The organism is Halanaerobium kushneri (genome assembly GCF_900156285.1).
Classification (GTDB): domain Bacteria; phylum Bacillota; class Halanaerobiia; order Halanaerobiales; family Halanaerobiaceae; genus Halanaerobium; species Halanaerobium kushneri.
In genome coordinates, this window is record NZ_FTNC01000008.1 from 1 (window position 1) to 57671 (window position 57671).

General features: G+C 35.1%; 46 protein-coding genes and 1 pseudogene (1 of these 47 running past the window's edge). 40 read left to right on the forward strand and 7 right to left on the reverse strand.

What is annotated here, in order from left to right:
* Positions 1-232, reverse strand: a pseudogene (locus tag BW929_RS06800) (ISNCY family transposase); the annotation flags it as partial.
* Between the two features lie 169 nt (positions 233-401).
* Between BW929_RS06800 and BW929_RS06805 the strand changes: the two are divergent.
* A complete protein-coding gene (locus tag BW929_RS06805; protein ID WP_076544622.1) occupies positions 402-1718 on the forward strand; it encodes an NCS2 family permease in 1317 nt (438 codons plus the stop codon).
* Positions 1719-1859: 141 nt separating this feature from the next.
* Here the strand turns inward: BW929_RS06805 and BW929_RS06810 are convergent, their stop codons facing one another.
* The 5 genes from BW929_RS06810 to BW929_RS06830 all read right to left on the reverse strand — a co-directional run bounded on the left by BW929_RS06810 (position 1860) and on the right by BW929_RS06830 (position 5778).
* A complete protein-coding gene (locus tag BW929_RS06810) occupies positions 1860-3119 on the reverse strand; it encodes an APC family permease (RefSeq protein ID WP_076544623.1) in 1260 nt (419 codons plus the stop codon).
* 34 nt (positions 3120-3153) lie between these two features.
* Positions 3154-3675, reverse strand: coding sequence for a TlpA family protein disulfide reductase (locus BW929_RS06815; protein ID WP_076544624.1), 522 nt, complete (start codon positions 3673-3675; stop codon positions 3154-3156).
* A 160-nt stretch (positions 3676-3835) separates the two neighbouring features.
* A complete protein-coding gene (locus tag BW929_RS06820) occupies positions 3836-4786 on the reverse strand; it encodes an alpha/beta fold hydrolase (RefSeq protein ID WP_076544625.1) in 951 nt (316 codons plus the stop codon).
* 1 nt (position 4787) lies between these two features.
* Positions 4788-5210, reverse strand: coding sequence for a hypothetical protein (locus tag BW929_RS06825; RefSeq protein ID WP_076544626.1), 423 nt, complete (start codon positions 5208-5210; stop codon positions 4788-4790).
* A 10-nt stretch (positions 5211-5220) separates the two neighbouring features.
* A complete protein-coding gene (locus tag BW929_RS06830; RefSeq protein WP_076544627.1) occupies positions 5221-5778 on the reverse strand; it encodes a LytTR family DNA-binding domain-containing protein in 558 nt (185 codons plus the stop codon).
* A gap of 439 nt (positions 5779-6217) precedes the next feature.
* Here BW929_RS06830 and BW929_RS06835 point away from each other — a divergent pair, with 439 nt between their 5' ends.
* The 24 genes from BW929_RS06835 (at position 6218) to BW929_RS06950 (ending at position 39147) form a co-directional block, all read left to right on the forward strand.
* Positions 6218-6793: a DUF3267 domain-containing protein gene (locus tag BW929_RS06835; protein ID WP_076544628.1), complete on the forward strand. Its 576-nt coding sequence runs from the start codon at positions 6218-6220 to the stop codon at positions 6791-6793.
* Positions 6794-6968: 175 nt separating this feature from the next.
* Positions 6969-8219: an adenosylhomocysteinase gene (locus tag BW929_RS06840; RefSeq protein WP_076544629.1), complete on the forward strand. Its 1251-nt coding sequence runs from the start codon at positions 6969-6971 to the stop codon at positions 8217-8219.
* Positions 8220-8286: 67 nt separating this feature from the next.
* On the forward strand, positions 8287-9537 hold the full coding sequence (locus BW929_RS06845) for a nickel-dependent malate racemase, LarAH6 family (protein WP_076544630.1): 1251 nt from the start codon (positions 8287-8289) through the stop codon (positions 9535-9537).
* Between the two features lie 71 nt (positions 9538-9608).
* A complete protein-coding gene (locus tag BW929_RS06850) occupies positions 9609-10547 on the forward strand; it encodes an AAA family ATPase (protein WP_076544631.1) in 939 nt (312 codons plus the stop codon).
* The gene (locus tag BW929_RS06855) at positions 10540-11874 is read left to right on the forward strand and encodes a DUF58 domain-containing protein (protein WP_076544632.1); all 1335 of its coding nucleotides are present in this window, start codon (positions 10540-10542) and stop codon (positions 11872-11874) included. The genes BW929_RS06850 and BW929_RS06855 overlap by 8 nt, the downstream gene beginning before the upstream one ends.
* Positions 11864-13312: a DUF4129 domain-containing protein gene (locus tag BW929_RS06860; RefSeq protein WP_076544633.1), complete on the forward strand. Its 1449-nt coding sequence runs from the start codon at positions 11864-11866 to the stop codon at positions 13310-13312. Before BW929_RS06855 ends, BW929_RS06860 begins: the two co-directional genes overlap by 11 nt.
* Before the next feature lie 130 nt (positions 13313-13442).
* Positions 13443-14501, forward strand: a complete 1059-nt coding sequence (locus BW929_RS06865) for a Gfo/Idh/MocA family protein (protein WP_076544634.1) — start codon at positions 13443-13445, stop codon at positions 14499-14501.
* An 80-nt stretch (positions 14502-14581) separates the two neighbouring features.
* Entirely contained in the window at positions 14582-15514 is a 933-nt protein-coding gene (locus BW929_RS06870; protein ID WP_076544635.1) for an ArsR/SmtB family transcription factor, read from the forward strand.
* 239 nt (positions 15515-15753) lie between these two features.
* Entirely contained in the window at positions 15754-16995 is a 1242-nt protein-coding gene (locus BW929_RS06875) for an ABC transporter substrate-binding protein (RefSeq protein ID WP_076544636.1), read from the forward strand.
* Positions 16996-17067: 72 nt separating this feature from the next.
* Positions 17068-17958, forward strand: a complete 891-nt coding sequence (locus BW929_RS06880) for a carbohydrate ABC transporter permease (RefSeq protein WP_084566117.1) — start codon at positions 17068-17070, stop codon at positions 17956-17958.
* 2 nt (positions 17959-17960) lie between these two features.
* Positions 17961-18791, forward strand: a complete 831-nt coding sequence (locus BW929_RS06885; protein WP_076544637.1) for a carbohydrate ABC transporter permease — start codon at positions 17961-17963, stop codon at positions 18789-18791.
* 23 nt (positions 18792-18814) lie between these two features.
* Positions 18815-20596: a glycoside hydrolase family 2 protein gene (locus BW929_RS06890; RefSeq protein WP_076544638.1), complete on the forward strand. Its 1782-nt coding sequence runs from the start codon at positions 18815-18817 to the stop codon at positions 20594-20596.
* Positions 20597-20893: 297 nt separating this feature from the next.
* Complete coding sequence (locus BW929_RS06895) at positions 20894-22156, forward strand: ABC transporter substrate-binding protein (RefSeq protein WP_076544639.1); 1263 nt, start codon at positions 20894-20896, stop codon at positions 22154-22156.
* A gap of 67 nt (positions 22157-22223) precedes the next feature.
* Entirely contained in the window at positions 22224-23114 is an 891-nt protein-coding gene (locus BW929_RS06900) for a carbohydrate ABC transporter permease (protein WP_076544640.1), read from the forward strand.
* A gap of 3 nt (positions 23115-23117) precedes the next feature.
* A complete protein-coding gene (locus BW929_RS06905) occupies positions 23118-23951 on the forward strand; it encodes a carbohydrate ABC transporter permease (RefSeq protein WP_076544641.1) in 834 nt (277 codons plus the stop codon).
* Between the two features lie 150 nt (positions 23952-24101).
* Entirely contained in the window at positions 24102-27176 is a 3075-nt protein-coding gene (locus BW929_RS06910) for a glycoside hydrolase family 2 (RefSeq protein WP_076544642.1), read from the forward strand.
* A gap of 183 nt (positions 27177-27359) precedes the next feature.
* Complete coding sequence (locus BW929_RS06915) at positions 27360-28364, forward strand: LacI family DNA-binding transcriptional regulator (RefSeq protein WP_076544643.1); 1005 nt, start codon at positions 27360-27362, stop codon at positions 28362-28364.
* A gap of 143 nt (positions 28365-28507) precedes the next feature.
* Positions 28508-29755 (forward strand): ABC transporter substrate-binding protein, encoded by a 1248-nt coding sequence (locus BW929_RS06920; RefSeq protein ID WP_076544644.1) that lies wholly within the window; start codon positions 28508-28510, stop codon positions 29753-29755.
* Between the two features lie 86 nt (positions 29756-29841).
* On the forward strand, positions 29842-30708 hold the full coding sequence (locus BW929_RS06925; protein ID WP_076544645.1) for a carbohydrate ABC transporter permease: 867 nt from the start codon (positions 29842-29844) through the stop codon (positions 30706-30708).
* Entirely contained in the window at positions 30708-31550 is an 843-nt protein-coding gene (locus BW929_RS06930) for a carbohydrate ABC transporter permease (protein WP_076544646.1), read from the forward strand. The genes BW929_RS06925 and BW929_RS06930 overlap by 1 nt, the downstream gene beginning before the upstream one ends.
* A gap of 220 nt (positions 31551-31770) precedes the next feature.
* Positions 31771-32886, forward strand: coding sequence for an aminotransferase (locus BW929_RS06935; RefSeq protein ID WP_076544647.1), 1116 nt, complete (start codon positions 31771-31773; stop codon positions 32884-32886).
* Positions 32887-32969: 83 nt separating this feature from the next.
* Entirely contained in the window at positions 32970-34046 is a 1077-nt protein-coding gene (locus tag BW929_RS06940; protein WP_076544648.1) for a Gfo/Idh/MocA family protein, read from the forward strand.
* A gap of 178 nt (positions 34047-34224) precedes the next feature.
* The gene (locus BW929_RS06945) at positions 34225-37836 is read left to right on the forward strand and encodes a 5'-nucleotidase C-terminal domain-containing protein (protein WP_076544649.1); all 3612 of its coding nucleotides are present in this window, start codon (positions 34225-34227) and stop codon (positions 37834-37836) included.
* A gap of 210 nt (positions 37837-38046) precedes the next feature.
* Entirely contained in the window at positions 38047-39147 is a 1101-nt protein-coding gene (locus BW929_RS06950; protein ID WP_076544650.1) for a DUF362 domain-containing protein, read from the forward strand.
* A gap of 15 nt (positions 39148-39162) precedes the next feature.
* On the opposite strand, the gene BW929_RS06955 is transcribed toward BW929_RS06950, so the two are convergent.
* Positions 39163-40062 carry a prenyltransferase gene (locus BW929_RS06955; RefSeq protein ID WP_076544651.1) on the reverse strand — a complete coding sequence of 300 codons (900 nt, stop codon included), beginning with the start codon at positions 40060-40062 and terminating at the stop codon, positions 39163-39165.
* Positions 40063-40220: 158 nt separating this feature from the next.
* Here BW929_RS06955 and BW929_RS06960 point away from each other — a divergent pair, with 158 nt between their 5' ends.
* From BW929_RS06960 to BW929_RS07030, 15 genes are all read left to right on the forward strand, one after another.
* Positions 40221-41126 carry an ABC transporter substrate-binding protein gene (locus BW929_RS06960; protein ID WP_076544652.1) on the forward strand — a complete coding sequence of 302 codons (906 nt, stop codon included), beginning with the start codon at positions 40221-40223 and terminating at the stop codon, positions 41124-41126.
* Positions 41123-41884: an ABC transporter ATP-binding protein gene (locus BW929_RS06965; RefSeq protein ID WP_076544653.1), complete on the forward strand. Its 762-nt coding sequence runs from the start codon at positions 41123-41125 to the stop codon at positions 41882-41884. Before BW929_RS06960 ends, BW929_RS06965 begins: the two co-directional genes overlap by 4 nt.
* A complete protein-coding gene (locus BW929_RS06970; protein WP_076544654.1) occupies positions 41865-42617 on the forward strand; it encodes an ABC transporter permease in 753 nt (250 codons plus the stop codon). The genes BW929_RS06965 and BW929_RS06970 overlap by 20 nt, the downstream gene beginning before the upstream one ends.
* 158 nt (positions 42618-42775) lie before the next feature.
* Complete coding sequence (locus BW929_RS06975; RefSeq protein ID WP_076544655.1) at positions 42776-42967, forward strand: YgaP family membrane protein; 192 nt, start codon at positions 42776-42778, stop codon at positions 42965-42967.
* Positions 42968-43098: 131 nt separating this feature from the next.
* Complete coding sequence (gene wrbA / locus BW929_RS06980) at positions 43099-43725, forward strand: NAD(P)H:quinone oxidoreductase (protein ID WP_076544656.1); 627 nt, start codon at positions 43099-43101, stop codon at positions 43723-43725.
* Between the two features lie 143 nt (positions 43726-43868).
* Positions 43869-44468 (forward strand): nitroreductase family protein, encoded by a 600-nt coding sequence (locus BW929_RS06985; protein WP_076544657.1) that lies wholly within the window; start codon positions 43869-43871, stop codon positions 44466-44468.
* Between the two features lie 231 nt (positions 44469-44699).
* The gene (locus BW929_RS06990; RefSeq protein ID WP_076544658.1) at positions 44700-45719 is read left to right on the forward strand and encodes a LacI family DNA-binding transcriptional regulator; all 1020 of its coding nucleotides are present in this window, start codon (positions 44700-44702) and stop codon (positions 45717-45719) included.
* Positions 45720-45947: 228 nt separating this feature from the next.
* Positions 45948-46841, forward strand: coding sequence for a dihydrodipicolinate synthase family protein (locus BW929_RS06995; protein WP_076544659.1), 894 nt, complete (start codon positions 45948-45950; stop codon positions 46839-46841).
* 26 nt (positions 46842-46867) lie between these two features.
* Entirely contained in the window at positions 46868-47854 is a 987-nt protein-coding gene (yiaK, locus tag BW929_RS07000) for a 3-dehydro-L-gulonate 2-dehydrogenase (RefSeq protein WP_076544660.1), read from the forward strand.
* A 401-nt stretch (positions 47855-48255) separates the two neighbouring features.
* Positions 48256-49746 carry a hypothetical protein gene (locus BW929_RS07005; RefSeq protein WP_076544661.1) on the forward strand — a complete coding sequence of 497 codons (1491 nt, stop codon included), beginning with the start codon at positions 48256-48258 and terminating at the stop codon, positions 49744-49746.
* A 1-nt stretch (position 49747) separates the two neighbouring features.
* The gene (locus BW929_RS07010; protein ID WP_076544662.1) at positions 49748-50533 is read left to right on the forward strand and encodes a DUF6063 family protein; all 786 of its coding nucleotides are present in this window, start codon (positions 49748-49750) and stop codon (positions 50531-50533) included.
* On the forward strand, positions 50511-54995 hold the full coding sequence (locus BW929_RS07015; RefSeq protein WP_076544663.1) for a coiled-coil domain-containing protein: 4485 nt from the start codon (positions 50511-50513) through the stop codon (positions 54993-54995). The genes BW929_RS07010 and BW929_RS07015 overlap by 23 nt, the downstream gene beginning before the upstream one ends.
* Positions 54967-56112, forward strand: a complete 1146-nt coding sequence (locus tag BW929_RS07020; protein ID WP_076544664.1) for a Wadjet anti-phage system protein JetD domain-containing protein — start codon at positions 54967-54969, stop codon at positions 56110-56112. Before BW929_RS07015 ends, BW929_RS07020 begins: the two co-directional genes overlap by 29 nt.
* Before the next feature lie 225 nt (positions 56113-56337).
* Entirely contained in the window at positions 56338-57339 is a 1002-nt protein-coding gene (locus BW929_RS07025) for a LacI family DNA-binding transcriptional regulator (RefSeq protein WP_076544665.1), read from the forward strand.
* 205 nt (positions 57340-57544) lie between these two features.
* A protein-coding gene (locus tag BW929_RS07030) for an ABC transporter substrate-binding protein (RefSeq protein ID WP_084566120.1) crosses the window boundary here: on the forward strand, positions 57545-57671 show its start. It continues 1193 nt past the right edge of the window; 127 of the gene's 1320 nt are visible here — the first part of the coding sequence; the start codon lies at positions 57545-57547; its stop codon lies beyond the right edge, outside the window.

Consider the following 57671-nt stretch of genomic DNA (forward strand, 5'->3'; position numbering starts at 1 on the left):
TTCCCAGTATTTTTTGCAGAATAAATGCAGAAAGCATCGATTCTAGATCATATTCTCTTTTTCTACCAAAATATTTGTAGTAAGCAGTGTAGAAACTGAATGGAATAAATTCAGATAAATCAAGATATTGATCGAGCATTTCAAGGAATTGAGGTTTATCATTTTGAGCCCAATCTTTGGCCTGTTCATAAAGATCACCGAAAGACAATTGCTTTTTAGAATTAAAAGACATTATGATTTCCTCCTTTTGGCTTTGTGGTATTTTTAGTATCTCTAACTATATTATACCATATCTTAAGGAGGAAATCACCAAAAATTTATGTCATGAGCCCTGTCATTTAGGACCTTAGACATTATACAAACGACTAATATCTAGAAAAAAATAAGGAGGGTATTTATTAATGAGTAATAATAATGGAGTATTAGAAGAATTTTTTAGTTTAAAAGAAAATAACACTGATGTGAAGACTGAGGTTATTGCGGGAATTACAACTTTTATGACTATGGCGTATATTATTTTTGTTAATCCTGCGATATTAAGTGATGCAGGTATGCCTTTTAATGGTGTCTTTATTGCTACCATAATGGGAGCAATTCTGGGTACACTTTCGATGGCTCTTTTAACAAACTATCCCTTTGCCCTTGCTTCTGGAATGGGTTTAAATGCATTTTTTGCCTATTCAGTTGTTATTGGAATGGGTGTTACCTGGCAGGCTGCACTGGGAATTATACTACTGGAAGGTATTATCTTTATTATTTTGAGTGTTACTCCTGTTAGAGAAATGATAGTTAACAGTATTCCAATGGCTTTGAAGACAGGTATCAGTACAGGCATTGGTTTATTTATTGCTTTCATTGGTCTGCAGAATGCAGGTATAGTTGTAGCTGATCAGGCAACTCTAGTTGCAATGGGGAGTGTCTTAACTGGACCCGGACTTGTAGCTTTATTTGGTCTTTTAATTACAGGAATTTTACATGCCAAAGGAATCAAAGGAGCATTGCTCTGGGGGATCCTGGCTTCTACTGCTTTTGGCTGGATTAATGGTGTTACTCCTGCATTTAATGGAGTAGTTGCGATGCCACAGATGTCACACTGGTCTGAAGTGTTGTTACAATTAGATATTGGTTCAGCATTAAGTTTTAGTATGATGGGTGTTTTACTCTCATTTCTATTTGTGGATATGTTTGATACTGCTGGAACTTTAGTTGGGGTAAGTCAGCAGGCTGGATACTTAGATGAAAATGGCGATTTACCAAAAGCAAGTCGAGCTCTTTTAGCAGATGCAATAGGTACCACTGGTGGAGCTTTATTTGGAACAAGTACAGTAACAACATATGTAGAATCAGCTTCTGGTGTAGCTGAAGGTGGAAGAACAGGTTTAACTGGGGTAATTGTTTCCATACTATTCTTTTTATCTTTATTCTTTAAACCATTAATTGGAATAGTTCCTGCAGCAGCAACAGCGCCTGCTTTAATCATTGTTGGTACAATGATGATGACAAATATAACCAAGCTTGACTGGGATGATTTTACAGAAATTCTACCTGCTTTTGTGGCAATGATAGCTATGCCATTAACATATTCAATCTCCAATGGTATTGCACTTGGTTTTATAGTTTATCCAATAGTTAAGCTATTTACTGGTAAGGGTAAGGATGTACACTGGTTAGTATATGTACTGGGAGTAGTATTTGTATTCTACTTTGTAGTTCATTAAAAATATTTTTGGAAACTGAAAATCTATTAAATAAAGTAAAATAAGTTTTTAAAGCGGTGAAAGTTCATTTTAAAATGAATTTTCACCGCTTTTTGTGATAGAAATAAAATATTAAATTTTTAACTGAGTTTAGTCGTAGAGTTAGGAGTTAAAGGTGTAAATTAATTTTCTGCCTACAGTTGCCAGCAGCAATAAAATAGTAAGAGTTATAATAATTTTGATGTCTCTCTGAAAAAAACGAATAAATAATGAAATTGAAGCGATGGCTGCTCCTGCTCCTCCTAAGAAAGAAATTAATTTAGTTTTAGCAATCTCCTTGAAGGCAATAAAATTAACAGTAGAAAATGTAATCAGAAAAATAAAGCTTGCAGCTTCAACCAGAGAGGATAAATTACCAAAGGCAGCCAGTAGGGCTCCAACACCGCCTATTATATAAATTGATCTATCAGGAATACCGGCATTATTTTTATGGATCAAAAATGAAGGCAGTTCTCCATCATTGGCCACTTTAATTGCCAGACGTGCAGTTGCAAAAATAGTTGAATTTATAGCAGAACCTGTAGAAAATAAGGCAGCTATTGAAGCAATTATTAGACCAGCGGTACCTAAGATGTTCTGGCCTGCTATTGCAAGAACAACTTCTTTTTCTTCGATGATTGTCTGGTGGCTGACCAGATTTATAGTTCCCAGAGTAACTATAATATAAATAACAATTACAGAAACAATTGCCAGAATTTCTGCTCTGTGAATTGTTCTGTCAGCATCTTCAATTTCATTATAATCATACGTTATTAGCTGAAAACCTTCATAAGCCATAAAAATAGTTGAGGCTCCAATAATAGCATTGACAAAAGTACCCGCTGATCGCATGGGTTCACTATTAAACATATCTGGATTAAAATTTGATATTCCTACAGCAGCAATAGCCAGTAGAATAGCTAATTTTGCCCAAACTATAAATACCTCCAGATGTGAAGCTTCACTTACATCTCTAAGATTAAAGTACATAAAAATCAGAATTATAGATATGGAAACGAGCCGGGGAAACCAGGGCCCATAATTTAAGATTTGTTCTAAGTACTGCCCAAAAGTAAATGCATAAACTGAAAGAGTGAGAATATATCCTATCATTAATAGCCAGGAAAGGCCCCCTGCTAATCCCTGGTGATTAATATCTTTAATATAAGTAAAAGCGCCTCCACCCTCTTCAAACTTATTTGTTAGTTTAGAATAGCTAATTCCAGTGGCGAGAGCAATTAAGCCGGCAATTAAAAAACTCAACCAGGCCATGTTACCAGCAGTTGCAATTATTACTCCCAGAACAGAAAAAATACCGCCACCTATCATACCACCAACAGCCATGCTCCAAGTTTCGTTTAGACCCATCTTTTTTTTATCCATATTTTTACCTCCTGCTTAAACAAAATTATTTATTTTATTCTTTAATTCCAGATAGTTCAAGCATTTTCTCATAACTCACTGCACCAACAACCTTATTTTTAATGATTCCATCTTCATTTAAAAAGTAGCTTGTAGGGATTCCTCGGACCAGATAGTTCTGGGCTGTACTCTTATCAGTATCCAGGAGAACAGAAAATGAAAGACCATTTTTCATCATGAAATTAGCAGCTGTAGATTTATTTTCTCCAACATTTACTGCCAGTATGATTACTTCTTCTCCGTAGTTCTCGTGTAATTTTTGTATATCGGGCATTTCTTCTCTACAGGGGGGACACCAGCTGGCCCAAAAATTAAGAAAAACTTTTTGCCCGCGGAAATCACTTAAACTTACTTTTTTATCATTTATATTTTTTAATTCAAAATCTGGAGCCTGCATATCAATTTCAGTACCAACTTCAGCCTGAACTACTTCAGACTTAGGACTCTGCAGATAAAAGAAAGATAAACCACCAATTATCAGAGCTACAATTAAAAATATTGCTATTTTTTTATTCATTAATGATCCCTCCATTTGGATTCAATTGATCTTAATTATAATTATACAAGTAAAATACACAGATTTCCAGTTTATTGAATACAAATATCGCGAAAAAAGGTTATTAATTTAAAATAGAATGCAGCTGGTTTATTAAAAAAGCAGGGTTTGAGTTTGTATTCTATAAATTTTTTTCAATGATTTCTTTACTTTTTTCTGCAATAAACTCTGGCTGTTCAAGGTGAATGTAGTGGTCAGCATCTAAAATAAAAGCTTCACCATCAGCTTCTTTTGTATAAGAAACTATACTGTCCTGCCAGCTCTTTTCTTCATTTCTACTGGAGATAAAAGCATAAAAAGGGACTTTATATTTATTCTCTTTCTTAGCTAATTTAGAGTTACTTTCGACCATATCAACTTCTTCCCACATGTTTTTGGTCTGGACCCGTCGGTAAAATATTGTTCTGGCAATTTTGGCTTCTTTTTCTGTTAAAAGACCTTTTTTAGCAGCATGAAAATTATTAGAAAAAACTTCAGGCTGATTTCGGACTAGCCCGGTTCGAGTCAGGATTGATATAAGTGGAGATAAAACAGGTCCTTCTTCAGATTCTTCAATAAAGCCGGGCATAAGTGGATCCAGACCGATAACTGCCTTAACTTCTTCTGGATAAAGATTGGACCAATAGACAGCTTCAAGTCCAGCTAGAGAGTGTGGAAATAAAACATAAGGTGCTTTTCCCCCTGCCAGTTTTAAAGCGGTCCGAGTTTCGTTAAGAACAGTTTTTAAATCTCTAGCTTCAGAACTAATTTCACTCCAGCCATACCCGGCCCTTTCGACAACTGCAATACGGTAATCATCTGATAACTTTTCAAAAAGGACTTTAAAATCATAGTAGGGTGAAACTGTTCCCAGTCCGGACATAAAGACCAGAGTCTGCTTTCCCTGCCCTTCAGCATAAACATGAATATTTGTTTCATCAACACTGACTAATTTACCAGGAGCAGGATATTTTGCCTTTTCTTCAGCGATTAATTCCCGGTGTTCCAAATAACTGCTTAAAACTATAAATGAGACTAAAGCGATTAAAATTATAGGCACAATAATTATAATTTTTTTTAAAATATTTTTCAATTTACTCTCTTCCTTTTAAGTTATCTTTTATTGACTCTAAACTCTGATTAAAATTTTGATATTCTTGATTGCTAAAATAGGCAATAACAAAGGCCAGTATCTCAGTGATTAAAATAATATTTAAAACTGCCTGCCAGCCGTAAGCCTGATGAGTTCCCAAAAGCATTAATAGTAAAAAGACAGATAGGCCATCAGCAAGCAATACAGCTAGATATGATAATAGTTTAGAAGAGGTCTTATAAATTGTCCATGATACAGCAAGCTCGCTTACGGTTCCAATTAAAGCTCCAAAGATAAAATAAATTAAAATTGATTCAGAGAGATCGCTGTTTGGATTTAAGAATAGATTTTCAAAAATTGCGATCACAACTCCAACCATTCCTGAAGGCAGTAGATTAATTATATAGTCTTTAATTTTTTCCATTACTATCTCCTCACAATCCTAAATATTTTTTGAAGTCACCAGCATAACTGCGTGAAACCTCAATTTCTTTTTTTATATCCAGTTTTAAAAGTAGTCTTCCATTAAACCAGGGAACAATCTCTTTGATATGTATTATGTTAACTATCTCTGACTTATTAATTCTGATAAAGCCTTCCGCTGCCAGTTCATCTTCGAGCTGATATAATTTTTCTTTAAGGCGATATTTTTTAGCTTTTGTTCTGGCATAAATTATGCTGTTCTGGGCTTCAAAAAGTATAATATCCTGATAATTAATAATTTCATAGTTTTCATCCAGCTGCCCTATCAGGTGATCCTGCAGATTTTTTTCTTTCTGCTCAGCCCCATTTCCGAGCTGATTTTCTAAAAAAGAAATCAATTGATCAATTTGCTGGGGGTTGAATACAAGGCTGATTACGTCTTCTGGAATTTTTTGGCCGTTTTCAACCAGTGCCAGTTCTGCCTGTTCAGAAATTTGAAAATTTCTGGCTTCCAAAAACTCCTTTAATAAAAGCTGATAGGAATTAGAACAGATTAATTTTAGCTTCATATTAGTTTGCCTCCAGATTTTCTGTTTACTTTAGAATTATTTTCAAAAAATTACACATTATCTTAATTATATTAATAAAGCTTATCTAAAGTAAAGCGATTGACTAAATTAATTTTTGGCCGGACTGGAAGTTGCATAAACCTGTTGCAATTGGTTGTTTTATCATTCATTCTCCCTCCTTTTCCGCTGTTAAAAATAGAATAGCATACTTTGTGATTTCAGAGAGTAGATTTTAGCTAAGCCGCAGTTCTGACAGTTTAAGTCGTATCTTTTGAGTGGCAAAATGAATTAAGACAACTTATTCTACTCTAAGTGCAAGTTGGTCTTTGATATCAACCTTTTAGCTAAAAACTTTATACATTCATTTAAGATCTTATATAATAAAAGAAGAATTGACTTAACATATTTAACTTAATTTAAATAAAGGGGAGAGATTTGAATGAAATTTAAGCTGGGTTCACCAACAGATTTAGAAAAATTATCTCAGAATAAAGACTGGAAGGAACTAAAAAACATCTCGAGTTTTTTTATTTTTAAATTACTAATATTAGTTTTTGGAATTTTAATTAGTACATTTTTCTATCAATTTATTAAAGAGATTATATCAATTAGGGAAATTTACAGTACATATATGGAAAACTGGTATTTAGTCTTTTTATTAATTCCCTTACATGAAGCTTCCCATGCGATCATGTATCCCAATTTTGGCTTTTCTGATAAAATCATTTTTGGTTTCTGGCCGAAAAAATTTGTGTTCTACTCTTATTATGATTTACCTCTAAAAAAAAATAGACTTATAATTGCTATGCTGGCCCCTCTGTTCATACTAACTGTATTTCCAGTTTTATTAATTTCTATTTTAGAATTAAATTATATATATTTAGCTATTATTGCAATTTTAAATTCCATTGGAGGAGCAGGAGATATATTTTACTCTATTTTAGTGATCAGTCAGGTTCCAAAAAACTCAGTTGTTAAAACTGATACTGCCAGAGTATTCTGGAAGGAAGTATAAAAAATATATAGTTTTAACTGATTTTTCTTTTCATTACAATAATCTATGATAAAATATAAATAAGAGGAAAATTCGGATAATTTATTAGAATAGAATTTAACATTTAAATTATCCGTTATTAATTTATAAAAAGAAACAAAGATAATTACAATAAAATTTACTGAGGAGGAAAATTATGATTACTAAATCAACACTTAGAAATCCTGAATTAGCTGAAGAGGGCTGGCGCAAAATTCAGTGGGTGGCAGACAAGATGGATATTTTAAATGAAATTTTAAAAGATCATAAAGAAGCACAGCCGCTGACAGGGAAAAAAGTGGCGATCTGCCTGCATTTAGAGGCGAAGACAGCCTATATGGCTTATGTGATTAGTCAGTTAGGAGCAGAGGTAGCTATTGCGGGCAGTAATCCACTTTCCACCCAGGATGATGTAGCAGCAGGTCTGGCTGCTCATGGAGTAATGGTCCACAGCTGGTATGGCTCAACTCCAGAGGAGTATAAGGAGCATTTAAATAAGGTTTTAAATATTGAACCTGATTTAATTATTGATGATGGTGGGGATATGGTTGAGACTCTACATAAAGATAGAAGAGAGCTGCTGGAAAACATTATCGGTGGAGCAGAGGAAACCACTACTGGAATTCACCGCCTGGAAGCGATGGAAGGAGACGGAACCCTGGCTTTTCCAATGATGGCAGTTAATGATGCTAAATGTAAATCTCTTTTTGATAACCGTTATGGAACCGGCCAATCTGTCTGGGATGGAATTATGAGGACAACTAACCTGGTTGTTGCAGGTAAAACTGCTGTAGTAGCAGGTTATGGCTGGTGTGGAAAAGGTGTGGCAATGAGGGCTAAGGGTCTTGGTGCCAGAGTAATTGTTACAGAAATTGATCCGATTAAGGCCAGTGAAGCCTGGATGGATGGGTTTGAGGTTATGCCGATGCAGGAAGCAGCCAAAAAAGGAGATTTCTTTATTACCGTAACCGGATGTAAAAATGTAATTGATAAAGAAGATTTAAAGGTAATGAAAGATGGAGCTATTTTATCAAATGCGGGACATTTTGATGTTGAAGTTTCCAAACCGGCACTTAATGATCTGGCTATAGAAGTTAGTGAAGCTCGAGAAAATATCAGGAAGTTTGAACTTATGGATGGTCGTAAACTCTATCTTTTGGCAGATGGTAGACTGGTTAATCTAGCAGCAGGAGATGGACATCCAGCCGAAATTATGGATATGACATTTGCCCTACAGCTTTTATCTTTATTACATTTAAATCATAATCAAAATTTGGATGCCCAAGTTTATAATATACCTGATGATATTGACAATATGGTAGCAGAATATAAATTGAAGTCATTAGGAATCGAGATTGATCAGTTGACAGAGGAACAGGAGGATTATATTAACAGCTGGGAAAATTAATGACATCAGGCATCTGAAAATAAACCCGGCTACCGGTCATCAAATAAGAAGGAGTAGTATAGTAGAAATGAAATTAAAATATGGAAGAAAAAAATTAGAATTTAAAATTGAGAGTAGTAAAGTATTAGATATCCTAAAAGCAAAAGAAAAAGAGGGGCTGGCTGCTCCCCAGGCAGCAGTAGAGAGGGCACTTGCAGATCCTACGGGCAGCGCACCACTGGCAGAACTTCTAACAGCTAAAAAAATAGATGATCTGGTAATTATAGTTAATGATGTAACCCGCTATACACCATATCACCACATGCTGCCACCACTGTTGAGTATTATTTCGGAAGCGGGGATTAAAAAAGAACAGGTAACCTTTATTGTAGCCACCGGTGTTCACAGTCCTCATTCGCCAGAGCAAAATAAAGAAATTTTTGGTAAAAAAATTGACGGCAATTATAATTTTATTTATCACAACTGTGATCATAACTTAGCAGATCTAGGCAAGCTTAGCACTGGTAATAGGCTAAAAATTAATAAAAAGGTGGCTGAAGCTGATTTTGTAATCACCACTGGGGTGATTTTACCTCATTATATGGCAGGTTTTTCTGGTGGAAGAAAATCAATTTTGCCAGGAGTAGCCGGTAGGGAAAGCATCGAAAATAATCATGCTCTAATGATAGATGTTATAGCAGATCCGCCTGAAATAAGTGAAAACCCAATCAGCCAGGAAATGTTTGAAGCAGCAGCAAAGGTTGGGGTGGATTTTATTCTGAATGTTGTTACCAACAGCAGTCGTGAGATTGTTCAGGTTACTGCTGGAAATTATCGTCAGGCCTGGGAAGATGGGATTAATACTTCAGCTGAGATGTATCATCTTCATTTAGCAAAAAAAGCAGATGCAGCTATTGTAAGTTCGGGCGGTTTTCCAAGAGATATTAATATTTATCAGGCCCAGAAAGCTCTGGATCATGCAGAGCATGCTGTCAAAAAGGGAGGAACAATAATCTGGGTGGCTGAGTGTTCAGAAGGTTATGGGGAAGAGCGTTTTGAAAAATGGATGAATGAGGCTCAAAAACCTGAAGATAATGTTAAACGGATAAAAGAAAAATTCTTACTTGGAGGTCACAAAGCCTTTGCGATCTCTAAGGTGGCAGTTGAAAAAGAAATAATTCTGATTTCCGATTTAACTGTAGAACAAACTGATAATATTTTTGCTAAAAAGATGACATCTATTCAGCAGGCAGTTGATTATCTGGAAGAAAAATATAAGGGAGATTATTCTGTTTATATTCTCCCCCAGGGAAGTTTGACTGTGCCAGTGGTTAAATAATAGAGAAAATTTTTATCCAGCTACAAAATCTAAAGCTTGTATCTGGTCCCCAATAATAAGAGGTGGAATAATTGCAGAATATAGAAAAAGTACAGAAAATTATTGACAATGTGGAAGAAGTGATCCTGGGCAAGAATCGTGTAATAAAACTAGCTCTGGCAGCTATGATGGCTGAGGGACATATTTTATTTGAAGATGTACCTGGAGTCGGGAAAACTATCCTGGTTCGATCACTGGCCCGCTCTGTTGGCTGTTCATTTAAGCGAATTCAGTTTACCCCTGATCTTTTACCATCTGATATTACTGGTGTTTCTATCTACAATCAAAAAACAAATGAATTTGAATTTAGAGAAGGACCAATTCTCTCACAGGTAGTTTTAGCTGATGAGATAAACCGTGCAACTCCAAGGACTCAATCAGCACTTTTAGAAAGTATGGCTGAAAAACAAATCACTGTTGAAGGAATAAGCCGCAAATTATCGGATCCGTTTATCGTCATGGCAACTCAGAATCCAATTGAATATGACGGTACTTTTCCACTACCTGAAGCGCAGCTTGATAGATTTTTAATTAGACTGGAGATTGGTTATCCCGCTGAGAACGAAGAACAGATAATTTTAAAAAACCTGCAGCTGGAGCATCCGGTGGAAAAATTAGAGGCTGTAATGACTGATCAGCAGTTTATTGAATTACAGAACGAGGTAAAAAAAGTTCATGTTGATCAGAAACTGAGAAAATACATAGTAGAACTGGTAAATCAGAGCCGGAATCATAGTGATCTGGAGCTGGGAGCCAGTCCCCGGGGCAGTATTGCTTTAATGAAAATGGCTCAGGCATGGGCGGTAATTAAGGAAAGAGACTATATCATTCCGGATGATATAAAAGAAATTGCCTCTGCAGTTCTTGCTCATCGCTTAATTGTTAAATCAAAAAGCCGGCTCAGAGGTGCAGATAAGAAAAAGATTATAAAAGAGATTATTAGAAGAACCGAGGTGCCAGTAATTGATTAATTTCTTTGCTCTGGGTTTAGTAACCTATCTGGGAGGAGCGGTTATGCAGCGGACAATCTTATTTAAGCTTGCTTATTTTTTCCTCCTTTTTCATTTTATAATCAAATATTATCATTATAATATTGGCAAAAATTTAAAAATATCTCATTACTTAAAAAATGACCATTTATTTTATAATGAAAAGATTGAAGTAATAATCAAGATAGAAAATAATAGTTTTTTGCCAATTTTATGGCTGAAATTTAAAGAATTTTTACCCAATAAATTGACTATTTTGGAGGAGCAGCACTTAAGCTATTTTAAAGCCGGGGAGAAAAAGGAATGGCAATTCAATTTAAAGGCTAAAAAAAGAGGGTTTTATAAAATTGGACCTCTGAAATGGGAGATAGGAGATTTTTTAGGCTATGAGCTAACCAGAGGGGAACTCAAAGAGCTCGAAGTTTATATATATCCTAAAATTCTAAATTTAGAAGAGTTAGGACTGGCTTCCCGATTACCTTTTGGTAATTCTAAATGGCCTCAGCCTATTTATAAGGATCCCTATAAAACAGCAGGTATTAGAGAATATCAGCCTGCAGATAGATTAAACCAGATCCACTGGAAGGCATCTGCTAAAACTGGGGAATTAAAATCTCGCCAAAATGAATCTACAGTTTCGATTGATACAGCTCTGGTTTTAAATATGTCTCAGGAAGATTATGGGCTTAAATTTTTAGAAAGAAAAACAGAGCTTGCAGTAACAGCAGCAGCTTCAATGGCTTATTATTTAAATCGGGTTGGCCACAGCTTTAAATTTTTAAGTAATGCTGTTATTGAAGGTACAGACTGGGAGGAATTTAATGCCTATCAGCAAAAGATAAATACAAAAAATGAGTCGGGAGAGAGATCAGGTTTGGAAGTTGAAAAATCAGTTAATACTTTAGAAGCTGAAGCTGATAATGTTAATAAGTCGAATGAGATTGAATCTGATTCAGCGGCAGCTGCTAATTTCAATAGTTATTTAAAACTGCCCTCCGGTAGCGGAGATGCTCATCTACAGGAATTGTTGGAGTTACTGGCAAGAGTTGAAATATCAAAGGCTGATAACTTTCTTAATCTATTAACAGATGAGCTGGATCTAGCCTGGGGAGGAACTCTAATTATTTTTACCGATAAAGATGATAGCGAACTAATACAGGTGGTAGAAAACCTTTTGAGAAGAGGTTATAATATTAAAATTATGATTCTGGGGGATGAAGTTGTACATCGGGAATACAGCTATCTACCTTTTACAGCGCCCCTTTCAATTCATCATTTGCGGCGGGAGCGTGATTTACATGAAGGCTAAAGAATATAATTTTAAATATAGTTATCTTTATCCCTTTATGGGAGTTATGTTGTATTTTATCCTTGCCATTATGTTTTTTTATTTAATTGAAATTAATTCAAATTTTATGAACTTAAATAATTTTTCCTATTTAATCTTATTTTTATTTTTAGTAGAGGCAATCCTGCATTTTAATGCTTCTCTGGAAATAAAAATACCGATGCTGACTTTTGTTGTAGAATTTTTTGTCTATCTGCTGCTTTTAGTTGTTTTAAGTGGTCGTTATCAGAGTCTGGCTACAATATTTAGCCTTGACAAGCTGGACTTATTTATATTTTGGCTGGTCAGTATTTTTTTCTGGTATCAGGTTTATGAATTCTGCGGGATTTTTGAATATTTTCGTAAGGATTTTGATAAAATTTATGAAAGTAAGGGAGAGGACTGGAATTTAGATGAATTTAGGAGATTGCTTGATTATCCTCTGATCTGGCCCAGGATGACTCGAAAAGTAAGCTGGCTTAACCTGCCTTTGCTCATTCTCTGGGCGTTTATAGGTGAAGTCAATATGCTATTTTTGATTTTAACGATTATATTTTTAGTTACAGAGGTATTTCTACTGGCATTGACTTATCTTGACAAAAAAACAGTTGACTGGAATGTTAATCGAATAAAGGAAACTCAATCAATAAAAAAGGGCTGGCGAAAATTTCTATTAATTTTTATAATTTTAGCTCTGCTGCTTGCTTTCTTACTTCCTTCAAATTATCAACCGTTGCCAATGGATAGAATCAACAGCTGGATAGGACAACAGCTGGCTTTGTTGGGAGTAGTTGAGATGGAACAGCAGGATAATATAAGAGAGAGATTTGATGCTGGACAGCTGCCTGATGAGGCCGAGGAAGAAGAACCCAGATGGATTGAGATATTATTTGTTATTATCCAGATATTTTTGACTGTTATTTTTGCGCTTTTCTTTCTGGCTCTTGTAATCTTTTTTATAACCTCAGAGATAGGCAAGTTAAAAAACATGCCCCAGTTTTTTAAAGCTTTTTATCAATTTATTATTAAAGCGCTTAAAGATATTTTTACCGTCATTAAAGAAATTAATTTTACCTCCGGCTGGCGAAAAAGAAATGAGAGGCTAAAAAATAAGAAATCTGCTAAAGAAGAAGCAAAGAACATTAAAAATATTGAGCTGACAGGTCAATCTAATTCCATAATAATTAGAATTTATAACTCTCTGCTCAGACTTTTATCTTTAAAAGGGATGGGTAAAGATCCAGCTGCTACTCCATATGAATACCGGAGTTATTTAGTCGAAAAGTTTCAGGACTTAAAAGAAGAAATTAATAATTTAACGGAAATATTTGTAGAAACTGCCTATAGTGATCATCCATTAGGTGAAAATGCTGTTAAAACAGCCAGAACAATCTGGAAAATATTAAAAAAGAAAATTTAAATCAGTTTAAACCAGGCCAGAGGTAAAAGGTTATAAGATTAGGATTTTATCAAGTAGCTTAAGTGAAAAAAATCAAATTATAATAATAAATAGCAGTCTTTAATATTACTGATCTAAGGGGAGAAAATTAATGCGAAAAAAATTAAAAGCCGGAATAATTGGTTGTGGAGAAATAGCTTTCAGTAAACATATGCCAGGTCTGGCTAAATTGAGAGATGTAGAAATGACAGCTTTTTGTAATCGAAGTCTGGAAAAAGCAGAAAGAGCAGCAGCAGAATTTGGAGCTGAAGTTTCCAGAGTCTATACAGATTATAATAAACTTTTGCAGGATAATGAGCTTGATCTTGTCCATATCTGTACCCCGAATAATTCTCATGCAGAAATTTCAGTTGCTGCATTGAGGGCTGGCAAAGATGTGATGTGCGAAAAACCGATGGCTTTAAATGCTGAGCAGGCAGAAGCAATGTATAAGATGGCTCAAAAGACAGGTCAAAAATTATCAGTTAGTTACCAGAATCGTTTTAAAACAGAAAACATTTTATTTAAAGAGCTGGTCGATAGTGGCAGACTGGGAAAAATTTATTTTGCTCGTTCCCTGGCCTTAAGGAGGCGAGGTGTACCAACCTGGGGGTATTTTCTGGATAAAGAAATTCAGGGTGGTGGGCCTTTAATTGATATAGGAACTCACTCGCTGGATTTAACTCTCTGGTTGCTTGATAATTATCAGCCTAAAATTGTGCTGGCAAATGTTTTTAATGAGATGGCTGCAGAAAGCAGTAAGGCCAATTATTTTGGACCCTGGGAAAAAGAAAAATTTGAGGTTGAAGATGCAGCAGTTGCCCATATTATAATGGAAAATGGCTGTTCAATATTTTTAGAAAGCAGCTGGGCTTTAAATACTCCAGAAGAATATGATATTAAAAGTATTTTGAGTGGAACAAAGGCAGGAGCTGACAATATTAATGGTCTCCGAATCAATGGCGAAAAAGAGGGTCGGCTTTATAAAGAAGAAATTTCTACAGCCAGTTCAACAAACGAAGACCCTGGTGATCGAGAAATAAGGCTCTGGATTGAAGCTATAAAAGCTGATAAAGAGCCACCTGTAAAAGCCAAAGAGGCTCTGGTGATAGCTCAAATTCTGGATGCAATTTATCAATCAGCTGAAACTGGGGAAGCGGTTGAGTTCTAATAGGAATTTAATTTTTATAATTGCTTTTTAATTCAATAATTGTTAAAATAAAATTATAAAAAGTAATTGGAGTGATTAAAATGAAGGGTAATATAATGGAATTAAAGGATGAAGAACAGATTATAGAGGTTTTAAAAGCCCTTGGTTCTGAGTCCAGAATGAGAATATTAGAAGTCTTACAGAATGAAGATATGAACTTAAATCAAATTTCTGAATATATAGATATGCCTGCTTCGTCTGTGACAGTTAATATTAAAAAGCTGGAAGAAGCTGGTCTAATCGAAACTGAATATAAACCTGGTAATCACGGTTCTCAAAAAATATGTCGATTGAATTATGACAAAATTTTGGTTAATTTGCCAGGAAATAGAGAATTAAAGGATAAAAATTTAATTGAAACATCAATGCCGATTGGAAACTATAAAGATTTTGAAGTGAGTCCAACCTGTGGTCTGGCTTCAGAAAAGGCAGTAATTGGTGAACTTGATGATGTTAAATCATTTCTGCATCCTGAACATATTCATGCTCAGATTCTCTGGTTCGGCAAAGGGTATGTAAAATATGTTTTCCCCAATAATCTACCTAATAATTCTCAAGCTACAAAATTAGAGCTGAGTATGGAGATCTGCTCAGAAACTTCAGATTACAATGAAGACTGGCCCTCTGATATTTCAATCTGGATTAATGGAGTTGAAATTGGTGTCTGGACCTCCCCCGGTGATTTTGGTGAAAACAGAGGTATTTTGAACCCTGATTGGTGGTATTTTGATCAGACTCAGCACGGGCTTTTAAAAATCTGGAAGGTAACAGAAGATGGAACATATATTGACGGCAATAAAATTTCAAATATAACTTTATCTGATATTAAGATTGAGAATGAAGATTTTATTGATGTCAAAATTGGAGTTAAAGAAGATGCCCGTAATGTAGGTGGGGTTAATCTTTTTGGCAAAAAATTTGGTAATTACAGACAGGATATTATGCTCAGATATAGATATAAATTCAATGATTAATAAATTAAATTAAGAAAAATTAAAATAAAAGCAGGAATTTTTAACTTTGTCTTGAATAGTAATAATAGAGCTAAATACCAGTTCAAATTTTTTAGGCGCTTTAATTCAATAATTATTAAATTAAAGCAATAATACATAAAACAAAAGGAGGGGGATATTCCAAAAAAATATTCACAATATTATTAATTAAAGTAGCAATTGGGCAAATTCTAACAACAAATTCTTAAGGGGGATTTATAATGAAGAAAAGCTTATTCTTTTTAGTTTTAGTAACTTTATTGATCGGATTTACTACATCTGCATTTGCTGAGGCTGTGACTGTTGAATACTGGAATCTTTTTGGTGGTGGAGATGCTGAGTTTATGGATGCAATTGTAGAAGAATTTAATGCTACTCATGACGACATCAATGTAGATGTAACAAGATTAGAATGGGAGGAGTATTATACAAAGTTAAAAACAGCTACCGCCAGTGGTAATGGACCTGATATTGCAATCAGTCATGTTACCAGAGTAAAAGAACTGGCAGATGAGGGTTTAATTGTTCCTTTAGCTGAACTTGGAGAAAGTGTAGGAATTAAATGGTCTGAATATAATACAAATATTTTAAATGGAGCAGAAATAGACGGCGAAATTTATGCGGTTCCTTTAGATACTCATCCTCTTGTTTATTATTACAATAAAGATTTACTTTCTGAAGCAGGACTGCTTAACGAAGATGGTACTCCTAAGATAGAAGGATCATTTAAAGATTACTTAGCAAAATTAAAGGCTGACTCTTCTGCTAAATATCCGATGACTAACTGGACTAAATTAACTGCAGAAGGACATTACAGAGTCTGGTGGAGTCTTTATAATCAGCTTGATGGCTCACCAGTTATAACCGGGAAGGAAGTTACTTTAGATAAAGAAAAGGCAGTAGAAGCCATTGATTGGATGAAAGATCTATATGATAAAGAATATTCTCCTCTGCATTCAGAGTATATGGAAAATGTAAATTTATTTAGGAATGGTGAGGCGGCTTCCTTATTAACTGGTGTCTGGATTACTGGTACTTTAGAAGAAACTGAAGGCTTAAACTTTGGTGTAATTCCTATGCCAGAGATCTTTAATAATAGATCAGTCTGGGGAGATTCTCACACTCTTGTTATCCCTTATGCTAGAGATATCGATGAAGAAAAACAAAAAGCAGCTCTGACCTTTGCTAAGTGGGCTACAGATCACGGTGAGCTCTGGGCTAAAGCAGGACATATTCCAAGTAAAAATACTGTAATTGAAAAAGAAGCATTTAGAAATATGCCTTATAGATTAGATTATGTCAAGGCGGCAGATTATGTTAAATTTGATAGTGCTGGCGCTTATACCTGGGGAATCAGAACAGAAATTACTACAGCTTTAAGTAAGGTATGGAATGATCAGATTACTGCAGGTGAAGCGGTAGATGAGGCTGTAACAGCAATTGAAAGATTAATAAGCAGATAGAATAATTAAAATTCTACACAGGCACATTAAGCTGTGTCTGTGTAGAAATCAAATTTTTAAGGAGGTCTCAATTTGAATTTATATAACGAGCTGTCTAAAAAATATCCTTTCTTAAAGGCACTGCCGTTTCTTTTGCCTTTCGCTTTAGTTTATGTAATATTTTTAATTTTTCCGATTTTTAGAGGTTTTTGGATGAGTCTTCACCGCTGGACTATGATTCGCAATATGGGATTTGTTGGGCTGGATAATTACCTTTATATGATAAAAGATCCAGCTTTCTGGGAGTCCTTAGGTAATACACTAATGTTTGTAATTCTTTCCACTCCAACAATTGTTATTGGTGGTTTAGTTTTAGCGTTATTAGCAAATCAAAAAATTAAAGGGCAGTTATTTTTGAAAATAGCTTTTTTCTTACCCTATGTATTATCAGTCGCCGTTATTTCTTCAATTATGGTCTATTTTTTTCAACCACACAGTGGACTTTTAAATGGGATTTTACAGAGTTATTTTGGAGTAGAAGAAACAATATTTTGGTTAGGAGAAGCCAATCTTGCCTGGTTTGTAATTGTTTTTGCAACCCTATGGTGGACAGTCGGATTTAATATGGTTTTATATTTAGCAGCATTACAGGATATACCGGAATCTTTTTATGAAGCAGCAGAAGTAGATGGGGCAACTAAGCTGCAGCAGCTCTTATACATTACACTACCATCCTTAAAACCGATTACCTGGGTAATAACTTTACTGCAGATCATATTTTCATTTAAGATTTTCTCACAAGTCTGGTTAATCACCGGTGGTGGACCCGGAACAGAAACCCGGCCAATAGTACAGTATATTTACGAAACTAGTTTTAAACAAAACAGCATGGGATATGGTGCAGCAATGGCTTTTGCCTTTTTTATAATTCTGGTAATTGTCTCTATGGTTCAAATATATTTACGGAATAGAAAGGAAGTGTAATAATGGAGAATAAGACTTCACCAACTACAAAAGTGCTAAAGTATTCTTTTTCTTATCTGCTGGCAGTACTCTTTATTTTTCCAATTTTATGGATGCTTTTTGCTTCTCTTAAACCTTCAGGCTATCATGTTTCAAAAATTATAGAATGGTTTTTGCCTCCATATTCTTTTGTAAATTACTCTGATGTTATCGCCCAGGCACCTGTTCTAAAATGGATGCTAAACAGTTTGATAGTATCAGCAAGTGTTACTTTGATAGTTATTATCTTTGATTCACTGGCTGCTTTTGCCCTTTCGGTAATTGATTTTAAATATAAAAATTTGGTTTTTGTTCTATTTACAATTGGTTTAATGGTGCCAACTGAAGCAAATGTTGTAGCTTTATTTGATATTGTGCAAAAATTAGGTTTGATCAATACTTATCCTGGACTGATCTTACCCAGAATTGCAATTCCTTTAGGGATCATAATTTTAAAAGAATTTTTTGATGCCATTCCGAGAGATTTAATTGACAGTGCTCGCATTGACGGCTGCGGCTTATTTAGAATTTATTATTCAATATTTATGCCGCTTTCTAAGGCAGCTATAGCCTCAATTGGAATTTTTACCTTTATTCAGGCCTGGAACGCATTCCTCTGGCCGTTTATAGCAATTATGACTAAAGAAATGTTTACTTTACCAGTTGGAGTTCCAACATTTACTGATGCTTATACACCAGATTATTCAATACCGATGACTGTTAATATGATTGCTTCTCTACCTGCAATTGCAGCTTTCTTATTATTCCAGAAGCAGATTATTCAGGGTATCAAATTTACAGGTATTAAAGGTTAAATATATAAGACAGGAGGAAAAAGATGGAGTCAAAAATACCAAGACCAGAACATCCCCGACCACAGTTTAAAAGAGAAACCTGGCAAAATTTAAATGGAGAATGGAATTTTGCTTTTGATGGGCAAAATGAGGGTGAAAAAAATAGATGGTTTAAAGCTGAAGAATTCGAAACTAAAATAATGGTTCCCTTTACTTTTGAAACTAAAGCCAGTGGAATTGCTGATCGCAGTGAACATAATTATATCTGGTATCAGAGAAAATTTAGAGTTAATGTTGAGTCTAATAAAAATGTGATTTTAAATTTTGGTGCTGTAGATTATCTAACAAAAGTCTGGATTAATGGATATTTTGTTGGAAGTCATAGTGGTGGTTATGATTCATTTGCTTTTGATATCAGTAATTTTGTTGATTATCAGGCAGAAAATAATATTGTGATAAAGGTCGAAGATTCACGTTCGAAAACTCAACCGCGCGGTAAACAAACTTATAAAGAAGAAAATTTTCTCTGCTGGTATACCCGGACAACTGGGATCTGGCAGACTGTATGGTTAGAGTATGTTGAGCAGGATTTATATTTAGAAAATATTAAGATTACTCCTGATCTTGACCAGAGAGAAGTGGAATTAGAATATAATTTTAAGGCGAGTAATTTTGCTGGTGATTATGAATTGATAACAGAAATAAAATTTGAGGGGGAACTGATTCAAAAGTTAGCCTTTAATGTTGATAGAAGAGATTATAAGTTTAAAATTTCTTTAGATGATAAAAATTCGCAAATTAAACTCTGGTCACCATCCAGACCTGATTTATATGATCTTGAGATCAAGCTTCTAAAAGATGAAAAAATATTAGATCAAGTGAGTTCTTATTTTGGAATGAGAAAGATTTCTATTGAAGATGATAAAATCTTTTTAAATAATCAGCCTCTTTATCAGAAGTTAATTCTGGACCAGGGTTACTGGCCTGATACCTTATTAACTCCACCTTCTGATCAGGCTATTAAAAGAGATATTGAGTTAACAAAAAAGATGGGCTTTAATGGGGCCCGAAAACATCAAAAAATAGAAGACGATCGCTTTTATTACTGGGCAGATAAACTCGGCCTTTTAGTCTGGGCAGAAATTGGTTCAACCTATAAATATAATGATCAGGCAGTGGAAAATTTCAGCAGTCAGTGGCTGCGGGTAGTGAAGGAATTATATAATCACCCCTCTATTATAACCTGGGTTCCTTTTAATGAGTCCTGGGGAATTGAAGCTGTTAAAACCAGTCGGAAACAGCAGAGTTTTACTGAGAGTATTTACTATCTTACCAAAAGTATTGATAACCAGCGACCTGTAATTGCCAATGATGGTTGGGAACATACAGTTTCGGATATAATTACCTTCCATGATTATGTTGAGAGCAAAGATGAATTAAAGGAGACATATCTTAAAAACTGGGAGAAGCTGCTTCAAAATAAGGAGATTTTTAATGATCAGCTTTATATTGAAGGCGGAAAGTTCATTATGGCGGATAATTATCAATATCGAGGTCAGCCGTTAATTTTTAGTGAATTTGGTGGTATAGCTTTTCAGGACGAAGAAGGCTGGGGATATGGTGAACAGGTACAGAGTCAGAGTGAGTTGATTGAGAGAATGAAAAAAATCATGGAGATAATTAGAGCAGCTGACTATTTTGAAGGCTACTGTTATACACAGCTAACTGATGTGGAGCAGGAAAAAAACGGTCTTCTGGATGAAAATAGAGTTCCCAAAATACCAGTTGAAGAAATTGTTGAATTTAACCAAATGACTGTTGAATAAAAATTTTCTCCCTTAACCTCCTGAATAAGTCGGGATGATCCCCCACAATTTTCAGGAGGTTTTGAATTTATAAAACAAAATTTTGAGAATATTATTGAAAAGTCTAATAATATATGCTAAACTACAATTGAAGTTAAAATATTTTTTTAAACTTATTTAAAACCTTTTAAGAGGCTTTAAATAAGAAAAAGAAATAACTTTAAAACGTTTTAACGAAAAGCTTTTAGCGGGGAGGTGAACTTAAGCTCTACTGAATCTGTTTATTTAGAAAAATAAAAATATCAGGAGGGAATTATTTTGAAAAAAACATTAATTATTACTTTAACTTTGATTTTTGCTCTTTCATTAACTCTTTCTGCAGCTGCGGAAGAAATTACCGTCTGGGGCTGGGGAGTTTATCCTGACACTTTAGAAGTGCTGGCAGATCGTTATGAAGAAGATCATCCGGATGCTACAATTAATGTAGAATTAATTGGTTGGGGAGACATGGTTCCTAGATTGCAGGCTGCAATGTCAGCTGGTACAGGTGGACCTGATCTGGCAACAGTAAACTTGGGTACTCATATTGCCAGTTTTGCTGAACTAGGTGGTTTAACAGATCTATCCGAATATGTTGATCCAATTTCTGATCAGTTTACAGCAGCAGCTTATGCAGGTTCAAGATATAAAGATACAACATATGGTATTCCTGCAGATATTGGTCCTTACACAATGTTCTATCGTGCAGATATCTTTAAAGAAGCAGGAGTAGATCCTGAAAGTATTAAAACCTGGGATGATTATATTGAAGCTGGTAAAAAAATTGAAGCAGAAACAGGAAGTAAAATGTTACCCTGGCCTACAACTCACTATGAACTGGGTAACTGGAATTTCGAACCTGCTTTAAGAGCTGCAGGAGGAAATTTCTTTGACAAACAGGGTAATCCAATTGTAGATAAGCTTTCTATTAATTATAAAGTAATAGAAGTTATGCAGGAAATCACAGATTCTGGTATTGGTTTAGAAGCAATTCCCTGGTCAACTCCCTGGAATGCAGCAATCCAGAATGGTGAAGTAGCAACTATCTTAGCTGGTGGCTGGTTCATTGGTAATATTACGGAAATTGCACCTGAAACATCCGGTAAGTGGAGAGTTATGCAGGCACCTAACTTTACTTCCAAGGCAGCAGGTTCAATGGGTGGTACTGCAATGGTTGTTCCTTCAAATTCTGAAAACGTAGAGCTTGCAGTTAACTTTGCTAAGTATGTCCTGGCTTCAAAAGAAGGTACAGAATTCTTATTCCAGGATGCTGGAGTAATGCCTGCTTATAGACCAATATTTGAATCAGAAGCATTCAACAAGGAAATAGAATTCTTTGGTGGTCAGAAAGTATGGCAGAAACTTGCAGAAATAAGTGAAAAAGAATTAGCTACCTGGAATGCAACACCTTATTCTACTCAGGCTTTTGGTGCAGAAGGGGCTCCAGTTAACTTACAGCTTACTAGAATTTTAACTGACAGAGTTGATCTGGACAAAGGTTTAGAAGAAGCTCAAAAAGCAATTGAAGATTTTATGGAGTAAAATAAATTAATCATTATTAAGCAGGGTCAGAATGACCCTGCTTTCTTAAAAGGATGGTGAATAATCATTGGAAGATAAAACTACCCTGCAAAAAATTAAAGAAAACCGTCATTTTTATTATTTTTTAGTTCCTTTTTTATTGTTTTTTTCTGTATTTATGTTATTTCCAATTATTTTCTCTTTTTATATGAGTCTACATGACTGGGGAGGGCTTGGTCAGGCAACTTTTATCGGAATCAGAAACTATGCACGAATTTTTACTGATTCAACTTTTCATACAGCGTTATTCAATACAATATTTATGTGGCTGACAAGTACACCTCTAATCTTAGGTTTTGCTCTGATTCTGGCAGTTATGCTGAATAAAAAAGAAGTTAAATTTTTAAAATATTTTAGAGTTGGTTATTTTATGCCTTTTGTTACCTCAACAGTTGTTGTTGGAGTTATATTTACTATTTTATTAGATAGTTCTTTTGGTCTTGTTAATTTCTTTGTTGAAAGTATTGGTTTCCAAAAGATTCCCTTTTTAACAAGTACAGCCTGGTCTAAAATTTCAATTGTGATAGTTCTTACCTGGCGCTGGGTTGGTTATAATACTATTATTATGCTGGCAGGACTGCAGAATATCCCGGAAGATTTATACGAGGCAGCAGATATAGATGGAGGAACTACCTTTCAGAAATTTTTCTATATTACCGTTCCAATGATGCGGCCTATTATCTTATTTACTTTTATTCTTTCTACTATTGGATCTTTTCAAATTTTTACCGAGCCTTATATTATGACAGGTGGAGGACCAATGCAGTCTTCTTTATCTGTGGTTCAGTATTTATATAATTCTGGTTTCCAGCAGTTTAGAATGGGTTATGCATCAGCATTATCGTATGTGTTATTTGCTATTATTTTTGTAGCCTCTTATTTTCAGATTAAAATTGGTTCTGGCGAGGAGGGAATTTAAGCAATGTTTAAAAAAGAAAATATTACTACTTATGTGTTTTATATATTATTGATCACCGGAGTACTTATTTCTTTACTCCCATTTGTCTGGATGATCACATCATCCTTTAAGACACTGGCCGAAATTTCAGAATATCCTCCCAGTTTACTGCCAGATAAAATTATGTGGAATAATTATATTGATGTATTTGACACTGTTCCTTATGGTAGAAACTTATTTAATTCTTTCTTTGTTGCTATCATGTACACTTTTTTTGGTGTTTTTATTTCGGCAACTGGTGGATATGCGCTTTCCAAATATAGAGAAGCACCTGGTAGGAAATTATTTTTTGCTGTAATTTTATCAACCATGATGATTCCGATGCAGGTTCTGGCAATACCTCTCTATATTTTAATGGCTCAGGTTGGCTGGATTAACTCCTACCCGGCCCTTATTTTACCTTTTGCAGCACAGGGATTTGGACTTTTTATGCTCAAACAGTATATTGATGGAATTCCCGATGATTTAATCGAAGCAGCAAGGATTGACGGCTGTGGAGAGTTTAGGATTTTCTTTCAAATAATTTTACCGGTTATCAAACCGGCTGTAGCTGCTCTAGGAACAATCTATTTTATGAATAATTACAACTTGTTTTTCTGGCCGTTAATTGTAACCAATAAATCAATCATGTACACAGTTCCAGTAGCTATTGCACAGCTGCAGGGTCAGCAGTTTGGAATACCACTGCATCATATTATGGCAGCGGCAACAATGTCAACTGCACCTTTAATAATTATTTTCTTATATTTCCAGAAGTATATTATTTCGGGAATTACAATGGGAGCTTTAAAAGGGTAGCTTTAGTGTGGCTTCAGCTGAATATTTGGCTGAAGCTGTATCTTTATTAGCAAATTTAATAAAAAGTTTTTTTAAGGATGAAAAAAGTTCGTCGAGAATATTAATAACTTCTGGTCTTTATTCTTTAAAAATTTAAATGAGGTGAGTTAAATGAGAGAATGGGAAAACCCGGGTATTTATGCAGTTAATAAGCGTCTTCCCCATGCAAATCGTATTTTCTTTTTAGATCAAGAAACATTAACTGATTATAATTTTAAATCATTAAATGGTGAATGGGATTTTAAATATTTATCAGATCATAATACATATCAGCAGGAGTTTTATAAAAATGAGTTCTCTACTCTTGACTGGGATCAGATTACAGTTCCTTCTAACTGGCAGCTGGAAGGATATGATCGACCCCATTATACCAATGTTAATTATCCTTTTCCTGTAGAGCCACCAAAAGTACCATCTGAAAACCCTGCCGGACTTTACCGCAGAGAGTTTTATCTGAGCCCTGATCTTGAGGGAGAACAAAATTTAATTCGTTTTGAAGGGGTAGATTCCGCCTTCTATCTCTGGCTAAATGGAGAATATATTGGTTATAGCCAGGGAAGTAGGCTGGCTGCGGAGTTTGATTTAAGCGAATATTTAAATTATGGTGGAGAGAATACACTTGCTGTTAAAGTTATTAAGTGGTCAGACGGAAGTTATCTAGAAGATCAGGATATGTGGTGGTTGAGCGGAATTTTTCGTGACGTGTATCTTTACAGCCAGCCTTTTTTTCAAATTGAGGATTTTAAAATTGAAAGCGAGTTTAAACGCAATCTGGAATTAGGAATTTTAAAATGTGATTTTGAAGTACTTTCCTATCAGGAATATATTTCTGAAGGCTCTCAGATTAAGATTGATTTGTATGATCAGGGAGTTAAAATAGCCGAAAAAAGATTAGAGCTGTCTGAATTAAAAAAGACCAGACTTAATAAATTCAAAACTGAGCTGGAAGTTACAGAGCCAGTGCCCTGGTCAGCCGAAAATCCATATTTATATCAGCTTGAGATTAGATTGTTAAATCCAGCAGGAGAAAAAATTCAAACCGTCAGGCAGAAGGTGGCATTTAGAACAGTAGAAATTAAAAATGCTCAACTTTTAGTTAATGGTCAGGCAGTTATGATTAGAGGAGTTAATCGTCATGATTTTGATCCGGATCTTGGTAGAACTGTAAGCCGCGAAAAAATGGAAGAAGACATTTTATTAATGAAAAAACATAATATTAACGCGGTCAGAACAGCTCACTATCCAAATCATCCTTATTTTTACGAGCTTTGCGATAAATATGGACTTTATGTTCTAGCTGAAACAGATATAGAGTGTCATGGGATGGAACCTGTTGGACGCTGGGATGAACTGGCTGAATCTGAAGACTGGCGAGGAGCTTTTCTGGATCGTATGGAAAGAATGGTTGAACATTATAAAAATCATCCTTCAATAATTATCTGGTCTCTGGGTAATGAATCAGGATTTGGTGATAATCATCGTAAAATGGCAGAACTAACCCGTCGTCTTGATCCAACAAGGCCAATTCACTATGAGGGTGATCGCAAACAGGAAATTGCAGATATTATTGGCCCCATGTATCCTTCAATAGATCAAACTGCAGAACTTGCCCAAAAACAGGAGAAACCTGTAATTTTATGTGAATATGCTCATGCAATGGGTAATGGTCCTGGGGAATTAAAAGAATACTGGGATGTTTTTTATGAATATCCTTCTGCTCAGGGTGGATTTATCTGGGACTGGTTGGATCAGGGAATTGCTGTTGAAAATTCTGCTGGAGAGATTTGTTATACTTATGGTGGAGATTTTGGGGATCAGCCAAATGATAAGAATTTTAATATTAATGGTCTGGTCTTTCCCGATAGAACTCCTTCTCCCGGCTTAACTGAATATAAATATATAATGGCTCCCTTTAAAATTAAGGATTTTGATTTTAAAGCTGGCAAAGTTAAAATAGAAAATCAATTTAATTTTATTGATAGTTCAGATTACAGGCTGAATTGGGAGGTTAAAACAGCCGGACTGGTAATTGAAAGTGGAAGTCAGGATTTTACACTCCGGGCCGGAGATACTCAAGATTTTAAAGTTGAGGGACTGCGACTTAGTGATTTAGAACTAATTATTGAAGAAAAGGGAATTGAGATCGAATCTGCGCTTCCAGTAGATAGTTATCTAAACTTTTCTATAGTTTTAAAGAACAGTCAAAGCTGGGCTGCAGCCGGACATGAGATTACATTTAAACAATTTAAACTTCCCTATATTTTCGATAGTTTATATCATCCAGCTCAAAAGCATTTAAAAAATAAGAGCCTTAGTATAAACGAAAATGATCTATATTTAAAAGTTAAAGGAGACCAATTTAGTATTTTCTTTGATAAAGGCACCGGTAAACTTAGTGAGTATATCTATCGTGGTAAAAGTCTGATTGAAAAAGGACCTGAACTGAGTTTCTGGCGAGCTCCGATAGATAATGATAATACTGATATTACTTATAATTACACTGCTGAGTGGAAGAAACAGGGTATTGATAAATTAAGGCAGCGTCTGGATGAATTAAAAATTGTGGAAACTAAAGCTAATTATATAGTAATTAAAAGTCGGTTTACAATTGGACCTGCAGCAAAGGATTTACTTATCAAGGCAGAACTTAATTATAAGATCTATAATAATGGTGAGGTTGAGCTCGACACAGCAGGGGAATTTGCTGATCAAAAAGAATATTCTCTGCCCAGGATTGCTCTGGAACTTGAATTAAGTCAGGATTTAGAGACTGTAAGTTGGTTTGGTAGAGGACCGGGCGAATCTTATCCTGATAGCAAAAGAGCTGCTTATATCGATCTTTTTACTAAAAAAATTGGTGAGCTGCATACTCCCTATGTTTATCCTCAGGATAATGGTAATCGTTCTGAAAATAAATGGTTGCAGTTTAAAAATAGAGTTGGAGCAGGAATAAACTTTTATAACTCCAGAGAATTTGATTTTACTGCTCACTGTTACAGCAAAGGAGATCTTGAGCTAGCTCAACATGACTGTGAACTTCCATTTAGAGATGAAATCTATCTGGAGTTAATTCATAAAAATCGAGGTCTGGGTAGTACCTCCTGTGGCCCCAGATCCTTAAAAAAATACGAATTAAAAGTAAAAGAATTTGAATTCCAGATTAGGTTCAAAGGGCTTGATTATTAAAAATATATTTTTCTGTACCCGGTACAAATTGCAATTTGTACCGGGTTAAACATATAAATCACACAAATGACATTAGTAACAGATACTCAAATGATAAAATTTTGAATTTAATCTTGCAAATTGTATGAAAATTTGTTATTATGTAAATATGTTAATTTAAACGTTTTAAAAGAGGGAGATTATATGGCTGTAACTTTAAATGATATTGCTAGAAAAGCAGGTGTTTCGCTGGCAACTGTTTCACTTGCACTTAACGGCAGTGATAAGGTTAATAAAGATACTAAAATAAGGATCAAAGAAATAGCAGATCAACTTAATTACGTGCCCAATGCCAGAGCTCGAGCTCTGGTCAAGAAGTCAACTAAAACTATTGGACTGGTAATTCCCGAAGTTGTTAACCCGTTTTTTGCAGAACTGGCACAATCAATTAAAGATTATGTGCGCAGCCAGAATTTTAATGTAATCTTATGCAGTACTGATTATGAAAGTGAAGAAGAGCTGCGTTACATTAATATGTTTCGTTCTGGCCAGGTTGATGGAGCAATTTTTGCCTGTGTGGGTGATATGATGGCTCAGCACAATGATCTGATTATTAAACTGGTAGAAGAGAATATACCTGTTGTTTATGTAGATCGCGATGGTGTTGACCATGATTTAATTCCAGTTGTTAAAAGTGATGTTTATCATGCGGCTTATCAAGCTGCAGATTATTTAATTTCACTGGGGCATCAAGAGCTTGCTTTTGCCGGTCAGAGTGTAGAAAGATTAAATGGGTTTAAAAGTGCATTAATGAAACATGGTCTAAACTTAAAAGAAGAAAATATTTATTATGATTATTTGAAAATGGAAGGTGGCTATACTGTTGGTGAGAAAATAGCTGCTCGAGAAAATAAACCAGAAGCTGTGGTCTGTCTAAATGATGAGATGGCAATTGGTGTTATTCAGGCATTAATTGCTGAAAAAGTTAAAGTTCCGGCCGAGATATCGGTTATTGGGATTGATAATATTAAAATGGCTAATTTTTATAATCCTTCTCTAACTACAGTTAATATACCTGTTAGTCAGATGGGAGAAAAGGCAGCTGAAATTTTGTTAAAAAGAATTTCTGGTCAATCTTTAAGTCCCAGAGAAAAGTTTTTTATCTTTCCTACAGAATTAGTGATAAGAGATTCTAGTCGGAAAGCTTAAAATAAATCTAACTTTCGACAAAAAACTCAAAAAGGTGCAAGTACCTGGTACCTGTAGTTTTTTGTCGAAAAAAGGAGGGGATATTTAAATTTAATTTAAAACGTTTAAATTGGTTTTAAAAATCAAAAGGGGGTTATTTTTTAATGAATTTTAAGAATCTTTCACTTATTGTAATTACTCTGTTAATGGTTATGGTACTGTCTTTTTCTGCAGCAGCTCAGGACACTCTTGTAGTTAATACTTATACCAGTGATCCGGCACCGAGAAAAGCAATGAAAGAGCTCGTTGCTCAGTATGAAGAAATGAATCCTGATGTTGATGTAGAACTTAACATAACAGCTCACGAAGATTTTAAACAGGCAATTAGAGTCTGGTTAACTTCGGACAATCCACCTGATGTATTTAGCTGGTTTGCAGGTAATAGAGCCGGTTATTTTGTTGATAGAGGTCTGGTTATGGATATTACCGATGTCTGGGAAGAAGAAAACTTTTATGAGAAATTCCCAAAGGCATTTCAGAGTATCAGCGTTTATGATGGCAAAGCTTACTTTTTACCTCATAACTACTACTGGTGGTCTGTATTTTACAGAGAATCGATTTTTGAAGAGTATGGTTTAGAAGAGCCACAAACCTGGGATGAATTCCTGGAAGTTGGAGAAACATTAAAGGAAAATGGCATTACTCCATTTGCTATTGGAACTAAGTTTCGCTGGACTGCAGCCGCTTTTTTTGACTATTTTGATATGCGCATCAATGGTGCGAAATTCCATAAAGACTTAATGGCGGGAAAAATTCCATTTACTGATGATAGAGTTGCTGATGTTTTCGAAAAGTGGAAATATTTAATTGAAAATGACTATTTTATTGAAAATGCTGCTGCTTATTCCTGGCAGGAAGCTCTACAATTTCTAAATAGTGGTGATGCAGCAATGTATCTAATGGGACAGTTTATTTTAGATGCAACTTCTGAAGAAGTAAGTAAAGATCTTGATTTCTTCCGTTTTCCAATTATAGATAAAGAAGTCCCTGTTGCTGAAGATCTACCTACAGATGGTTTTATGATTCCTAAAAAAGCTCCTCATCCAGAACTGGCAAAAGACTTTATTGCCTTCCTGGGATCAGTAGAAGGGCAGCGTTTATTTGCTGAAGACTTAGGTAGACTGGTAACAAATAAAAATATGGATGCTGAGGTATATGATGGTTTAACTCTTAAGGGTAGAGAAATGATTGATAATACTGATGAACTAGCTCAGTTTTATGATCGTGATATGGATCCTGAATTAGCTGATAAGACAATGGATTCCTTAATGGCTTTCTGGTATGCACCTGAAAATTACAGAAATATTATGGAAGAAATGGAAGCACATCGTCAGAATTTTATTAATGACTAATTATCAGTAATTAAAGGATTTATTTATTGAGATCTCACCTGTGGGGTCATTAAACCTCACAGGTGATAATTTTTGGAGGTGTTAATTTGAAAAGAAAATATATACCCTGGGCTTTTTTATCTATACCTTTAACATTTTATTCTATCTGGGTTATTGGACCGACAATTTATACAATGTATTTGAGTTTAACTGAGTGGGATGGAATGACCGCTCCTGAGTTTCAGGGGATAGATAATTATCTTAAGTTATTCAATGATCCTATTTTTTATACTTCTTTAGTAAATAATATTAAATGGCTGGTCATATTTATGGCGATACCAGTTGTAGTAGGACTCTTTTTAGCAATTTTATTAAGCAAAGAAATTAAATGGGCAAGAGGGTATAAGGCAGCAATTTATTCGCCAATGATTTTGGCTCCGGTTGTTATCGGGTTAATCTGGTCCTGGATTTACCAACCTCAGGGTGGACTTTTAAATAATACTCTTACTTATATAGGACTGGAAGGATTAACCAGAGGCTGGCTGAGTAATCCCAATACTGCTCTATATGCAGTTATTGGAGCTGCAGTCTGGCGGCATACAGGTTATGTAATGCTGCTTTTTTTATCAGGGCTTACAGCTATTTCACCTACAGTTATTGAAGCATCAAGAATTGACGGAGCTTCAGCCTGGCAGAGATTTAGATATATAATTTTACCGCTTTTAAAACCGACAACGGTAATCGTAATTGTAATTACAATGATACAGTCACTGAGAGCTTTTGATTTTGTCAGCATGATGACTAGAGGTGGACCATTTAATTCCACTAATGTTTTGGCACATTATATGTACACTGAAGCCTTTAAAAATTATAATATGGGATATGGAGCTTCGATTGCAGTAGTATTATTTGCAATTATGTTTATTTTTATTGTTATGTATTTACGTCAGATTAGGAAGGGAGAGCTGGAATAATGGAATTAAGTTTACATCAGAAAAAAAGAATAAGGCAGGGAATAATCTTTATGGCGCTGCTAATTTTTACGATAGTCTGGCTCTTACCTGTATTTGGAGCAGTTTTAACTTCAATTAGAACAATGGATGATATAATGGACAATGGGTTCTGGAGTCTGCCGGAAGCGGTGACTTTTAAAAACTTTGCTACTGCCTGGTCAGAGGGCAATCTAAATACATACTTAAAAAACAGTTTCATTATTACTATTCCGTCTCTAATTGGTACTCTTGCTCTATCTTCTCTGGTTGGTTTTGCTCTGGCTAAATATAAATTTAAAGGTAATATGTTTATCTATTTGATGTTTGTTGCAGGAATGCTGATTCCTTTTCAGATACTTTTAATACCAGTTTTTAGACTAAGTAATTATCTTGGTATTTATAATAATTATTGGGGACTGATAATGATTCATACAGTTTTTCAAATGGGATTTTGTTCTTTCTTCTTGAGAAATTATATGATAACTATTCCGGAGGAATTATCTGAGGCAGCCAGAATAGATGGGGCTTCTGAGTTTAAAATATTTTATAAAATATATCTTCCCCTCTCTCTACCTGCTATAGCAGCTCTGGCAACTCTGGAGTTTACCTGGATTTTTAATGACTATATCTGGGCTCTAGTATTATTGAGAGATGACAGATTAAAACCTGTAACAGCTGGTCTGGCAACTCTTCAGGGTAATTTTATTACCTCCTGGAGTGTGTTAGTGGCAGGAGCAATTCTGGCAACTATTCCAACTGTGGTAGTTTTTGTTTTCCTACAGAAATACTTTATCCGTGGCCTGACAATGGGTTCTGGGAAGTAATTTCTGGTTACAGCTATCTGGAAGTAAAGTGAGTTTAACAAAATTAATATGGTAAATAATTTTTTTACCTCCCTTATAAGCGAAAAGCTCTACTGGATTTAATTCAGTGGAGTTTTTCTTTTTTATCTGTTAAAATAAATGTTATAGATTGGTATCAGGCAAAAGATGGCTGTTTTGCAGCAGAGATATAGAAAATAATTCATAAAACGGAGGGGAGAAAATGAAAATAGCGCCATTTAAAGTAGAAGAGTGGATGAACGAGTATGAGATGGATGCTAAATATAATATCGCAGAAACCTGTGTTGAATCAATGACAGTTGAGGAATTGCTTAGTTTTAGTGATAATCCTGAGGCAAAGCTTACCGAGATTAGAAAAATGCAGCTCACATATGGAGATATTAAGGGCTCAGAGGCTTTCAAAAAAGGCGTGAGTAGTCTTTATCAGAGTATTGAAGTAGAAAATATTTTACCTTCACATGGAGCCATTGGAGCCAATTTTTTATTATTATATTCTTTGGTTGAGGCTGGAGATGAGGTTGTTTCGGTATTTCCTACCTATCAGCAGCTTTATTCTATTCCAGAATCTTTTGGGGCAGAAGTAAAGAAATTAGAACTTAAATATGAGGCTGGTTTTTTACCTGACTTAGAAGAATTAGCATCAATGGTTAGTAAGAAAACTAAGCTGATTGCAATTAATAACCCCAATAATCCTTCGGGAGTGGCCATGGAAAAGGAAATCTTGAATAAAATTGTAGAGATTGCCCGTTCCGCTGATGCCTACATATTAGCAGATGAGGTTTATCGAGGCTTTGATCTGGGCGAGAAAATCCCATCAGTTGCTGATCTTTATGAAAAAGGAATCAGTGTTGGCAGTATGTCAAAAGTTTTTTCTCTAGCTGGATTAAGAATGGGATGGGTTGCTGGTCCTAAAGAAGTAGTTGAACTCTGCCAGCTGCACAGAGATTATACCACAATTTCGAATGGAATGATTGCTGATTATCTGTCTGTAATTGCTCTCGAAAATAAGAAGGAAATTTTACAGAGAAATCTCTTAAAGGTGAAAAAACAGCTGCAGATTCTGGATGACTGGGTGCACAAAGAAGAATTAATTGATTATATTAAACCAAATGGAGGAACCACAGCCTTTTTAAAGTTCAAGTTAGATATTGGATCTGAAGAATTGGCAAAAAGATTGTTTAAAGAAAAAGGAGTACTTGTTGTTCCAGGAACCGCCTTTGGTAGAGAAAATTTTTTGAGAATTGGTTTTGCGGGCAATGAACAGGAGCTAAAAGAAGGATTAGCTTTATTAAAAGATTTTCTTTCAGAAAATAGATAGTTTGAAATGATATTTCATTTACAAATTTCTTTTAAAAGCAGTACTTATAATTTTTAATTAAAACTTTAGAGAAGGTGAAAAATTTGAATTCAAAAATTAGCTTTGCAGTAATAGGAATTGGCTGGCGAGCAGAATTTTACTTAAGAATTGCTAGAGCATTACCAGATCAATTTGAGCTAGTTGGAGTAGTTAGCAGTAGAAGAAATAAAAGAAAAGAGATTGAAGATAAGTGGAATTTTAAGGCCTATTCCTCAATAGAAAATTTACTTGCTGCTGAAAGACCGGATTTTGTTGTGCTTTCGATCAGTAAAAACGCTGCAGCTGAGGTGATTTTAAAATTGTCAGATTATGAAATACCTATTTTAGCTGAAACTCCTCCTGCAGATAACCTAAAAGATTTAATTAAATTAAATAAAGTTTTAGCTTCTAATTATCCTATTCAGATTGCTGAACAATATCATCTCCAGCCACTTAACCAGGCGATTCTAAAACTTGTGGATTCTGGTAAACTGGGTAAAATTAATTATGCTAAAATTTCTATCAGCCACGGTTATCATGCAGTTAGTCTGATGAGAAAGGCTCTGGGGATTAAATTTGAAACCGCTGAAATTGAGGCCAGATTTTTTGAAAATCAAATTGTTAAAGGTCCGGGACGTTCAGGTTATCCGTCAAAAAAGGAAATTGTCAATAGACAGCATGAGTTTGCTTTTTTAAATTTTGGCGACAGGTTGGGAGTCTATGATTTTGAACGTAATCAGCATCGGTCCTGGATTAGATCAAATGAAATTTTGATTAGAGGAACTGAAGGTGAAATTAGGAATTCAACTTTAAGTTATTTAAAAGATTTTAAAACCCCTGTTGAGTTAGAATTAAAGCGGCAGGATGCCGGAATTAATCAAAATCTGGAAGGGTTTCATCTTAAAGGTATTACCTGTGGAGGTGAATGGCTTTATCAAAATCCTTTTCTTCCCGCTCGCTTTTCAGATGATGAGATAGCAGTTGCTACAACTTTGATCAGAATGAAAGATTATCTAGATAATGACAGGGAATTTTACTCTCTGGCAGAGGCATCTCAGGATCAATATCTTGCTTTGAAAATAATTGATTCTGCAGCAGAGGATAAGAAAATTTTTGCAGAAAGCCAGCCCTGGGCCAATTAAAATTAATTTTAATTAAATATTTTGCAAATAATTTAACTCCTGCTAAAATTTCAAGCAGGAGTTCTTTGTTTTGTGTAGAATATATTAAATAATAGAAGAAATAGCAAAATTTAACGCTTTAACTCACAAAAGTGAGAATATTGCTATTTTTAACAAAACTAAAGGGGAGGAATTTATATTGTTTATTAAGAAGAAAAAGTTAATGCTGACAGTAATTTTGGCTTTGAGTTTTGTTATGCTCATTGGAGGAATTATTTCGGCAAAAGAATTAACGGTTATTGCTACCAGTGATATTCATGGTGCGATTTATCCCTGGTCCTATAAAATTGGCGAACCTGATGATATAGGAATTGCCAAAGTTGCTTCGATGGTCAAAGAAGCAAAAGCTGAAAATCCCAATGTTATTTTATTGGATGCAGGGGATACTATTCAGGGTAATACTCTAACTTCACTTTTTAAAGATCGTAGAGATGTAGTTCATCCAATGATGAAAGTAATGAATCATATGGGTTACAGTGCTATGACTCTGGGTAATCATGAGTTTAACTTTGGACTCGAAACTCAGCAGGAAATTTTAGCTGATGCTGAATTCCCAATTTTATCTGCTAATACAATAGTTAAGGAAACCGGAGAGACTTTCGCAAAACCTTATACTATTAAAGAGATTGACGGGATAAAGGTAGGTATTCTGGGTTTAACTACCCCCAATATTCCTATTTGGGATGGTGACAAAGTAGAATCTTTAGAATTTAAAGATATGGATCAAGTTGCTGCAGAGTATATTCCAGAATTAGAAGAAAAAGCTGATGTAATTATTGCCTTAGTCCATGCTGGTCTGGAAGGACGCCATGATAAAAGCGGTGGCGACAAAGCCAGTAAAATTGCAGAAAACAATCCGGAAATTGATTTAATGATTACCGCTCATGACCATGAAACTGTTAATGAAGTTATAAATGGTGTTTTAGTAATGGCCTCATCCGATGCTGCTGAACAGGCTTCTAAAATTAAAATGACTCTATCCCAGCAGAACGGTAAATGGGTTGTTGACAGTAAGGAAGGTACTCACTTAGAGGCCGAAGATTATGAAGCTGATCCAGAAACTTTAGCAGTTGCTGAACCATACCATAATGAAGTTGTAGAATATGTAAATACACCTATTGGTTATGCAACTGGAGATTTTACTCCAGAAGATCCAGTAGAAGGTATTCCTGCAGCTCAGGTTCAGGATACTGCAGTTCTTGATTTAATTAACAGAGTTCAGCTAGAAAATACAGGTGCTGATATTTCTTCCGCAGCTTTATTTGTTGCTGATTCTACTATCGATCAGGGACCTGTTTCAATTAAAGATGCAGCCCGAATCTATAAATACAGCAATACTCTGTATGCTGTTGAAATTACAGGTGAAGAATTGAAAAACTATTTAGAGTCAACAGCTGCATATTATAATACCTATCAACCTGGAGATATAACAATTAGTTTTGATCCGGAAATTAGGGGCTACAGTTATGATATGTTCCAGGGAATTGACTACAAAATAGATATTTCTGAGCCGGTAGGAAATAGAATAAAAGATTTAATGTATCAAGGTGAGCCGGTAAGAGATGATCAGACCTTTAAACTGGCTTTAAATAATTATCGTTACAGTGGTTTAAGTTCTGATGGTATTATTTCTAATGACCCTTACTATAAATCAGAAGAGGGAATTAGAGAAATGATAATTGAATATATCGACCAAAAAGAAGAAATTAAGCCATTAGTTGATCATAACTGGGAGATCATTGGTGCTGATTTAGATCATCCAAATAAGGAAGAGGCTATTTCTTTAATTAATAATGATGTTTTAGAAATACCTTCTGTTAATCGTTCCTGGAATGCTAAAAGTATTAATTTAGAAGACAAACTGACCAAAATGGATTTAGCCAAAGCTTTAGTTCGAATGTTTAATTATGACATTCCAGCAAAAGTTGAAGAGCCAACCTTTAAAGGACTTGAAGGTGAGGATTTAGCTTATGCAGAAGCAGCCCTAATGGCAGGTTTTGTAGAAGAGAATAATGGTGATTTTGAGGCAGATAAAGTTCTGAGTCGTCAGGAAGCTGCAATTATGTTGATTGAAGCAATGAGAGTTGCAGATGAAGCTAACCCTGCTGTTTTAGATAAATTTACAGACAAAGCAAAATTAACTAGAAAACTTGGAGATAAAGATAAGGTTGCTTTAGCTGTTGAGATGGGCCTTTTAGTTGGAAGAGGAGATAATACTCTAGCTCCACAGGAAGCGATGGATTTTGGAGAAATGGCTGCAATGTTAACAAGAGTTCAGCAGAAATACAAACAGATAGATGTATTATCAACAAATGATTTCCATGGGAAAGTTGAGGCTGGCTATGAAGCTGGCGCAGCTAAGTTGATGGGTGCAATTGAACATTATCGCGGTGCTAACCGTAAAGGTACTATTTTAGTTGATGCTGGAGACGCCTATCAGGGTACTCCAATTTCTAGCTTAAATGATGCTCAACCAGTAATTGAATTTATGAATGAAGCTCGCTATGTAGCTCAGGCAGTTGGTAATCACGAATTCGACTGGGGAATTGATGAATTAAAGAGAATTAACAAGGAAACTTATTTTCCAATGCTGGCAGCTAATATAGTCAATAAAGATACAGGTGAATTAGTTGACTGGGCTCAGCCAACCCGAATGATACCTGCTAATGGGGTTAAAATTGGTTTGATTGGAATTTCAACTCCAGATACTAAAGGTACAACAATGCCGTCCAATATTGCTAATCTAGAATTTACTGATCCAGCAGCTGCTATTGAAAAATATAGTGCTCGTTTACGAGAAAAAGGAGCTGAATTAATAATTGTTGTTGGTCATCTGCCAGGAACAACTGATTATGATAGTGGTCAGGTAAGTGGAGAATTAGTTGAGACAGCTAAAAAAGTCGATGTTGCCGGCATAGTTGGTGGTCATAGTCATCACACCGTAACAGCTGTTGTAAATGGTAATCCTATAGTTGAAGCTTATAAACATGGACGTGAACTTGGAAACTTAAGATTCTTTATTAATAAGGATAGCGGCAGGGTTTATAAGGCAGTGCCAATGAGTCATCCTGTGCGTAAAAGTGTTATGAAAATCGAAGAAAATGAAGAAATAGCTCAAATGGTAAGAAAATATCAAAAAGAACTTGAGCCAATTATGTCAGAAGTTTTAATTGAAACTGATCAGAAATTAGTTAGCAGCTATGACACTATTTCTAAGGTTGGTGCTCTGGCTACAGATGCAATGGCTAAAGAAGTAGAAGCAGATATTGCCTTCCAGAATCCTGGTGGATTAAGAATAGATCTACCGAAAGGTGCGGTTAATGTCGGTCATATCTACGAACTTCTGCCATTTGGAAATACAATTGTAACTGGAGAAATGACCGGTGAGCAGATTATTTCAATTCTGGAGCAGAGCCTTACTTTAGATAAGGGTATGATGCAGCATTCTGGCTTAAAGGTTGAATATGATGCCGACCAACCTAAATATGAAAGAGTAGTTTCTGTAACTCTTTCTGATGGAACTCCTTTAAAGATGGATCAGAAATATACAGTAGCTACTAATAACTTCTTAGCTGAGGGTGGGGATGGATTTGCTACCTTTAAGGAAGTTGATTTTACAGAAAGCTACATTAAAGTAAGAGATGCTCTAATCGATCACCTACGTCAGCTGGAGGAAATTAAAGTTGATCCAGCTTCAAGAGTAACTGAGGTTGATCAGTCTGCAGTATTACAAATTAGATATGCAGCTTAAACAAGCTCAGAGTAAAAAGGAGAACTTAAGATTAAGCTGAGAAAATTAAAATAATTTAATAATTAACTCAGTTTATTGGGAGGGCAGTGTTCCGATTAAAGGAATGCTGTCCTTTTTTAGCTTAGATATTTTTATTTTTTTGTAATGAAATTTATCACTTGAATATGACTTAAAAAGTAATATAATAGACTTATAAGTGGGGTGGAGTTAATGCAAAAAAATCAGATCATGATTAGTTATGGTGATCAGTCTAAAAAAATGGTAAAGGAATTGCTCAAAGAAATAAAAGTAGAAACCGGGCTTAGACAGAATGATTTAATTGCTCTTAAACCAAATTTAATTAATCCAACAAAATCAAGTCAGGGAGCAACAACTGATCCAGAAATTGTAGCTGGATGTATTGAATATTTTAGAGAACGAGGCTTTAATAATTTAATGATTATCGAGGGGTCCTGGGTAGGAGCTGATACAGAGAGGGCTTTTGAAGTTTGCGGTTATAAAGAGCTGTCTCAAAAATATGATATACCTTTATATAATTTAAAAAAAGATAATTTTATCAAAAAAAGTTATCAGCAGCTGGAAATTGAAATAGCTGAAAAAGCACTTGAAGCCGACTATTTGATAAATTTCCCTGTGCTGAAGGGCCACTGTCAGACCAGGATTACCTGTGCCTTAAAAAATCTAAAGGGATGTATTTCTGATTCTGAAAAAAGAAAATTTCACCGTCATGGTCTACATAGACCGATTGCTTATTTAAACAAACTATTGAAACAGGATTTAATAATAGTCGATGGTATCTATGGTGATCTTGATTTTGAAGAGGGGGGTAACCCAGTTAAAATGAATAGAATCATTGCTGCTCAGGATCCGGTTTTAGTAGATGCCTATGCAGCTAATTTAATGGGCTATTCCATTCGGGATATTGAATATATTGAAATTGCAGATCAAATTGGGGTGGGGAGTAAAGATTTATCAAGTTCAGAAATAATTGAGCTCAACCAGGATCGGGAAACAGATATAACTTATTCTTCTGGTAAAATAAAAAAACTGACAGCTAAGGTAAAAGCTAAAAAAGCCTGCTCAGCCTGTTATGGGAATTTAATCCATGCTTTAAAGAGAATAGAAGAAACAGGTCAATTAGACAAAATAGCAGGATTTATTAAAATAGGCCAGGGTTATCAGGGAGAAAAATTATTCGGAATAGGAATTGGTAGCTGCTGCAGTGGAGCAGATGGCTTTGTTAAAGGCTGTCCACCATCTGCCAGAGATACTCTTGATTTTTTAGCAGAAAATTATAATATTAGAGTCTAAATTTCTGCGGGTGATTTAAGTTAAAAATAGGGCCAGCAGCTGAATCAGGCCAAAACTGAGATGAAGCTGATTGGTTATAGGTACACCTTTTTTTTCAGCTTTTGCAACATTTTGATAGGCTTTTAATGCCAGTGGAATTGTTAGCAGAGAAAAAAGTGCTGTTACAGGATAAAAACCAAATATTACAAAAAGAATAGTTAAAAGATAGGAGCTGCTGAGAAGAATTATATAAATAATTTTAGCTTTTTTAAATCCAATTCGAACAGTTAAAGTCTTGATTCCCAATAAACTATCACGCTCAAAATCTCTAAGTTCATTACTCAGCATCAAAACAGGAATCAAAAGACTGATTGGCAGACCAAGCAATATCGGTCTCCAGGAATAGTGATGAGTAAAAGCAATGTGGGTTCCCATGACCATCAGAGGCCCCATCAGGACAAAAGATAGTGGTGTGCCCAGACCTCTCTTTTTATAAACAATTGGTTCTCCTGTATAAGCATAGCCGCCAATAATACCTAAAACACCAATTAAAATTAACTTCTGGGTAGTAATCGAAATAATATAAAGTCCCAGCAGGGCGGTAATTAGAAAAGATAAAATTCCCAGCAGAAAAATTAGAATAGAAAAAGAGCTTCTTTTTTTACCAAGGAAATTATATTTTTTCCCCTCAATAAAGTGGATATTTTTATATTCACATTCAAAATAATCATTGATAAAATTAGTTCCGGTCTGAACAAAAAGTCCGGCAGTAGTTACTAAAAATATCAGTTTGAGGTCATAATTTATGTTGCCACTGAATAATTTCCCTTCAAGGTGAGCTACAGCCATTCCAAGAGTTGTCGAGTAGAAAGCAAGGGTTAAAGAAAGGGGACGGGAAGCTTTCCAGATTTCTTTGATAAATTTAATTTTATTCAAGTTAAAACTTCCTTTCGTTATTTTTTGAACATATATATTATTACATAATAATGGCTGAGATGCAAAAAGAATGGAATAAAGCTTTAAAATTTGAACAAAAAATTATATAATAGACTACAAAGATAGAAAAAATTTAATTTTTAGGAGGAATAATACATATGAGAAAGAAAAATATTTTTTTATTACTATTAATGTTAATATTTTCACTTAGCTTTTTATCAGGTGCTGCAATGGCCGAAGATATGAAGCTAGAAATTGGGATTATGCCTGCAGTTGATTCAGCACCAATTTTGCTGGCAAAAGAAAAAGGATATTTTGCTGAAGAAGGCCTTGATATTAAAATAGATGTCTATACAAATGCAGTTAACAGACAGACTGCACTGCAGACCAATGAACTGGACGGAGCCATGACAGATTTAATTGCCTTTGTAAATAATGTTAATAATGGATTCCCTGTCAAAATAACTACCAGTACAGACGGAAGCTTTCCAATTTTAGTTACTAAAGGTTTTGAAGAAAAAGAAGAAGTAAATATTGGGATGATGGAAGTAAGTGTTTCTAACTTTTTATCAGAACAATTTTTAGGGGATAAATATAAATTAAATAAAACCTTTATCCCTGCTATTCCTGCCCGCTTAGAAATGGTAAAATCGGGACAACTAGAAATGGCAGTTATTCCTGAGCCTCTAGCTTCAACAGCAGAGCTTCAGGGATTAGAAAAAAGGGTTTATAAAAATGAATATGATTTTATGCCCGAAGCAATGATCTTTACTGAAAAAGCTTTAAAAGAAAAAGATGCAGCAATCCAGGCTTTCCATAATGCTTACAATAAAGCAGTTAAAGAAATCCAGCAGGATGATAGTCAGGCAAGGGAGGTTTTGATTAAGAGTCTTGATCTACCAGCTAAAATTAAGAATTTAATTGCTATGCCCCAATACCATCTGACTAGAGTTCCAAGCGAAGATTATTTAAACAGAGTAATTAGCTGGATAGAAAAAACTGATGATAGCGAAATTGAGATTAACTATAATCAGGTAATAGAAGGGAAGTACAGCATTCAATGATTGAGGTAAAAAATTTGAATTTTGCTTACCAGAAAGAAAGAGTGCTTAATAATATTAATTTTCAGCTTGAAGAAGGAAAAAGTCTTGCCATAATCGGTCCTTCCGGTTGTGGTAAGACAACTCTTCTTTATCTTCTCGCCGGGTTGGAACAGGCTGATCAGGGAGAGATTAAAATTAAATCAAAATTGATTAGTGGTATTAGAGAAAATACCGGAGTAATTTTACAGGATTACGGTCTCTTTCCCTGGAAAACAGTTTACCATAATCTGGCTTTAGGTCTTAAAATAAGAGGCTGTGCTAAAAAACAAATAGAGAAGAAAGTTAATCTGGCTCTAAAAAGGTTAAAAATATCTGAATTCAAGAATAAATATCCGGCTGAATTAAGTGGAGGTCAAAAACAGCGGGTTGCTGTTGGGAGATCCTTAGTTCTGGCTCCTGATTTATTATTAATGGATGAACCATTTTCAGCTTTAGATGCTTTAACCAGAGAAGAAATGCAGAATTTAATTTTAGAAATTCACAGCAGAGATAATTTTTCTTTTGTACTGGTTACTCATGATATTGCGGAAGCGGCTTTTTTAGGCCACAAAATTGCAGTAATCCGGGAAGGACAAATAGTTAATATTTTATCAAATCCACACTTTGGCCAGAAAAATTTACGGGAAAAAGAAGAATTCTTTGAACTGCAAAAAAAACTAAGAAAACAAATGACTTTAGAATATGGAGGAGAGAATCAGCATGAAAAAAGAGAAGTATAATAGTTTTTATGCCCTACTTTTAATTATTGGGATCTGGTATATATTATATTTCACGGTTGATTCCTCAATTATTACTTCTCCAGGGGCAGTAATTAGAGTGTTTTTGATGAATTTCAGCAGCGAAATTCTTCCCCACCTTTTAATGAGTTTTTATCGGATTTTTGTTGCAGTAGCTATTTCTCTTTTTTTAGGGGTCGGTATCGGACTTTTAACAGGAATGCATAAAAAAATAGATAAATTTCTATCCCCTTTGATTTATTTGCTCTATCCAATTCCTAAAATTGCTTTTTTGCCAGTTTTTATGCTTTTATTTGGTCTTGGTGATCGTTCAAAAATAATACTGCTGATTGTAATAGTGATTTTTCAGATTATAGTAACTACCAGAGACGGAGTAAGAGGTATTGATAGTAATTATTTTGCATCTGCTCGTTCACTGGGAATGGATAGAATTGATATCTATCGTCATTTAGTTTTCCCTGCTGTTTTACCGGGGATATTAACTGCCTTAAGAATTACTATTGGAACCAGTATTGCTGTTTTATTTTTTGCAGAAAATTTTGCTGTTAAATATGGAATAGGCTATTATATAATGAACAGCTGGTCTATGGTTAACTATTTAAAGATGTATAGTGGAATTATTGCAGTCAGTTTGCTCGGCTATTTTTTATTTAAGGGAATTGACTGGCTGGAGAATAAGTACTGCAGTTGGCAGAAGATTTCAGATAAATTTTAAGCCGGTGAAATTTTAAAATAAAAAAATTATTATTTTAAACAATTCGATTGAGTTCAATTAATTACAAAATTGTAAGCAATAATACAGAAATATAGCTGGTAAGATGTTAATTTATAATTAGTAAATAAAAATCAATATCAAAAAAGGGGGAAATATTTATGAAAAATGTAGGTCAGACTGATAAATGGATTAGAATTATTGTTGGAATTTTGCTCTTGGCAATGTTTTTCGTTGTAGAAGGTAATGTTCGTTATTTTGGACTTTTGGGCTTTATCCCTCTCTTTACAGGGCTTTCAGGAAAATGTTTATTGTATAAACTTTTTGGTATCAATACCAGAGAGAATAAATAGTTATCAATTATCCCTTTTAGTAAAAGGGATAATTTATATAAATTTTTTTAAGAATAATTCAGAGTAAATAACTCGGATATATAAATCTATAAATTCAATAGAATTGATAGTTTAAACAGGAGGTTTTATTAATGACTAAATTATTAATCACATATTACAGTTCTTATGGTCACATGTTTGAAATGGCTAAAGCAGCCAGAAATGCTGCAGAAGAGAATGAAGATTATGAAGTTAAATTGAGAAAAATCCCTGAACTGGAAGCTGCCAGAGAGGCAATGTCTGGTCAGGATGCTTACCAGGTTGCTCAGGAAGCTCAGTCAGATGTAGAGGAAGTAACTTTAGCTGACCTTGATTGGGCTGATGGGATTGTCTGGGGTATTCCAACTCGTTTTGGTAATATGCCAGCCCAGGTAAAACAGTTTATTGATACAGCTGGTGGTTTATGGGCTGAAGGAAAACTTGAAGACAAAGCTACAGGTATCATGAGTAGTTCTAACACACTCCATGGTGGACAGGAAAGCACTATTTTATCTTCAATGCTGCCATTGCTCCACTTTGGTATGATTTTTGTGGGCTCTACTTACGGGCAGAATCCAGAATTAAGTAAAGATAATATGCATGGAGGTTCTCCCTATGGTCCATCTACAGTAGCAGGTAGTGATGGTAGTAAAGTGCCAACAGAAGATGATCTAAATGTTGCAGGCAGACTGGCTAAGAGAGTAGCTAGAGTTGCTGCAGGAATTAAATCGACTCAATAATTAGTTTGGCGGCTGTAAAATTAATTTTAACTGGTTAATTTAAGTTAATGAAATAGATTTCCAATATATATTCTCAAAAAGTCCTGGCTCTAAAAGCCAGGCTTTTTACATAAAAATCACAAAATTAAATGGAGGTTTTATAGATGGCAAAAGATATTTATCAGGCAGTAAAAGAAAGAAGAAGTTACTATAATATAGATGATCAAAAGATAGTCTCAGAGGAAAAGATAGAAGAAGTAGTTAAACATGCAGTAAAATATACTCCTACCTCTTTTAATTCTCAGACAGGTCGAGTGATTCTTCTTTTTAATGATCAGCATAATAAATTCTGGAATATAGTAGAATCAAATTTGAGACCTGTGGTACCAGAGTCAGAATTTGATTCAACAAAAGATAAAATAGATGGTTTTCGAAGCGGTTTTGGCACAGTTTTATTTTATGAAGATATGGAAATAGTAGAGGATTTACAGCAGCGTTTTCCTCTCTACAGTGATAATTTTCCCCGGTGGTCTGAGCATTCAACAGGAATGCTTCAGTATAATATTTGGACTATGCTGGAAGCTGAAGGACTGGGAGCTTCTCTACAGCATTATACTGAGTTGATAGAAGAGGATGTTAAGGCTGAATGGGATGTAGCAGAAGAATGGCGATTTGTAGCTCAGATGCCATTTGGAAATCCAGTCGAAGAGCCGGATGAAAAAGATTATGAACCTTTAGCAGAAAGAATAGAAGTTTATAAATAGAAGACTTTAATTAAAATGAATAGGATAGGATTATTTATATCGGCAGCAGAACGGGCAAATTTGTTACCCGGCTGCAGCCGATTTTTTTCTTATAACGAAATCAATTTCGGATAATCTTCGACAAAATATCAAAAACTCTTTAAAAGGCTGTAATTTTAAGCAAATTAATGATAAAATAAAAAGTAGAGAAAATAGGGGAAATATAGTAATCAAAATAAAGGATTGATTTGAATGCTGACAATTAAAGATATTGCCAAAAAAGCAGGGGTTTCAGTTGCTACTGTTTCTAAGGTTATGAATGGTTACGATGATATTGGGGAAGTAACCAAGGCAAAGGTTTTACGAATAATTAAGGAAAATAATTATCGTCCAAATGCAAATGCCCAATCTTTAAGAACAAATAAGTCGTTTTTAGTTGGACTTTTTTTTAAAGATCATCAGGACAGTGGTGTAAAACATCCTTTCTTTAGAGGTATTATCTCAGGACTTGAAGAAAGACTGCTGGAAAATAATTATGATATGATTCTCTTTTCTGCTAACTGGGAAGACCAGTTTAGTTATTTAGAAAAGTGTGAGTTTCGCAATGTTGATGGTGCTATTCTAATGGGGATGCCTAAAGATGATCCAAAACTGTCTGAATTATTAAATGCTAAAATACCTTCAGTATTTATTGACCTTGATATTTCGGATGAAAAAGCTTCTTATATAATTTCTGATAATGAAGAGGGAGCCCGGAAAGCAGTAAGACATCTGGCAGAGCTTGGACATACTAAAATAGCTGTTATTGAAGGTGAGGAAATAACAGTACCAACTCAAAAACGTTTAATAGGTTATAAAGCTGAAATGAAAGCTCAAAATCTAGAAGTTAAAGATAACTGGATAATTCAGGGTAAGTTTAGTGTTGATGGTGGTTATCAGGCAATGGAAGAAGTTTTAAAGCTGAATAACCGTCCTACTGCTATTTTTTGTATGGGTGATGAAATTGCAGTGGGAGCTATGAAAGCCATTGAGGAAGCAGGACTTAATGTTCCCGATGATTTTTCCATTGTCGGTTTTGATGATATTGAAATCAGCCAGTATTTAAATCCAGCTCTAACCACAGTCAGACAGAAAAAAGAGGAAATGGGAATTGAGGCTGCTGATATGGTATTAGAGCTAATTAATAACCAGCAAGAAAAGATAGAGGCTGAAATTATTGATACTGAGTTGATAGTGAGGGATTCAACCAAAAAGTTGGAAAAGCAAGAATAAATCTTTAGTATCAAAAGACTTTAATTCGTAAGATTTTATTGTTTATTAAGAGTATAATTATTTAACAGCCTTCTTTAGTTGAAGGCTGTTTTTCTTTTTAAATTGTTAAAAGTAGTATATAATTTAATTAATAAGATTTAAAGTAATTGTTTATAAAAGTATATTTAGGCTAATGTTAACTTAAATAAGGAAATCAAAATTTTATTTCAATCAACGAGGAGATGGAAAATGAACAGACTAAAAGGAATTTCACCTGCTTTAATGACACCATTTAAGGAAAATGGAGAAATTGATTTTGAATTTTTAATTGATCACCTTGATTTTTTAATCAAAAGTGGAGTTGATTCTCTCTATATCTTAGGAACAGCAGCAGAAGTGTTCTTAATGGATCTGGGTGAGAGAAAAGCTGTGGCTGAAGCTGTTGTTAAAAATGTTTCTGATAAGATTCCAGTTTTTATGCATGTAGGGGATCTAAAAATGGAAAATGCCTATCAGATGATTGACTTCGCTAAAAATTTAAATATTGCTGGATTGGGGGCAGTAACACCTTATTATTATCATTTTTCGCAGCAGCAGATGATTAAATATTATCAGAAGCTGGCCCAGAAGGCAGCACCAGAACTAAATCTTTACTTATATAATCTTCCGTCTTATACTACTAATGATCTGCTGCCGGCAGCAGTCGCTGAGCTCTCAGAGATAAAAAATATTATTGGAATCAAAAATAGTATGGGAGATATAGAAAGACTTTATCAGCTGATTGATCAAAGCAGTGAAGATTTTGAGATTGTGATGGGTAACGATTTGCTTGCTTATCCAGCTTTTCTCTACGGAGCAAAGGCAGTAGTTTCTGGTCATTCTAATGTTTTTCCAGAAATTTTTGTAAAGCTTTATCAATCTCTACAGCAGGGAGATTTAGAGACAGCAAGAAAGATGCAGGAGGCTACTACAGTAATTGGAAGTGTTTTAAAAGGAGGTAGTAATTTAGCCTATTATAAAAAGGCGCTTGAGTTTAGAGGGTTTAAAGCAACTTACAGTAGAGAACCTATTGGAAAAATTGGCTCTTCTGAAGTGAAAAAATTAAAAACCAGTATAGAGGAAATAGAAGAAAAATATTTATAATTAATAAAATCCAGAGGAGGATTCAGATGAGACTTGAGTACTCAAAACTATATGATAAATTTTTAGAGATTCTTTTAAACAGAGGTTTTGCTGAAGTAAAGGCTAAAAAAGCAGCTAAAAACTTTGCTGACAGCAGTCTTGATGGTTTTCAATCACATGGAGTAAATAGATTTCCTAGATTTATAGAGATGATAGATCAGGGTTATATAGATATTGAAGCCGAAGCAGAATTAGTTGATCGAAATGGTAATATAGAAATTTACGATGGTCATCTCGGCCCTGGTAATTTAAATGCTCAACTGGTGATGGAAAAGGCAATAAAAAAAGCCAAAAAAGAAGGGATTGCTGTGATGGCTTTGAGAAACACAAATCACTGGATGCGTGGGGGTGCTTTTGGCTGGCAGGCGGCGGAAGCCGGTTGTGCTGCAATTTGCTTTACCAATACTCTTCCTAATTTACCACCCTGGGGAGCAAAAGAATGTAAAATTGGAAATAATCCACTGGTAATGGCAATTCCTCGTCAGGAAAAGCACATAGTTCTGGATATGGCGGTTTCTCAGTATGCATACGGAAAATTAGAACAGTATGCAATGGATGACAGAGAACTTCCCTATCCGGGAGGCTATAATAAAAATGGTGAGTTAACTACTAATCCCAAAGAAATACTGGAGGCAGTAAGGCCGATTCCTACAGGTTACTGGAAGGGATCCGGACTTTCAATAATGCTTGATTTATTTGCTTCTTTATTATCAAATGGTTTAGATACATTTTTGATTGGGCAAAAGGAAAGAGAATATGCACTTTCTCAGCTCTTTTTGGTCTTTGATATGGAAGGGAAAATTGAAGAAGAAAGAATCGAAGAAACAATAGATTCTATTCATTCAGCCGAAAGAGTTGATCCTGAAGCAAGACCGACCTATCCTGGGGAAAGAACATATTTGAGAAGACAGGAGAACAGAGAAAAAGGAATTCCAGTTAATGAGGAAGTCTGGGAAAAAATTAAGAGTTTATAATTAAAATAAAAAAGCTCAGAAACCTAAAGTAAAAGTTGACTGAGCTTTTTTTAATTCTTGTATCCAGCAATATAAGGCTAAAAATCATTGAAATATTACTCTGCTTTCAATATGATTAGAACAACAATAAAAAAACGGCTAGATGAGTAAAGTTAAGCTGAGATGAGAGGAGCTAAAAAAATGCTGGATCAAATGGTAGAAAAGTATGAGGATTTAATCTTAAATAAAATATTTAAAGGTGAAGTTGATGAACTGAAGTGAATTTTGCTCTAAAAGCAGGAAGACCCTCTCCTAAATAGAATAATAATTAATGTAAGTTAATTTTAAAAAATAAGTAAACTAGAAATGGATAAACTCATTACTAAGTGAGAAAGAAGCTATTTAAATTGGAGAGGGTTTTTATGGATAGAGCTAATACTGGTTTACATGAACGTTTAAAAAAGACTAAAGCAATAGCAGAACTGGGTCAGGGAATGGATACAGGGACACTAAACGAATATTCACACCAAATTGCCCTTTACCTGCTGCTTAAGGTTTTTAAACGCGAGATAAATAACAATGATCAGCGAAGCCGCAGTGATTTGATCCAGCTGACCGCTGACATTTTAAAGGAAATGCAGCTTAGAATAAATATGGAAGAAGTCGAAAGACTGGTGGATGGGGTTCTTTACTCAGGGGATCCCAAACAGCAGTCATATTTTCATGTCAAAATTTACGATGAAACTTCAGCTGAGTTTAAAGATTTTAAATACCGCTATTTAATTCCTGACCGGGAAGCTTCAAACTGGCAGGAAGGTGGTAGTACTGTCTACAGGCTCTCAGAAATTTCACAGGAGATTATTTTTATCACTCGAGAGATCTTGCAGGAATTTGGTTTTGATTTAGAACAGTTCTATACCCTGCAGTTAATCAAAAACGGCAACTTTAAGGAGGCAAAGGGCAGTGTCAGCAATTTAATTGCCAGGGTTCGCAATCTGATTAAAAAGGAAAAGGACTGGCGGGAAGATATTTTGCGCAATCCTGGATTGATTTTTTCTGCCTATAAGGAGAGGCGGCGAAGAACTGAGGCTGAAGTTAGAGAACAGTTTAAAGAAGAGAAAAAAGTTTTCAGTGACATCTTTGTCTGGCGAGATAGACTGGATACTTTTGAAGATGCTAATCAAAAAGAAGGAGAACTCTTATTTGAAGAACTTGAGCGGGCCCGAGCTCTTCATGACTATCTGGCAGAACTGACAGTTTCTAATTTATCCTTAGAACTGCAGCTGAGACGGGAAAATCCTGATATTTTCTGGCAGACCTCACGTTTGAGTTTTAAGAAGGATTTTTGGCAGAATACAGTGCTTAAATCAGGGCTGCCAAAGATTGAAGACCTGGAAACAATGCTTAATCCCATATTTTCACCGGAGCAGGACTTCATTTTTCCTCTGGATTGGGCCTGGTCAGAACAGCAGCTCTATAGTTATCTTGAAGAAAGTGAAGGAGAGGTTGAGGTAATGGAGATTGAATCAGCTCCAGAACGGGAAATTGACTGGGAACTGGCTGTTGAACTCTGGCGGGATATTTTTCTTGAACTAAAAGAAAAGGGAGAATTTGAACTTACAGAACTTAATCAGCTTAGTATATCTCAAAAAGAAAAATGGCTCAGCCAGCAGCTTAATTTGGAGCTGTTTATGATGTTTATTATTACCGATATTAGATTAAAAAATGTAGAAGAATATCCGGGGCTGGATGAACGGCTGCTTTTATTCAATAAGCTGCTTAAAGCTGAACCGGAACTGGCTGACCTGGAAGCTAGAAAAGTTTCGGCAAGGCTTACAGGCAGCAGCCAAAAAGTAAACCTGCTCGATCAATTTATTATTTCACCCTATAAAATTTATCTGGAGGAAGATTAAAATGGCCTTTAATCAGGAAGAACTAGAAAATGGTTCAGCATTATTTTTCAAACTTTTAGAAGAACAGATTATTTCAGTTTCTGATCCCCTGGCAGAAAAGTACAGGACAAACAGTGAGGTACATAATATAGTTAATACAATGGCAGCAGAAGCCGGACTGAGAGTTTTTTCCACAGCTAAAAATGTGCATCTGGTTTCAAAGGCCAGAGGTTCGAGTTTTGCCAACTCCTATACCCAGATGAAGCAGAAAAAGGAGTATTCGGGTTTGAAACGTAAGCGCTACTTTTATCTGGCCAATATAATTATTTCAATTTTTTTAGCAGAGGTTGATAAGGAAAGTCATGTCCGGATTCGCTGGGAAGAAGAAGGGATTTCCTATCATCGACTTTCTGATCTGGTGACCTCAACTTTAGAGAGCTGGCTGGAACGCAAAAAGGAAGAGGATAGTTTTACTCAGAACTGGTCAATTGCAGTAGAGGAGGTAGCTGAGCTCTGGCTGACAGAATTTAGTGAATACAGACTTAATAAAGAGGAAAAAGTAGATGTGACAAGGACTAAAGGTAATCGACTTTCCTTTATTAACACAGCACTTAAACCATTGACTGAACAGGGTCTGATTATTGATCAGAGTGATGAATTAAAGCTGATTCCTAAAGCCGAGTTATATGAACGTTTAGATGAGCTTTACCACAGCCAGAAACGTTACAATAAGTTTATGGATTTAATTTTAGAAAGCAGAAACGAGCTAGAGGAGGAAGATGAGCATGCCCAGACTGAACAAAATTAGAATTACAGGAAATAAATATGATGGTTTTCAGAAACAGCACCGCAACTCAATCTTTGACCTGGAATCTGATCACAGCCTCTTTACTCTGCAAAATGGGAGTGGTAAAGGAGTAATGCTGCAGCTGATTTTTCAGCTGTTGATTCCTGGAACAGCCTGGGGAAAACGGAATGGGAATAAGCTTGAGGGAATGTTTTATGATCGTTATCAATCATTTCAGCCCTATACCTTCCATGTTGGATTGGAATGGAGCCTTGATGGAGCTGATGATAAAAAACTTTTGACTGGAATCTGTGTATCTGCACACAAGCAGCAGAGCACTAATGATGAGGAGGGAAAGGTAGGGCTAAAATACTTTCTCTATACCCATCAGTATCAGGGTATGAGCCGTTTTAGTTTAACAAATCTTCCCCTTTATACTAAAAGCAGTGATCAGGTGCTGGAATATGAGCGGATGGAGGAATTTATCGATCAAAATAGGGCTGATTTTATTAAGTATTCAAAAACTGCAGTTGAGCCGCTTAATTCCGAATATTATCAGTATTTAAGCAGCCACGGTATTTACCGCTCTGAGTGGGATATTATGAAAAACATCAACCGCAGTGAGGGAGGCCTGGAAAAATATTTTTCGCAGGCTAAGGATAATAAGGCACTTTTTGATCAGCTAATTATTCCTGCAGTCAGCGAGAGTATTAGTTACTATAATGAACGGGAGAAAAATTCGCTGCTTAATATTTTTGTAGATAATGTAAAGATTGCCCATAATCTACCTGAGCTATTATCCCGGCGTGAAGATCTAAAAACTCTCTCTCAGATGGTTGATCCTCTTTTAAATAATGCTGAACAGGGTCTCAGGCTTAAAGAAACTAAAGCTATGATTAGAGAGCGGGGAAATAATTATCTGCGCGGAATTGCAGATAGAAAAACTTTTTTAGAAAATGAGTTTCGTCGCAGTCAGCGTGATAAAGAGAAGACTGAGAATAGGATCAGAGAGCTTAATTTTGAGGCGGAAAATTTAAAATATGTTAAAAAATTGCGGTCTTTTGATCAACTTAAGGCAGAACAGGAAAAGGATGAGAAAAAACATCAGCAGTTAAAAGAGCAGCTTGAACAGTTGAAAGCAGAAAAACTACAGCTTCAGCTGAATAAAAAGTATTTAGAACTGAAAGATCTGGAAGCAGCAGCTGCTGCCAGCAGAGAAAAAATTAATTCGCTAAAAGAAAGATCGGACTTTAAAGATCTGGAAGCAGAGATTAAAAAAATAAAGGAGCAGACAGCAGCAGAGATAGAAAATTTAAATGCTAAAATCAAGCAGTCAGCTGCTGGTTATTATTCTTATCAGAAATATCTAAAACAGGAACTTAAAAAACTAGAAAATAAAGAAAAAAATATGGAGCAGAAAATTAGAGATGAGCAGCAGATAAAGCTTCAATATGAACATCAAGCGAAAAATTTAGAAGCGGAAAAAGAGAAGTTGGCTCAGTTTTTTAATCCGCTTGAGCTGGAAACTCCAGAGTATCTTTTGCAGAATCTGAAAAAAAATATAGAAAAATTAAATTCTAAATTGGAAAGTCTAGAAGAAGATTTAAAGCTGCAGCAGCTAAAGAAAGAGAATCTGCAGGAAGAAAAGCAGCAGACTGCAGTTGAGGCTGCCTCAAAAAAGATTGTAACTGATAATTTAAGTAAAAAATTAAAAAAGCAGCAGCAGGCAGAGGAACAGCTTTTTGCTCAGCTGTTAAAAAGTCTAAATCTTGATAAATTTGAAGAATTCTACAGCAAACAGTGGCTGCAGCAGCAGAAAAATGAACTATTGAAATTAATTAGTGAGAAAAAGGAAAGCCTGCAGGAACTGAATGCAGATAAGTTTGAGCTTCAGCTTGATTTAAACTTAAATGACAGAGAATACTGGGTGGCCAGTTTGGAGCAGAAAAGGCTCTATCAGCAGATTAAAGAGCTGGATATTAGAGTCTATTACGGCAGTCAATTTTTATTTGAACTGGTTGATGATCGCGAAAAATATTTAAAGGACTATCCTCAGCTCCCTTATGGACTGGTGGTAGTATATGAGTCAGATTGGGAAAAGATTAAAGCAAATATTACTCTAAACGAAATTTCTCACTATGCAGTTCCGATCTTTATTAATCATCAGCTGGATGGCGGAGATTCTGAGCTGCCCTTTAAACTGCTGACTGGCAAAGAAAAGAATTTTACTGAAGATAAAAATAATTTTGAACGCTGGTTCAGCGGCCTTAAAAATAAAGAAGCTGAGATCAGAGAAACTATTTCTATTTTGGAGAGAAAACTTAAAAATCTAAATCAGCTTAATTATCAGGCAGAAACTATGCTGACAGAAGATTCAGCAGCTGAAATAAAAACTGAGCTTGAAAAAGAAGAATCGGAACTGCAAAGCCTGCAGACAGAAATTAAAAAGTATGAGCAGAAAATTATAAATTCTGAAGAAAAAATTAGCCGCTTAAATAAGAAATATCAGAATCAAGAAAAAGAGCTTAAAAAAATAAATGAAAATCAGGAAAAGGTTGAGGCTTATCTGGAGGCCAGAAGAGATTTAGAAAACAAAGAAAATCGTTACCAGGAGGCTTTGAATGAAATTGCTCGTCTGGAGGGGCTGCTCCAAGAAAACAAAGCTGCACAGAAAAGAAATCAGAAAGAGGAAATGCAGCTGGAAAATGATTTTCAGAACTGGTTTCAGGATTATCAGATCTTTGCTGCTAAATTAAATGAAATATTGAGTGAGCAGGAGGCTGAACTTGAGAGTGAGTTTAATCAGGAAGAATTAAATATTTCCCCTCTAAAACAGTATCCTGAATTGTATAAATTTAGTCAGCATAGGTGTTATCAAAATCACGAAAAAATAATTTCACTCCAGAAAAAAGAAGAAGAAAAGGCAGCTGAGCTCAAATATCTGGAAGAAGGGCTGCAGAAACTTTTAACTGATATTAATAGTTCTAAAACAGAATTAAATCAGCTGGCAGCTGACTGGGAAGAGCGTGACTATGATTTCAAAAATCAAAGCCAGCTTAAGACTGCTCTGGAAGAAATTAAAGAACAGCTTAATAAACAGACTCAGCAAGCTCAAACTTTAAAAGAAGTGATCTTAGTTCGCAGGGGCCAGCTGGAGACAAAAGAAAATGAACTGAAAGAAAAGGCTGCTGAGATAAAAGAGCGTTTTCAGCGCTCGGTTCAGAACTGGGAGGAAGTAGAACTAAATATAAAAGAACTGGAAATTAAAAAAGAACTGAGTGAAAATAAGGACTATCTCTCCAAACTGGAAGAAATGATTTTAAATTATCAGGAAAAACTGCAGACCTATAATAATCTCAGCAATAAACTGGAATATTATCAGCTTGAATCAGCAAAGGGGGAACTTAATGCCGGGATTAAAGAAGAACTCAAAGATTCTCCAGCAGCAGTAATTGAAAGCTGGGAAAATGACTATCGAAACATTGAAAATAAGCTTAAAAGTCTGCGCGAAAAGACTGAAGATAATTTTTATAAATTTAAAAACGATGTTAAAGATGTAGTTGAAAATAATACATTAAAAAACAGCATTAATGAAAAACTGCTGCATAATTTTAGGGCCAGTGATTATCAGTACAACTTTGAGATGCTCAATTCATTTAAAGAATATATTAATAATGAATTGAATACAATTGATCGCAATAAGACGGAAGCAGAGGAGGCCAGACAGCAGTGGGCTGAGCGCTCTGCCATTCATGTAATGAGGTTAATAACTTCGATGAAGGAAATGATTAGCAACATGGTCTATCACAATCAGCGGGGTTTTGCCTTTCCTTTAGTCAGACTGCGTCGTGATGATCTGCTGCCTGATGATGAGGAAGAGGTAATTTCAGAACTTAAGGAATATTTTTTAGAGTTGATCAATAAATTTAACAAAGAGGAGATTGATGTTGAGCAGCTCCCTGATTATAAACTTAAAGAATTCTGTGGAGATGCAGCACTTTTCTCCCGAGCTCTGCGCGGCCGCTACCCGGTACTTCAAGTTTATAAAATGACCGAAAAAAATGAGTTTTTACATGCCAGACCCCAGGATTATTTCTATTCTGACTGGGAATCGGTGATTCAGGGTAAAGGTAATGGACCTGAAGGAAGTGGTGGTCAGTCACTTTCTATCAATGCTTTTATGATGATGATGCTTCTAAATTATAAAAAACAGCGCTTTGACAAATCTAATCCCTGGACAGTGCTTTTTCTGGATAATCCTTTTGGTAAAGCGTCAGCAGCCCATGTACTGGATCCGATCTTTAAAATTGCTGACAAACTTAATTTTCAGCTGGTCGCTTTTGCTGCGCCAGAGATTATTAAGACAGAAATAAGTGAGCGCTTCCCGGTCTTCTGGGCCTTAGAGATTGGTGATACTGAGCGCAACCGGGGAGTAGTACAGGGGCAGGTGATCTATGGTGAAAGACGAGCAAAAGTGGATTAAACTTTTTGATAAATTTAAAAAAGATGAGCTTGGAGGCAGGATTCGCTTTTGCTTGATAGATTTAGAAAATTATATTAAATCCAGATTGGGAGGTGTTTCTGCTTATCAGGCAGTTGGTGGTTATAAGAATCTCTATCAGTTTTTAAAAAAGTTGGAAGCTGATCAGAAAATTAGAGTAATAAAAAGTTCAGATTTCAACCAGCGGCAGCCCCGGCTTAAAAAACGGTGGCAGCTCATCAGAGTGCAGAGTTCAGGTTGGACTGATAAGGAGATTTTAAAACTATCCCGCCAGCTTGACCTCAGCTATTATTTAAAAAGATCTGATCAGCAGACAGAAGAGTTAAAGCAAAAGCTTTTTAAGCTGACCAATTTTTTAGCCGGTAAAAATGAGCGGGAATGGGTCAGTAGAGAGGAGCGTTCCCTGGAATTATTTGCTGATGAGAAGTTTTTGAGCCAAGCTGCAGGGAAGAAACTTTTAAGCAACTTGAAATTGAGTCTGGATGACTTAAAGGCACAGCAGTACAATCACCTTTTTGTTTACTGGACATTAGAACCCAATCAGATCAATAATATTTTGATTATGGAAAACCATTCAGCCTTTATTGGCGCCAAAAAAGCTCTGGCTGCAGGATTGAATATTTTTAACCTTGATTTTGATACTGTAATCTATGGTCAGGGTAAGAAAATTATCAGGAGTTTTAGCTTTCTGGAGGAGCTGATTGGTGTAGAAGTGGGTAAAAAGGGAAGAGAACTTGAAAATTCTAAAAAAGTTTTACGTCAGCGTCAGCAGAAAATTGAGGAATTGAATATTTACTATGCCGGTGATCTGGATCCCGAAGGACTGGCAATTTATAAGAGTTTAAATAATAACTATCCTGATTTTGAAATCAAATTACTGGGAGAATATTACCGGCTGCTTTTAGAAAAGAGTGAAAGATTTTATCCTTTTCAGAAGCAGCAGAATAAAAATCAGCAGGTTTTAGTGGAGGTGCTGACTGAACTTGAAGCTGAAGGATATGCTGAGCTTGGATCCGAGCTAAAACGTGCCTGGGAAAATGATCTTCGGCTGCCGCAAGAATTGGTGACAGTAGAAGTTTATAAAAAATATTTTACTTAAACTAACTCTAAATTTATCTGCGGGAGTAGTAGTACGGAGCAGCAAAGAATAAAAAGGATATATATTAAAAAAATTCTGGTCAATTTTAGTCAAACGCTTGACTAATTAAAAATTTAGTATTATAATATAGACAAATCGAAATAGTAAGACAATTAAAATAATACTGAGAAACTATTGGAAAAATAATTTTTTGTAATTATTAAATTTTTAAATGGGGTTTTAAAGATGGCTGTTACATTAAAAGATATTGCGGAAAAAGTAGGAGTAACTGAATCAACAGTATCTAGAGTTTTAAATGGAATACCTAAGGCCAGCAAAGAGACAAGAGAAGAGATTTTTAGAGTTGCAGCAGAACTTGGATATAAACCAAATCAGATTGCCCGCAGTCTGGTGACTAAAAAAACACATACCATTGGTTTGATTATCAGTGATCTCTCTAACACCTATTTCGCTAGGGTTGCCAGCGGCATCGAAAAAATTGCCAGCAAATATGATTACAGCCTGATTATTTCGACAACCGGGGGAGATGAGAAAGAAGAATTAAAGTACATAAATTTATTGAAAGAAAAACAGGTTGATGGAATTTTATTTGCCAGCGGGCGGATGCCGGCAAGCTGTAAAAATCTTTTAAAAGAAACTGAAATACCAACAGTAGTTGTAGCTCGTGAAGTAGAAGAAGATTTACCTTCTGTTCATATTGATAATATTAAAGAATCTTATAATGCTGTAAAATATTTAATTAATTCTGGTCATCATAATATAGCAATGATCAGTGGTAATAAAGATGATAAAGAATCAGGATTTTATCGAATTCAGGGATATAAACAGGCTTTAAAAGATAATGGTTTAAAAATAAGAGATGATCTAATAGTAGAAGGAGATTTTAAGCTTCAGAGTGGTATTGAGGCGATGGAAGAAATTTTAAAAAGCGACTATTCAATAACGGCTGTTTTTGCAGCCAGTGATCAGATGGGAGTTGGCGCAATTAAGGCCATCAAAAAAGCCGGTCTAAAAGTTCCAGATGATATTTCTGTTATTGGCTTTGATAATAATATTATTTCTCTTGCCAGTGACCCAGAATTAACTACTGTTTCTCAGCCGGAAGAAGAACTGGGCTGGCATTCGATGGAAATGTTATATCAGGTTATGGAAGGAAGAGATTTAAAAGAGAGAAAGATTTATTTACCATGTGAAATAATAGAAAGAGAGTCCGTGAGAAATATTTGATTTCTTAAATAATTAAAGCTTTTTAATTAAGGCTTTAAATTATAGTTCAGCATAAAAAAAGAGTTTTTTTACTCAATTGGTCAAACGATTGACCGACATATTGTGACAATTATTTTGGAGGTGATAATTTAGAATTATGGTAAGTTTTATTTTAAGGGGATGAAGTTTAAATTAAATTATTTAAAAATTCTTAGGAGGGCTAAAATTGCAAAAAAAGACTATTGTTAAAATTTCACTGATGGTGGTATTATTACTTGTGTTTACAGGAAACACTTTTGCTCAGACAACTTTTGAGTACTGGACAACTCAAACAGAGGAAAATAGAGTTGAAG

Excerpts from the sequence above, each read along its gene's own strand:
- BW929_RS06805 (WP_076544622.1), top strand. The coding sequence starts at position 402 with ATGAGTAATAATAATGGAGTATTAGAAGAATTTTTTAGTTTAAAAGAA.
- BW929_RS06810 (WP_076544623.1), bottom strand. The coding sequence starts at position 3,119 with ATGGATAAAAAAAAGATGGGTCTAAACGAAACTTGGAGCATGGCTGTT.
- BW929_RS06815 (WP_076544624.1), bottom strand. The coding sequence starts at position 3,675 with ATGAATAAAAAAATAGCAATATTTTTAATTGTAGCTCTGATAATTGGT.
- BW929_RS06825 (WP_076544626.1), bottom strand. The coding sequence starts at position 5,210 with ATGGAAAAAATTAAAGACTATATAATTAATCTACTGCCTTCAGGAATG.
- BW929_RS06830 (WP_076544627.1), bottom strand. The coding sequence starts at position 5,778 with ATGAAGCTAAAATTAATCTGTTCTAATTCCTATCAGCTTTTATTAAAG.
- BW929_RS06835 (WP_076544628.1), top strand. The coding sequence starts at position 6,218 with ATGAAATTTAAGCTGGGTTCACCAACAGATTTAGAAAAATTATCTCAG.
- BW929_RS06840 (WP_076544629.1), top strand. The coding sequence starts at position 6,969 with ATGATTACTAAATCAACACTTAGAAATCCTGAATTAGCTGAAGAGGGC.
- BW929_RS06845 (WP_076544630.1), top strand. The coding sequence starts at position 8,287 with ATGAAATTAAAATATGGAAGAAAAAAATTAGAATTTAAAATTGAGAGT.
- BW929_RS06860 (WP_076544633.1), top strand. The coding sequence starts at position 11,864 with ATGAAGGCTAAAGAATATAATTTTAAATATAGTTATCTTTATCCCTTT.
- BW929_RS06865 (WP_076544634.1), top strand. The coding sequence starts at position 13,443 with ATGCGAAAAAAATTAAAAGCCGGAATAATTGGTTGTGGAGAAATAGCT.
- BW929_RS06870 (WP_076544635.1), top strand. The coding sequence starts at position 14,582 with ATGAAGGGTAATATAATGGAATTAAAGGATGAAGAACAGATTATAGAG.
- BW929_RS06875 (WP_076544636.1), top strand. The coding sequence starts at position 15,754 with ATGAAGAAAAGCTTATTCTTTTTAGTTTTAGTAACTTTATTGATCGGA.
- BW929_RS06885 (WP_076544637.1), top strand. The coding sequence starts at position 17,961 with ATGGAGAATAAGACTTCACCAACTACAAAAGTGCTAAAGTATTCTTTT.
- BW929_RS06890 (WP_076544638.1), top strand. The coding sequence starts at position 18,815 with ATGGAGTCAAAAATACCAAGACCAGAACATCCCCGACCACAGTTTAAA.
- BW929_RS06905 (WP_076544641.1), top strand. The coding sequence starts at position 23,118 with ATGTTTAAAAAAGAAAATATTACTACTTATGTGTTTTATATATTATTG.
- BW929_RS06910 (WP_076544642.1), top strand. The coding sequence starts at position 24,102 with ATGAGAGAATGGGAAAACCCGGGTATTTATGCAGTTAATAAGCGTCTT.
- BW929_RS06915 (WP_076544643.1), top strand. The coding sequence starts at position 27,360 with ATGGCTGTAACTTTAAATGATATTGCTAGAAAAGCAGGTGTTTCGCTG.
- BW929_RS06920 (WP_076544644.1), top strand. The coding sequence starts at position 28,508 with ATGAATTTTAAGAATCTTTCACTTATTGTAATTACTCTGTTAATGGTT.
- BW929_RS06930 (WP_076544646.1), top strand. The coding sequence starts at position 30,708 with ATGGAATTAAGTTTACATCAGAAAAAAAGAATAAGGCAGGGAATAATC.
- BW929_RS06935 (WP_076544647.1), top strand. The coding sequence starts at position 31,771 with ATGAAAATAGCGCCATTTAAAGTAGAAGAGTGGATGAACGAGTATGAG.
- BW929_RS06950 (WP_076544650.1), top strand. The coding sequence starts at position 38,047 with ATGCAAAAAAATCAGATCATGATTAGTTATGGTGATCAGTCTAAAAAA.
- BW929_RS06960 (WP_076544652.1), top strand. The coding sequence starts at position 40,221 with ATGAGAAAGAAAAATATTTTTTTATTACTATTAATGTTAATATTTTCA.
- BW929_RS06965 (WP_076544653.1), top strand. The coding sequence starts at position 41,123 with ATGATTGAGGTAAAAAATTTGAATTTTGCTTACCAGAAAGAAAGAGTG.
- BW929_RS06970 (WP_076544654.1), top strand. The coding sequence starts at position 41,865 with ATGAAAAAAGAGAAGTATAATAGTTTTTATGCCCTACTTTTAATTATT.
- BW929_RS06975 (WP_076544655.1), top strand. The coding sequence starts at position 42,776 with ATGAAAAATGTAGGTCAGACTGATAAATGGATTAGAATTATTGTTGGA.
- wrbA (WP_076544656.1), top strand. The coding sequence starts at position 43,099 with ATGACTAAATTATTAATCACATATTACAGTTCTTATGGTCACATGTTT.
- BW929_RS06985 (WP_076544657.1), top strand. The coding sequence starts at position 43,869 with ATGGCAAAAGATATTTATCAGGCAGTAAAAGAAAGAAGAAGTTACTAT.
- BW929_RS06990 (WP_076544658.1), top strand. The coding sequence starts at position 44,700 with ATGCTGACAATTAAAGATATTGCCAAAAAAGCAGGGGTTTCAGTTGCT.
- BW929_RS06995 (WP_076544659.1), top strand. The coding sequence starts at position 45,948 with ATGAACAGACTAAAAGGAATTTCACCTGCTTTAATGACACCATTTAAG.
- yiaK (WP_076544660.1), top strand. The coding sequence starts at position 46,868 with ATGAGACTTGAGTACTCAAAACTATATGATAAATTTTTAGAGATTCTT.
- BW929_RS07005 (WP_076544661.1), top strand. The coding sequence starts at position 48,256 with ATGGATAGAGCTAATACTGGTTTACATGAACGTTTAAAAAAGACTAAA.
- BW929_RS07010 (WP_076544662.1), top strand. The coding sequence starts at position 49,748 with ATGGCCTTTAATCAGGAAGAACTAGAAAATGGTTCAGCATTATTTTTC.
- BW929_RS07015 (WP_076544663.1), top strand. The coding sequence starts at position 50,511 with ATGCCCAGACTGAACAAAATTAGAATTACAGGAAATAAATATGATGGT.
- BW929_RS07020 (WP_076544664.1), top strand. The coding sequence starts at position 54,967 with ATGGTGAAAGACGAGCAAAAGTGGATTAAACTTTTTGATAAATTTAAA.
- BW929_RS07025 (WP_076544665.1), top strand. The coding sequence starts at position 56,338 with ATGGCTGTTACATTAAAAGATATTGCGGAAAAAGTAGGAGTAACTGAA.